This is a genomic window from Paraburkholderia sp. BGA-UO-ETr-F21, assembly GCF_059567925.1.
The window spans coordinates 57,006-114,676 of sequence record NZ_JCAQOY010000003.1; the positions used below are offsets into that span (position 1 = coordinate 57,006).

General features: G+C 63.9%; 48 protein-coding genes (2 of these 48 cut by a window edge). 25 read left to right on the plus strand and 23 right to left on the minus strand.

The genetic code is table 11. The features are described from left to right. Positions 1–332, minus strand: the beginning of a protein-coding gene (locus AC57B1_RS00895) for a vWA domain-containing protein (protein ID WP_091796130.1). Its footprint begins 844 nt before the window's first position; the window shows 332 of its 1,176 coding nt (coding positions 1–332); its start codon is at positions 330–332; its stop codon lies beyond the left edge, outside the window. Between the two features lie 112 nt (positions 333–444). After that, positions 445–1,287 (minus strand): AAA family ATPase, encoded by an 843-nt coding sequence (locus tag AC57B1_RS00900; RefSeq protein ID WP_408183344.1) that lies wholly within the window; start codon positions 1,285–1,287, stop codon positions 445–447. A gap of 460 nt (positions 1,288–1,747) precedes the next feature. On the opposite strand from AC57B1_RS00900, the gene AC57B1_RS00905 reads away from it, so the two are divergent. Together AC57B1_RS00905 and AC57B1_RS00910 are read left to right on the plus strand one after the other, a co-directional pair. Continuing rightward, positions 1,748–2,116, plus strand: coding sequence for a c-type cytochrome (locus AC57B1_RS00905; protein ID WP_007175710.1), 369 nt, complete (start codon positions 1,748–1,750; stop codon positions 2,114–2,116). 58 nt (positions 2,117–2,174) lie between these two features. Beyond that, positions 2,175–2,558 (plus strand): c-type cytochrome, encoded by a 384-nt coding sequence (locus AC57B1_RS00910; RefSeq protein ID WP_095420040.1) that lies wholly within the window; start codon positions 2,175–2,177, stop codon positions 2,556–2,558. 129 nt (positions 2,559–2,687) lie between these two features. Here the strand turns inward: AC57B1_RS00910 and AC57B1_RS00915 are convergent, their stop codons facing one another. The 3 genes from AC57B1_RS00915 to rsxB form a co-directional block, all read right to left on the minus strand. Continuing rightward, on the minus strand, positions 2,688–3,122 hold the full coding sequence (locus AC57B1_RS00915) for a DUF1841 family protein (protein ID WP_035551992.1): 435 nt from the start codon (positions 3,120–3,122) through the stop codon (positions 2,688–2,690). A gap of 153 nt (positions 3,123–3,275) precedes the next feature. After that, complete coding sequence (gene nth, locus AC57B1_RS00920) at positions 3,276–3,920, minus strand: endonuclease III (protein WP_091796126.1); 645 nt, start codon at positions 3,918–3,920, stop codon at positions 3,276–3,278. A 19-nt stretch (positions 3,921–3,939) separates the two neighbouring features. Next, positions 3,940–4,779 (minus strand): electron transport complex subunit RsxB, encoded by an 840-nt coding sequence (gene rsxB, locus AC57B1_RS00925; RefSeq protein ID WP_496416303.1) that lies wholly within the window; start codon positions 4,777–4,779, stop codon positions 3,940–3,942. A gap of 224 nt (positions 4,780–5,003) precedes the next feature. Here rsxB and AC57B1_RS00930 point away from each other — a divergent pair, with 224 nt between their 5' ends. Then, positions 5,004–5,636 (plus strand): TetR/AcrR family transcriptional regulator, encoded by a 633-nt coding sequence (locus AC57B1_RS00930; protein WP_012432273.1) that lies wholly within the window; start codon positions 5,004–5,006, stop codon positions 5,634–5,636. Between the two features lie 115 nt (positions 5,637–5,751). On the opposite strand, the gene AC57B1_RS00935 is transcribed toward AC57B1_RS00930, so the two are convergent. Together AC57B1_RS00935 and AC57B1_RS00940 are read right to left on the minus strand one after the other, a co-directional pair. Beyond that, positions 5,752–7,029, minus strand: a complete 1,278-nt coding sequence (locus AC57B1_RS00935) for a polyhydroxyalkanoate depolymerase (RefSeq protein ID WP_091796124.1) — start codon at positions 7,027–7,029, stop codon at positions 5,752–5,754. A 180-nt stretch (positions 7,030–7,209) separates the two neighbouring features. Next, a complete protein-coding gene (locus AC57B1_RS00940; RefSeq protein ID WP_496416304.1) occupies positions 7,210–9,090 on the minus strand; it encodes a glycoside hydrolase family 15 protein in 1,881 nt (626 codons plus the stop codon). Between the two features lie 228 nt (positions 9,091–9,318). Between AC57B1_RS00940 and AC57B1_RS00945 the strand changes: the two genes are divergently transcribed. Next, positions 9,319–9,564 carry a hypothetical protein gene (locus AC57B1_RS00945; protein WP_408297502.1) on the plus strand — a complete coding sequence of 82 codons (246 nt, stop codon included), beginning with the start codon at positions 9,319–9,321 and terminating at the stop codon, positions 9,562–9,564. A 230-nt stretch (positions 9,565–9,794) separates the two neighbouring features. Here the strand turns inward: AC57B1_RS00945 and AC57B1_RS00950 are convergent, their stop codons facing one another. Continuing rightward, positions 9,795–9,947 carry a DUF3096 domain-containing protein gene (locus AC57B1_RS00950; protein WP_007175701.1) on the minus strand — a complete coding sequence of 51 codons (153 nt, stop codon included), beginning with the start codon at positions 9,945–9,947 and terminating at the stop codon, positions 9,795–9,797. A 231-nt stretch (positions 9,948–10,178) separates the two neighbouring features. Between AC57B1_RS00950 and AC57B1_RS00955 the strand changes: the two genes are divergently transcribed. Beyond that, positions 10,179–11,471, plus strand: coding sequence for a lactonase family protein (locus tag AC57B1_RS00955; RefSeq protein ID WP_408345132.1), 1,293 nt, complete (start codon positions 10,179–10,181; stop codon positions 11,469–11,471). A gap of 119 nt (positions 11,472–11,590) precedes the next feature. Here AC57B1_RS00955 and AC57B1_RS00960 read toward each other — a convergent pair whose 3' ends face one another. Both AC57B1_RS00960 and AC57B1_RS00965 read right to left on the minus strand, forming a co-directional pair. Next, positions 11,591–16,003: a DNA translocase FtsK gene (locus tag AC57B1_RS00960; RefSeq protein WP_496416305.1), complete on the minus strand. Its 4,413-nt coding sequence runs from the start codon at positions 16,001–16,003 to the stop codon at positions 11,591–11,593. Between the two features lie 260 nt (positions 16,004–16,263). Beyond that, a complete protein-coding gene (locus tag AC57B1_RS00965) occupies positions 16,264–16,815 on the minus strand; it encodes an META domain-containing protein (RefSeq protein WP_408345135.1) in 552 nt (183 codons plus the stop codon). Positions 16,816–17,078: 263 nt separating this feature from the next. Between AC57B1_RS00965 and purT the strand changes: the two genes are divergently transcribed. From purT to AC57B1_RS00995, 6 genes are all read left to right on the plus strand, one after another. After that, a complete protein-coding gene (purT, locus tag AC57B1_RS00970) occupies positions 17,079–18,293 on the plus strand; it encodes a formate-dependent phosphoribosylglycinamide formyltransferase (protein ID WP_408183356.1) in 1,215 nt (404 codons plus the stop codon). A 129-nt stretch (positions 18,294–18,422) separates the two neighbouring features. Continuing rightward, a complete protein-coding gene (locus AC57B1_RS00975; protein WP_408183556.1) occupies positions 18,423–18,635 on the plus strand; it encodes a DUF6726 family protein in 213 nt (70 codons plus the stop codon). A 104-nt stretch (positions 18,636–18,739) separates the two neighbouring features. Beyond that, on the plus strand, positions 18,740–19,108 hold the full coding sequence (locus AC57B1_RS00980) for an MliC family protein (protein ID WP_408345141.1): 369 nt from the start codon (positions 18,740–18,742) through the stop codon (positions 19,106–19,108). Positions 19,109–19,364: 256 nt separating this feature from the next. Beyond that, positions 19,365–21,017, plus strand: a complete 1,653-nt coding sequence (locus AC57B1_RS00985; protein ID WP_091796098.1) for an acetolactate synthase large subunit — start codon at positions 19,365–19,367, stop codon at positions 21,015–21,017. A 180-nt stretch (positions 21,018–21,197) separates the two neighbouring features. Continuing rightward, complete coding sequence (locus AC57B1_RS00990) at positions 21,198–22,634, plus strand: aldehyde dehydrogenase family protein (protein ID WP_408345144.1); 1,437 nt, start codon at positions 21,198–21,200, stop codon at positions 22,632–22,634. Between the two features lie 324 nt (positions 22,635–22,958). Continuing rightward, on the plus strand, positions 22,959–24,449 hold the full coding sequence (locus AC57B1_RS00995) for a DEAD/DEAH box helicase (protein WP_408345147.1): 1,491 nt from the start codon (positions 22,959–22,961) through the stop codon (positions 24,447–24,449). Positions 24,450–24,467: 18 nt separating this feature from the next. Here the strand turns inward: AC57B1_RS00995 and gluQRS are convergent, their stop codons facing one another. Both gluQRS and AC57B1_RS01005 read right to left on the minus strand, forming a co-directional pair. Beyond that, on the minus strand, positions 24,468–25,361 hold the full coding sequence (gene gluQRS, locus AC57B1_RS01000; protein WP_496416349.1) for a tRNA glutamyl-Q(34) synthetase GluQRS: 894 nt from the start codon (positions 25,359–25,361) through the stop codon (positions 24,468–24,470). 62 nt (positions 25,362–25,423) lie between these two features. Continuing rightward, positions 25,424–26,287, minus strand: a complete 864-nt coding sequence (locus tag AC57B1_RS01005) for a sulfurtransferase (RefSeq protein WP_408345150.1) — start codon at positions 26,285–26,287, stop codon at positions 25,424–25,426. 330 nt (positions 26,288–26,617) lie between these two features. Here AC57B1_RS01005 and dnaE point away from each other — a divergent pair, with 330 nt between their 5' ends. Next, on the plus strand, positions 26,618–30,199 hold the full coding sequence (gene dnaE, locus AC57B1_RS01010) for a DNA polymerase III subunit alpha (RefSeq protein ID WP_408183368.1): 3,582 nt from the start codon (positions 26,618–26,620) through the stop codon (positions 30,197–30,199). Between the two features lie 198 nt (positions 30,200–30,397). On the opposite strand, the gene AC57B1_RS01015 is transcribed toward dnaE, so the two are convergent. Next, positions 30,398–31,159, minus strand: coding sequence for a glycosyltransferase family 2 protein (locus AC57B1_RS01015; protein ID WP_496416306.1), 762 nt, complete (start codon positions 31,157–31,159; stop codon positions 30,398–30,400). Between the two features lie 265 nt (positions 31,160–31,424). On the opposite strand from AC57B1_RS01015, the gene msbA reads away from it, so the two are divergent. The 5 genes from msbA to AC57B1_RS01040 all read left to right on the plus strand — a co-directional run bounded on the left by msbA (position 31,425) and on the right by AC57B1_RS01040 (position 38,486). Then, a complete protein-coding gene (gene msbA / locus AC57B1_RS01020; protein WP_408345159.1) occupies positions 31,425–33,218 on the plus strand; it encodes a lipid A export permease/ATP-binding protein MsbA in 1,794 nt (597 codons plus the stop codon). Positions 33,219–33,334: 116 nt separating this feature from the next. Beyond that, positions 33,335–34,411, plus strand: a complete 1,077-nt coding sequence (locus AC57B1_RS01025) for a glycosyltransferase family 4 protein (RefSeq protein ID WP_496416307.1) — start codon at positions 33,335–33,337, stop codon at positions 34,409–34,411. A gap of 345 nt (positions 34,412–34,756) precedes the next feature. After that, positions 34,757–35,884 (plus strand): glycosyltransferase family 9 protein, encoded by a 1,128-nt coding sequence (locus AC57B1_RS01030; RefSeq protein WP_408345165.1) that lies wholly within the window; start codon positions 34,757–34,759, stop codon positions 35,882–35,884. Next, on the plus strand, positions 35,884–37,230 hold the full coding sequence (locus AC57B1_RS01035; protein ID WP_408345168.1) for an O-antigen ligase family protein: 1,347 nt from the start codon (positions 35,884–35,886) through the stop codon (positions 37,228–37,230). The genes AC57B1_RS01030 and AC57B1_RS01035 overlap by 1 nt, the downstream gene beginning before the upstream one ends. Continuing rightward, positions 37,227–38,486, plus strand: a complete 1,260-nt coding sequence (locus AC57B1_RS01040; protein ID WP_408345367.1) for a glycosyltransferase — start codon at positions 37,227–37,229, stop codon at positions 38,484–38,486. Before AC57B1_RS01035 ends, AC57B1_RS01040 begins: the two co-directional genes overlap by 4 nt. Before the next feature lie 92 nt (positions 38,487–38,578). Here the strand turns inward: AC57B1_RS01040 and AC57B1_RS01045 are convergent, their stop codons facing one another. Together AC57B1_RS01045 and AC57B1_RS01050 are read right to left on the minus strand one after the other, a co-directional pair. Continuing rightward, positions 38,579–38,899 (minus strand): hypothetical protein, encoded by a 321-nt coding sequence (locus AC57B1_RS01045; RefSeq protein ID WP_408297125.1) that lies wholly within the window; start codon positions 38,897–38,899, stop codon positions 38,579–38,581. An 87-nt stretch (positions 38,900–38,986) separates the two neighbouring features. Then, positions 38,987–39,535 (minus strand): ester cyclase, encoded by a 549-nt coding sequence (locus tag AC57B1_RS01050; RefSeq protein ID WP_496416308.1) that lies wholly within the window; start codon positions 39,533–39,535, stop codon positions 38,987–38,989. A 215-nt stretch (positions 39,536–39,750) separates the two neighbouring features. Between AC57B1_RS01050 and AC57B1_RS01055 the strand changes: the two genes are divergently transcribed. The 5 genes from AC57B1_RS01055 to AC57B1_RS01075 all read left to right on the plus strand — a co-directional run bounded on the left by AC57B1_RS01055 (position 39,751) and on the right by AC57B1_RS01075 (position 44,897). After that, the gene (locus tag AC57B1_RS01055; RefSeq protein ID WP_408345174.1) at positions 39,751–40,683 is read left to right on the plus strand and encodes a recombination-associated protein RdgC; all 933 of its coding nucleotides are present in this window, start codon (positions 39,751–39,753) and stop codon (positions 40,681–40,683) included. A gap of 152 nt (positions 40,684–40,835) precedes the next feature. Further along, entirely contained in the window at positions 40,836–42,263 is a 1,428-nt protein-coding gene (locus tag AC57B1_RS01060; protein WP_408345177.1) for an HdeD family acid-resistance protein, read from the plus strand. A gap of 383 nt (positions 42,264–42,646) precedes the next feature. Then, a complete protein-coding gene (locus tag AC57B1_RS01065; RefSeq protein WP_496416309.1) occupies positions 42,647–43,555 on the plus strand; it encodes a transglutaminase family protein in 909 nt (302 codons plus the stop codon). Positions 43,556–43,657: 102 nt separating this feature from the next. After that, positions 43,658–44,461 (plus strand): transglutaminase-like domain-containing protein, encoded by an 804-nt coding sequence (locus AC57B1_RS01070; RefSeq protein ID WP_408345183.1) that lies wholly within the window; start codon positions 43,658–43,660, stop codon positions 44,459–44,461. Positions 44,462–44,543: 82 nt separating this feature from the next. After that, positions 44,544–44,897 (plus strand): hypothetical protein, encoded by a 354-nt coding sequence (locus AC57B1_RS01075; RefSeq protein ID WP_496416310.1) that lies wholly within the window; start codon positions 44,544–44,546, stop codon positions 44,895–44,897. A gap of 31 nt (positions 44,898–44,928) precedes the next feature. Here AC57B1_RS01075 and AC57B1_RS01080 read toward each other — a convergent pair whose 3' ends face one another. The 8 genes from AC57B1_RS01080 to AC57B1_RS01115 all read right to left on the minus strand — a co-directional run bounded on the left by AC57B1_RS01080 (position 44,929) and on the right by AC57B1_RS01115 (position 54,472). Next, positions 44,929–45,885, minus strand: a complete 957-nt coding sequence (locus AC57B1_RS01080) for a Csu type fimbrial protein (RefSeq protein WP_496416311.1) — start codon at positions 45,883–45,885, stop codon at positions 44,929–44,931. Continuing rightward, entirely contained in the window at positions 45,882–48,260 is a 2,379-nt protein-coding gene (locus AC57B1_RS01085; protein ID WP_496416350.1) for a fimbria/pilus outer membrane usher protein, read from the minus strand. Before AC57B1_RS01085 ends, AC57B1_RS01080 begins: the two co-directional genes overlap by 4 nt. Before the next feature lie 256 nt (positions 48,261–48,516). Next, the gene (locus AC57B1_RS01090) at positions 48,517–49,248 is read right to left on the minus strand and encodes a fimbrial biogenesis chaperone (RefSeq protein ID WP_408345192.1); all 732 of its coding nucleotides are present in this window, start codon (positions 49,246–49,248) and stop codon (positions 48,517–48,519) included. Between the two features lie 17 nt (positions 49,249–49,265). After that, entirely contained in the window at positions 49,266–49,748 is a 483-nt protein-coding gene (locus tag AC57B1_RS01095; RefSeq protein WP_408345372.1) for a Csu type fimbrial protein, read from the minus strand. A gap of 520 nt (positions 49,749–50,268) precedes the next feature. Beyond that, complete coding sequence (locus AC57B1_RS01100) at positions 50,269–51,477, minus strand: MFS transporter (RefSeq protein WP_496416312.1); 1,209 nt, start codon at positions 51,475–51,477, stop codon at positions 50,269–50,271. 195 nt (positions 51,478–51,672) lie between these two features. Continuing rightward, entirely contained in the window at positions 51,673–52,143 is a 471-nt protein-coding gene (locus AC57B1_RS01105) for a VOC family protein (RefSeq protein ID WP_408183388.1), read from the minus strand. A gap of 36 nt (positions 52,144–52,179) precedes the next feature. After that, positions 52,180–52,644, minus strand: coding sequence for a VOC family protein (locus AC57B1_RS01110; protein ID WP_091796041.1), 465 nt, complete (start codon positions 52,642–52,644; stop codon positions 52,180–52,182). Positions 52,645–52,798: 154 nt separating this feature from the next. Further along, positions 52,799–54,472, minus strand: a complete 1,674-nt coding sequence (locus tag AC57B1_RS01115; RefSeq protein WP_496416313.1) for an SH3 domain-containing protein — start codon at positions 54,470–54,472, stop codon at positions 52,799–52,801. Positions 54,473–54,732: 260 nt separating this feature from the next. Between AC57B1_RS01115 and AC57B1_RS01120 the strand changes: the two genes are divergently transcribed. From AC57B1_RS01120 to AC57B1_RS01130, 3 genes are all read left to right on the plus strand, one after another. Continuing rightward, entirely contained in the window at positions 54,733–55,155 is a 423-nt protein-coding gene (locus AC57B1_RS01120) for a TOBE domain-containing protein (protein ID WP_408483392.1), read from the plus strand. Positions 55,156–55,331: 176 nt separating this feature from the next. Further along, positions 55,332–55,841: a GAF domain-containing protein gene (locus AC57B1_RS01125; RefSeq protein ID WP_408345206.1), complete on the plus strand. Its 510-nt coding sequence runs from the start codon at positions 55,332–55,334 to the stop codon at positions 55,839–55,841. A gap of 534 nt (positions 55,842–56,375) precedes the next feature. Beyond that, positions 56,376–57,671 carry the 5' portion of a putative bifunctional diguanylate cyclase/phosphodiesterase gene (locus AC57B1_RS01130; protein ID WP_408183400.1) on the plus strand. Its footprint extends 414 nt past the window's final position, so only the first 1,296 of its 1,710 coding nucleotides appear in the window; its start codon is at positions 56,376–56,378; the stop codon falls past the right edge of the window.

The following is a 57,671-nucleotide window of genomic DNA, read 5'->3' on the forward strand; positions in this document are numbered from 1 at the left end:
TCCATGAGCTTGTCGAGGCCGCCCATGGCTTCGATCTGCGCTTTCTCTTCCGGCGACAGATCGCGTTGCAGCTTCTTCTTCAGCCAGTCGAGCGGCACGTCGAAAGCGAGCTCCGAGGCCTGTGCGACGCCGTTGAAATACGCGCCGAACGCCTGGTCGAACTTGTCGAAATATTGCTCGTCCTTAACCAGCGTCATGCGCGCGAGGTAGTAGAACTCGTCGAGCGACGGGGCAATCACGTTGGCTTTGAGCGCCTCGAGCAGCGTCAGGTATTCCTTCACCGACACCGGCAGCTTGGCGGCGCGCAGCGAGTAGAAAAAATCGATCAGCATGCTGGGTCCTCTGCGGGCGCGGGTGGTCGGGGCGGCGGTCGTTTCAATGGCGGCCTCGCGGCGACTGCCCGGCGCTCGATCAATGATCAACCGACGCTCAGTCGACGATCTTTCAACGGTTATTTCGGTTCATGAAGATCAGCCGCTCGAACAGGCTCACGTCCTGCTCGTTCTTCAGGAGCGCGCCGTGCAGCGGCGGAATGATCTGCTTCTGGTCGGACGAGCGCAGCGCTTCGGGCGGAATGTCTTCGGCGAGCAGCAGCTTGAGCCAGTCGAGCAGTTCCGACGTGGACGGCTTCTTCTTCAATCCGGCGACGTTGCGCAACTCGAAAAAGCTCTGCATGGCGGCCGCGAGCAGTTCCTTCTTGATGCCGGGATAGTGGACCTCGACGATCTGCTGCATGGTGACCGGGTCGGGGAACTTGATGTAGTGGAAGAAGCAGCGGCGCAAGAACGCGTCGGGCAATTCCTTCTCGTTGTTCGAGGTGATGATCACGAGCGGGCGCTGTTTCGCGCGGATCAGCTCGTGCGTCTCGTACACATAGAACTCCATGCGATCGAGTTCACGCAGCAGGTCGTTCGGGAATTCGATGTCGGCCTTGTCGATCTCGTCGATCAGCAGCACCGTTTGCGCCTCCGATTCGAACGACTGCCACAGCACGCCCTTGACGATGTAGTTGCGAATGTCCTTGACGCGTTCGTCGCCGAGCTGCGAATCGCGCAGGCGCGAGACCGCGTCGTACTCGTACAGACCCTGCTGTGCCTTGGTGGTGGACTTGATGTGCCACTGTAGCAGCGGCATGCCGAGCGCCGCGGCGACCTCTTCGGCGAGCATGGTTTTGCCCGTGCCGGGTTCGCCTTTGATCAGCAACGGGCGCTTGAGCGTCATCGCGGCGTTGACCGCGAGCTTGAGGTCGTCGGTGGCGACGTACTGCGATGAGCCTTCGAAACGCATGGCGAGATGCTCTTTTTCGGGGAAAAAGCCCAGTATAAGTCAGAAGACCTGTTGGCTTGAAACCGGCTCGCGTAAGGTGTCACCCGCGGTGTCGCAGCGTGAAGCAAGGGTGCGCGCGGCGCGTGCGAGCGCCCCGGATGCTCGCCCGGCGGGCCCGGTGGGCGGGCGCGCCGGGCGGATCGGGTGGGTGCGGCGGCGAATGCCGTGTCGAATTGGTGCGCCGGTTCGGCATGCGAAGGCGGCCGCCACGCGGCGCCGATCAGGCGCGGCGGAGCAAAGCGGCGCTAGGCGTGGTTTTGCGCCTGCCGGATGGGCCGCCGGCCCCGCGCGGTGGACGTTTGGCGCGGCGTCGCGGTACAATTAGCCCGATTTTTTTGGCCTGCGTGGCTACCCTATAAGAATAACGGCGCGGGCCGTTGCCTTTTGGTCGCCCGTTTCCCCTCAAGCCAGGTTACATGCTATGAATAAATTCGTTGGCAAACACGTCGTGATCGCAGCGCTGTCGGTGCTCGCGGGCTATGCGGCCAGTGCGCAGGCAGCGGATGTCGTCGGCAACGCTAAGGCGGGCCAAGGCAAGGTCGCGATGTGTATCGGCTGCCACGGCATCCCTGAATACCGCACGGCGTACCCTGAGGTCTACCGCGTGCCGATGCTCGGCGGCCAGAATCAGGCGTACCTCGAAAACGCCCTGCATGGCTACAAGAAGGGCGACCGCCATTTCGAAACGATGCGCGCCATTACCGCGTCGCTGTCGGACCAGGACATCGCCGACATCGCTGCTTACTACGCAGCGCAAAATTCCTCTTCGAAAAGCAATCCCGACAAGTGATCGGCTGCGGTCATCCATCCAGTCACTCAGCTATTAAATTCGCGGGATAGGAGAATTCATGAATAAGCCCCAACAGGCACTCCACACGGTGTTCAAGGCTGCATGCGCGTCGGCGGCAGTGATCGGTCTGGTTGCAGCGAACCTCGCGCACGCCGCGGACGCCGGCAACGGCAAGGTGCTGGCGGACAGCCACAACTGCGCGGCTTGCCACGGCGTGAACCTGAACAAGCCGGTGAGCCCGGAATATCCGAAGCTCGCCGGTCAACATTCCGATTACGTGTACTGGTCGTTGCGCCAATACCAGATGGGCAACGGCAACCCGCACTTCGGTCGCAACAACGCGATCATGCAGGCGCAGGTGCAAAGCCTGTCGCAAAGCGACATGAAAGACATCGCAGCCTATGTCGAATCGCTGAACGGCGATCTGGTGCAGAAGAAGTAAGCGAGTCGCGTGGTTTGCGCGCGGCTTTTAGATTGAACAACACCCCGCCTCGGCGGGGTGTTGTGCTTTTGGAGGGGGGATTCGTGTGCGCGGTGTTGCGCGTCCGGTATTGCGCGTTCGGCGCCGGTCTCAGTCGCGCGTGGCGCGCCGCTCGATGCGTTGAAGATACGCGTCCGTGTCCGGCGGCGTGCCGGTGCGCTGCGCTTCCCAGATGGTTTCGCCGAGGCAGTCCATGATGGCGTGCTGTGCCTCGTGGGTCGAGCCGAGGCGCGCGGCGAGCCGCTCGTGCGCTGCGCGAATGCCGGGCGGCTGATCGATCGACAACTGTTCGGTGATGGCCAGATGCATCGACAGATGCAGGAACGGGTTGGTCTGGCCGCGTTCGGGCGAGTAGTCCTGCGCCTGGGCGGCGTCGCCGTCGGTCAGGTCGGCGTGATATTCGGGATGCTCGACGATCCAGTCGGCGGCGATTGCCTCCAGCGGCGTGAGAATTTCGCCTTGACGCTGCTTGCGCCAGGTGTCGGTGAAGAAGAGACGGACTTCGTCGCGGCTAGGATTGAACATCGTGGGACCGGTGCGTGGAGTTGGGGCGTGTAGCGTAAGTCGTTGAAGCGTCAGCCTATGAAGCCAACGAGGCAGGCCGTCATTTTACGCCGCGGCGCCGCGGGCTGCTGGGGCGCCCCGTGCCGCCGTGCCGCCATACCGGGAGGGCGACGCTCACAGGTCCGGCGCCGGTGTTTTCGGACGGAACTCGCACAGCGGTTCGATCACGCAATGCCAGCATTCCGGCCGGCGCGCCTTGCAGACATAACGGCCGTGCAGGATCAGCCAGTGGTGCGCATCCTGCCTGAATTCGGCGGGGGTGAATTTCTCCAATGCCGCCTCGACTGCGCGAACGTCTTTGCCCGGTGCAAGACCGGTTCGATTCGCAACCCGAAAGATGTGCGTGTCGACGGCTATGGTCGGATGACCGAACGCCGTGTTCAGAATCACATTGGCCGTTTTCCGGCCTACGCCCGGCAGACTTTCGAGCGCTTCGCGATCCTCGGGCACTTCGCCGCCATACTGGTCGAGCAGAATACGGCAGGTGGCAATGACGTTCTTCGCCTTGGTGCGATAGAGGCCAATGGTCTTGATGTAGCCGGCCACGCCTTCTTCGCCGAGATCGAAAACCTGCTGCGGCGTGTTCGCGACCGGAAACATCTTGCGCATGGCTTTGTTGACCGACACGTCGGTGGCCTGCGCGGACAGCAGCACGGCAATCAGCAGTTCGAACGGAGTGGTGTACTCGAGTTCGGTTGTGGGATGCGGATTGAGACTCTGAAGCGTCTCGTAGATGGCGCGGCGTTTGTTCGCGTTCATGCTCGGCGTGAAGGTGCGGTTAGCGCTTGTCGGGCGGTGTGCCAGTGTCGTCGCCGGCGAGTCCGAGACGGCGGCGGCGTGCTTCGGCGGCGTCGATCTGGGCCTGAACGTCGGCGCTCACCTGTTCGGTGTTCAGCGGACCCTGGCCCTTGGCTGCCAATTCTTCCTTTTTCTTGCGGGCACGTTCGAGCGCGGCCTGGATGATCGCGCGTTTCTTTGCATCGGCATCTTCCGCCGCAGGCGCGGAGGATGTCACCGCAGCGCCGGCTTGCGTTGCTTCGCTAACCTGAGGAGCGGCGCTGCTGCCTGTGCGCCGCGCTGCAGCACGTGCCTCGGCCGCCTCGCGTTCGCGGGTGAGACGCGCTTCACGCCGGTCATGGCGTTCGCGCGCGGCGTCGGCCTGGGCCTGGCTCCACGCGTCCCAACCGGTTGCGTTGCCGGTCACGGGCGGCAGCGCGATACAGTCGACCGGGCAGGGCGGCACGCACAGATCACAGCCGGTGCAAAGCTCTGCGATGACCGTATGCATCTGTTTCGGTGCGCCAACTATTGCATCGACTGGACACGCCTGCATGCACAACGTGCAGCCGATGCAAACTTGTTCGTCGATAACCGCCAACGGACGCGGCCGTTCGACGCCATTGGCGGAATTGAGCGGAATCACCGGTTTGCCGAGCAACGCGGCGAGCCGGGCGATGCCTTCGGCGCCACCCGGCGGACACTGGTTGTAATTGGCCTCGCCGCTCGCCACGGCTTCGGCATAGGGGCGGCATGCGGGGTAACCGCACTTGGTGCATTGCGTCTGGGGGAGCAGATCTTCAATGCGATCTGCGAGTGTTTTGATTTCTGTCACGGTCACGACGTGGGGCTTTGGCTTGCGGCCGCACAGCTTGAACTAAATAGCACATTATCGCCGATTTCCCCAATTGCCATCCGCAATCCATGTGCCATAATCGAAGCGCTTTTTCGAAAGACCGCAGAAGGGTGTTCCCCCAACCAGCCCGTTCAGTGCTGTCGGTGCAAGGCCCGAGGAGAGGCCGGCGGCGCGATCCGGATAACGCGGCTCACGAAGACGATGCCACCATGAATCAGCCGAAAATCAAAAGAGATCCTGAAGGCACACGGCGCCGCATTCTGCTCGCGGCGGCCGAAGAGTTTGCAAATGGTGGGCTATTCGGCGCGCGCGTCGATCAGATCGCCCGCCGCGCGGAAACGAATGAACGCATGCTCTATTACTACTTCGGTAGCAAGGAGCAGCTTTTCACTGCCGTACTCGAGCACGCGTTCAGCGCGCTCAATGAAGCGGAGCGCACGCTCGAACTCAACGGCATCGCGCCGGTGGAGGCCATTACGCGTCTTGCGCATTTTGTTTGGGATTACTACCGCGATCATCCCGAGTTACTGCGTCTCATCAACAACGAGAATCTGCACGAAGCACGCTACATGCAGAAGTCCACGCGCATCCGCGAAATGATCTCGCCGATCGTCGCCACGCTTGGCGGCATTCTCGAGCGTGGCCAACGCGCGGGGCTGTTTCGGACCAATGTCGACCCGCTGCGTTTCTATGTCACGCTGTCCGGGATGGGCTACTACATCGTGTCGAATCGCTTCACGCTCGAAGCCACGCTCGGCCGCGATTTCAGCAGCGCAAGCGAGCGCAGTGAAGTGATTCAGATGAACACCGAGTTGCTGCTCGCGTATCTGTTGCGCAAGTAGGCTGCAGCCCCAATCGCTGGTGGAGGCTTCGGGATCCTCATAAACGACAACGGCCTCCGAAGAGGCCGTTGTTGCCGACTGACTGTGCGTGATGCGCGTGCTGTGCGTGCGCCGCTCAGGCTTCGACTCTTTCCTTCGCGACCTTCGTCACCTTGTTGTGCTCGAGGATGAAGTCGCGCAACTGCGGATAAATGATGGTGCGCCAGCGGCGTCCCGAGAAAATGCCGTAGTGGCCGCACTTTTCCGCGGTGAAGTGACGCTTGTTTGCTTCCGGAATGCCCGTACACAGTTCGTGCGCGGCATAGGTCTGGCCGTCGCCGGAAATATCGTCGAGCTCGCCTTCAATCGTGAAGAGCGCGGTCTTCGTGATGTCCTGCGGTTTCACCCGTTCGCCGGAGACGTCCCACGTGCCCTCGGCGAGGCTGAACTCCTGGAACACCACGCGTATCGTGTCGAGATAGTAGTCCGCGTCCATGTCGAGCACCGCGTTGTACTCGTCGTAGAAGCGGCGGTGTGCTTCCGCGTCGTCTTCGTCGCCGCGCAGCAGGCTTTGATAGAAGTCCCAGTGCGACGCCGCGTGACGTTCCGGATTCATTGCCACAAAACCGGTGTGCTGCAGAAAGCCCGGGTAAACCTTGCGGCCCACGCCCGGATAATTCGGCGGGACCGTGAAGATCACGTTGTTCTCGAACCATTCATACGAATGCTGCGTGGCAAGCGAGTTGACCGACGTCGGGCTCTTGCGCGCGTCGATCGGGCCACCCATCATGGTCATGGTGCGCGGCGTATCCTCGCCGCGGCTCGCCAGCAGCGAAATGGCGGCGAGCACGGGTACGGTCGGCTGACACACCGAGATCACATGCAGATTCTTCGCGCCGATGTGGCGGATGAATTCCTGAATGTAGGCGACGTAATCGTCCAGATGAAACTCGCCGGCCTCGAGCGGCACCATGCGCGCGTCGATCCAGTCGGTCAGGTAAACCTTGTGGTCTTGCAGCAACGTGCGCACGGTGTCGCGCAGCAGCGTGGCGTGGTGCCCTGACAACGGTGCGCATACCAGCACGACCGGCTCATCTTTCAATTGGATAACAGCGTCGCTGTCATCCGCGAAACGCTTGAAGCGCATCAGGCGGCAAAACGGCTTCTCGATGATCGTCTGCTCGATGATCGGGATGTTGTGACCATCTTTCACAATCTGATGAAGATTGAACTCGGGTTTTTCGTAATCTTTACCCAGCCGGTAGAGTAATTCATACCCGGCGGAGAGGCGCGTGGCGCCCGGCACATAGGCCAAGGGGCTGGCGGGATTCGCGAAGGATTTGGACGCGGCCTGAGCCCAGGCGGTGAGGGGGCTCAACATAGCCCGCTGGAATTCGTGCAATTGGTAGAGCATGGGTGCTCCGTTTTAAGCGGTTCGCATGGGGCTTCGCAAACACGCGCATGGCGTTGCGGCAGGCCAATTTGTTTGTGGGCACATTGTTTTTCGGCCGACAGTCTGATCGATCATATCGAACTAAGCGCAATTGTGCAATGCAGCAATTCGCGTGCGGCTGCCACGCAAACTGTCATTAAATCATGCTACTGGCGATGTTGCCGTGCCGCTATCGGGGCTTGCCGCAACATCAAGTTCTGTCTCTCCTGTGCCGTTATGGGGAGGTTGCCCTGTCGCCTGCGCCATCGCCTGTTCGTGCTTCATCAGGTTCAGGCCGGTATGCACGAGGGCCACATGCGAAAACGCCTGCGGAAAGTTGCCCACCAGGCGCTGCGCACCCGGATCGTACTCTTCCGCGAGCAAACCCACATCGTTGCAGAGCGCGAGCAGCCGTTCGTACATGGCGATCGCTTCGTCGAGGCGGCCTTGCAGCGCGAGGTTGTCCACCATCCAGAACGAACACGCGAGAAACGTGCCTTCTCCCGGCGGCAGGCCGTCGTCGTATTCGGTGGTGCGATAGCGCATCACGAAACCGTCATGCATCAAGTCCTTCTCGATGGCCGCCACGGTGCCTTTGACGCGCGGATCTTGCGGCCGCAGAAAGCCCACCAGCGGCATCAACAGCACGCTCGCATCGAGCTGGTCGGTGCCGTAGGACTGCGAAAACGCGTTAAGCGCGGGATTCCATGCCTTTTCGCAGACTTCCGCATGGATTTGCTCGCGGGTGGCGCGCCATTCGTCGAGCGGGCCGTCGAGCTTGAACATTTCCGCCGAGCGGATGGCACGGTCGTAGGCGACCCATGCCATCACCTTCGAGAAGGTGAAATGCTGGCGGCCGCCGCGCGTTTCCCAGATGCCTTCGTCGGGTTCCCGCCAGATCGTGTCTAGGTGGGAGAGCAGCGCGCGCTGCACGTTCCACGCCGTGTCGTCCGCCTGCAGGCCGCCGACCCGCGCGAGATGCAGCGCGTTCATCACTTCGCCATAGACGTCGAGCTGGCGTTGGCCGACCGCGTTATTGCCGACCCGCACCGGCTTCGCGTCCTGATAGCCCGGCAGCCAGTCGAGTTCGAACTCGGGCAAACGCCGCTCGCCCGCGATGCCATACATGATCTGCAACTGATCCGGCGCCCCGGCCATGACGCGGCCAAGCCAGGAGCGCCACGCGCGGGCTTCGTCGAAGTAGCCGCCGCGCATCATGGCGAGCAGCGTGATCGTGGCGTCGCGTAGCCAGCAATAGCGGTAGTCCCAGTTGCGGGTGCCGCCGAGCTGCTCCGGCAGCGAAGTCGTGGGCGCGGCGACGATACCGCCGGTCGGCTCGTAGGCGAGCGCCTTGAGCGTGATCAGCGAGCGGCGGATCGGCTCGGCCCAGCGTCCTTCGACCGTGCTGCGCGCCGACCATTCGAGCCAGTGGTTCTCGGTGCGCGCAAGCGACGTATGCGGGTCGCGCGCCGGCGGAATGCGTAGATGCGAGGGCGAATAAGCCAGTGAGAACGGCACCCGCTCGCCTTCGCTGACGGTGAATTCGGCGACCGTCTTCATGTCTTCGCCGCGCAACGCGACCGGTGTGCGCAACACGGCGGTATCGGGCCCGACGATCGCCTTGATGCCGCTGTCGTGCTTGAGGCGGTCGACCCACGGAATCGAGAAACCATAATCGAAGCGCAGCACGAGTTCCATCTTCATGCGCACCGTGCCGCGTTGGCCGACGACGATCCGCACCAGTTCCGACCAGCCATTGCCCGGCGGCATGAAATCGACCAGCGTGACGGCGCCCTCGGGCGTCTCGAAATGGGTTTCGAGAATCAGTGTTTCGCCGCGATAGCGGCGGGTGACGGTGGGCGGCGTGTCCGAGACCGGCGAGATCAGCCAGCGTCCGTTGGCAGGCGTGCCGAGCAGGGCGGCGAAGCAGGCGCCGGAATCGAAGCGCGGCCAGCAGAGCCAGTCGACGGAACCTTCGCGGGAGATGAGCGCGGCCGTGTGGCCGTCGCCGACGAGCGCATAGTCTTCGATGTGTGCGGGCATGAGGAGCGGAGTCAGTATGGCGCGCGGCAAGGAGCGCCGCGCGTGTCGTTGTTGTTACCCGACTCGCGCGATGCGCTTTGGTTCACCGCACATTGCCGCGAAACGCGAGTTGGTAATCTGTCAAACGAATGCCTACAATCAGATTTCATGCCGACGCCCGGAGCATTCCGGATGATGGACCGGCCCCGCCCATGGCGCATACAGACGCCGTTTCCGAGGACCAAAGCTATGCCGAACCCGTCGAAATCCGATTGCATTACGATTCTCTCGGCCGCCAGCGAGCTTGCCGACGATTCGTTGTTGCCGCTCGATCACGGCCGGCTGGGCCTGAGCCGCAACGGCATGCTGGCCGCCGCCGCCTTTCTGGTCGAACGGGCCTGCTTCCGGCGTTATCAGGAAGGCGATGGCAATTATGCCGTGGGCGCTCTTTCGTTGCAGGGACGTCTGCGCCTCGACCAGCTTTCGAACGGCTGACCGCAGGCCTTCTTGGTCGGCGCGCCGCAGTAACCGCAATCTGATCGCGCTTGCGGCGAGGGTACACCGCTTCGCCGCGCCGCCGCGTTTTATCGCTTCCCTCGTTTTCACGTCCCCCGCGTACGTGGCGTTGCGTCACGCCTTGTGTGCGCACGCGAAGCGGAACGGCACCGGGCCGTGACTGCGCCCGGTCGTGCGTCTCATGCATGCGCAGCGGGTGCCGCCCGGCCTCAGAAGTGCGAAGACCCCACGCCGAAGATCCCAATGATGCCGATGATGATCAGATAGAGCGCGACGATGTAGTTCAACAGGCGCGGCATGACGAGAATCAGAATACCGGCGATCAACGAAACCAGCGGGCCCAAACTGAGTGTGACGTTCATGAAGACTCCGTAGAGTGAGACGCGATTGAAAAAATGCCCCGTCAGGCGGGACAATGGTTACCCATGCTGCGGCTCTCGGTTCCACTGGATACCGCCAGCCGCATTAACAGCATGATCCGACACAACGCTTTTATACTTCTTTCGATAAGAACAACGCTCGACCGATGGCGCGGCAGACCAGAGACACTCTTACAACCGGTTCAACCCAATAACGAATGAACAGGAGGTCATATGCTTCGTCGTCACCGGGCCGCGACGCGTGCCGTTGCAGGTTCTCACCTGCCTGCTGTTGATGGCATTTCACAACGCGCGGGGCAAGCTGCTCCGTCGCGCTCCGCCCGCTCGATAATAAAAGGTTTCGCGCTCATGGTCTCGATTGTTGCTTCGCACGCGTTTGCGCAAGATTCCGGCCCGGTTCCCGCCGACGGTGTCTACGACATGCTGGTCGGCACGTACACCGGCGCCAGGAGTGAAGGCTTGTACGTCTATCGCTTCGACACGAAGACGGGCGAAGCGACGCGCGTCTCGGTCGCGCCGACGGTCAATCCGTCGTATCTCGTGGTGAGCCGCGACCGCCGTTTCGTCTACGCGGTCAACGAACTGCCCGGTGACAATGGCCCGGCCTCCCAGCGCGGCGGCATCAGCGCGTTTCGATTCGACGCCGCGAGCGGCCAGCTGACGTTCCTCAACAAGGTGTCGGCGGACGGCAATGATCCGTGCTATCTGAGCCTCTCGCCGGACGGCAAATATCTGCTGACCGCGAACTACTCAGTGGCAGCCGATCCGGGCGGCAGTTTCGCCGTGTTTCCGTTGCAGGCCGACGGCCAGGTCGGCGCGTCTGTGCTCACGGTGCATCACGAAGGCGGTGGTCCGGTGAAGGGCCGCCAGGACAATTCGCACGTTCACTCCACCGTGTTCTCGCCGGACGGCCACTATCTGTTCGCGCAGGATCTCGGCGCGGACAAGCTGTACTCGTACCGCTACACACCTGATGGCAGCCGCGGCCTGTTCGGCCCGACCGACTGGCGCTACACCCAGGAGAAAGCGGGTACGGGGCCGCGCCATCTGGTGTTCGGCGCGGACGGCAAGCACGCGTATCTGACCAGCGAACTGGCCGCCACGGTCAGCACGTTCAATTACGACGGCGGCAAACTCACGCAGGTGCAGACCGTGCCGCTGACCGAGCCGGGCTTCAAGGGCGCGGTAGGCGCGGCGGCGATTCATCTGTCGCCGGACGGGCGCTTTCTGTACGCCACCAATCGCGGCGACGCGAACGAGATCGTGATCTTTTCGGTGGACCCGACCAACGGGCATCTCAAGAAGATCGGGCATCAATCGAGCCTCGGCAAATCGCCGCGCGAATTCGCGATCGATCCGACCGGCAACTGGCTGATCGTCGGCAATCAGAATAGCGATACCGTGTATGTGTTCAAACGCGATCAACAGAGCGGTTTGCTCGAAGCGAATCCGAAGCACTTCGAGCTTGGATCGCCGGTGGATTTCAAACTGGTCTCGCCGTCGTAAGCGATGACGAAGCGTGTGATTTGACTATGCGCGCTGAATGAAAAATGCGGCCGCTTGAACAACAAGCGGCCGCATTTTTTGCGGTTGGCTTTGTGCGAGTGATGCCCCGCGATAGTGGCTCACTCCGCCGGCCCAGGCGCCAGCACTTCACGGCTACCGTTGATGCCCATGGCGGACACGAGGCCCGCCGTTTCCATCTGTTCGACGAGACGCGCCGCGCGGTTATAACCGATGCGCAACTGGCGCTGCACCGAGGAGATCGACGCGCGCCGCGTGCGCACCACGAAGGCGACCGCCTCGTCGTAGAGGGGATCGGCCTCCGCGTCCGGCGATTCGCCGAACAGGTCTTGCGCTGCGCCGCCCTCGGTGGCCGGGCCGTCGAGAATGCCTTCTTCGTACTGCGGTTCGCCGAACTGCTTCAGATACTCGACGATCCGATGCACTTCCTCGTCGGCGACGAACGCGCCGTGTACCCGTTGCGGGTAGCCCGTGCCGGGCGGCAGAAACAGCATGTCGCCCTGGCCCAGCAGCGACTCGGCACCCATCTGATCGAGAATCGTGCGCGAGTCGATCTTCGACGATACCTGGAACGCCACGCGCGTCGGAATGTTCGCCTTGATGAGGCCGGTGATCACGTCGACCGAAGGACGCTGCGTCGCCAGGATCAGGTGGATGCCGGCGGCGCGCGCCTTCTGCGCGAGCCGCGCGATCAGCTCTTCAATCTTCTTGCCGGCCACCATCATCAGGTCGGCCAGCTCGTCGATCACGACCACGATCAGCGGCAGCGGCGCGAGCGGTTCGGGCGCTTCCGGTGTCAGCGAGAACGGGTTGCCGAGCTTCTTGCCCTTGGCTTCGGTGTCGCGGATTTTCTGGTTGAAACCGGCCAGATTGCGCACGCCGACCGCGGACATCAGGCGGTAGCGCTTTTCCATTTCGCCGACGCACCAGTTCAGCGCGTTGGCGGCCAGCTTCATGTCGGTGACGACCGGCGCGAGCAGATGCGGAATGCCTTCGTAGACCGATAGCTCCAGCATCTTCGGATCGATCATGATGAGGCGTACTTCCTCGGGCGTCGCCTTGAAGAGCAACGAGCAGATCATCGCGTTGATCGCCACCGACTTGCCCGAACCGGTCGTGCCCGCGACCAGCATGTGCGGCGCCTTCGCCAGATCGGCGACCACCGGATGGCCGGTGATGTCCTTGCCCATGGCGAGCGTCAACTGCGAATGCGAGTTCTGATAGACGCTGGCTTCGAGAATTTCGGACAGGCGGATGGTCTGGCGCTTGGCGTTCGGCAATTCCAGACCCATGCAGGTCTTGCCGGGAATCGTCTCGACCACGCGGATGGATGTGAGGCCGAGGCCACGTGACAGATCCTTCATCAAGCCGACGATCTGACTGCCGCGCACGCCAAGCGCCGGTTCCACTTCGAAGCGCGTGATGACCGGCCCGGCCGACGCGCCGACAACGGTCACCGGCACCTTGAATTCCTGCAGACGCTGTTCGATCAGCAGGCCGGTTTCGATGAGCTTTTCTTCGGAGACCGGTTCGACGTCGATGTCCGCGGGCGCGAGCAGGTCGAGCGTGGGCAGTTCGACCTTCGATGCCGCGGGTGCGCGGAACTCGAAGCCGTTGGTGGGGCTGTGGCCGCGCAGCGGCGGGCGTTGGACGGCGGGTTCGGCGGCCCCGGTGGATGGGGGCGCGGTTGTGGTCGGTGCAGCGGGGGTTGTTGCGTCGAGTGGGATTACGTCGAGCGGTGCTGCCGCGAGCGGTGCGGATGCTGCCGGCGCCAAGGTGGCCTCGTTGACGCGGTCTTCCACGGCGACCGGTTCGTCGGCAACGACATCGGATGCCACAGGCGCGGCGTGAACCGCGAAGCCCGGAAAGCGAACCACGTTCGATGCCTGAGCCACGATGGTGGGTGGCGGCTCTGCGGCTACTGTGTTGTCGGCGTATGCGGTGGCCGGCGATTCCGACGCGTGCGGCACGATGCTTTGCGGTGGCACTGCGGCCGAAGCGTTTGCAACGTGCTCGGTGGTTGGCGAGTTCGACGCATGCGGCACGATGCTTTGCGGCAGCCTTGCGGCCGATGCGTTTGCAACGTGTTCGATGGTCGGCGATTCCGACGCATGCGACGCTACGTTGAGTGGCGGCATTGCTGCGGTTATGTTTGCAGCGTGCGTGCTGGTTGACGCGTCCGATGCCTGGGTCGCGTCCGGCAGAGCAGGGGAGTCCACTGCCTCCATTTGGACCGGCGCGGCGGATTCGTCAAGGCGCGCTCCGCTCAGCGACGGCACGACGTCATGCGTCGCCACGGCTTCACTCGACGCGGCAACGCTAGCGACTGCCGGCCCGCTCGACGACGAAGCCGCGTGTTGCGCCAGGACGGCATCGAGTTCGGCTTCCCAAGGCGCGAGGGTTTTATCGAACACGACGGAAGCGACCGGGGCATACGCCGGCACAGCGGATGGCGGCTCGATGGCCGGTGCGGCTGCTTTAACGTGTTCGGTGGCCGCGGATGTAGTCGGCTGCCCGGCAACCTCAGATGCGATGACTTCTGAACGATCCGCCGGCTGGCTAGGCGTTTGCGCGACTTCAGCTGTCGGGCTCGCGTGGCTGTCGGCGTGAGGTGCCAGATGCGCTGAATCGTCTTCGAGCGGCGGTTCGTCCGCGTGAGCGTCGCTGGCTTGCAACTGCGCCGCGAAGATCTGAAACGGCGTAGGTGTAGCAACCGACGGCACATACTGCGACGCAGGCGCAGGCGCAGGCGCAGGCGCAAACACAGGCTCGACTACGGGCGCCGCCGTCAACGGCGGTTGAATGATCGGTGGCTCGATCGGCCATTGCACGACGGGCTCGTGGCTGACCTCCAGCGGCATTTCGTTCGCGGTTTCCGTGCGCGTCGTTTCGATCGGCGCTTTTACCGAGTCGTCAGCCGATGCACTTTCCACAACGTCGAACGAAGGCACAGCCTCGTCCGGCGTCAAAGGCGCCTCGAGTACCTCCGTTCGCGCCACATCCCCGCCCGATGGCCGAACCTCGAACGACTCCAACGCGTCCGGCGCGCTCATGACTTTCGGGGAGTCCGCGCTGCTGCTGCGCGCGAGGCTCACCCCGGCAAGATCGGTCCAGCGGGCGGCGTTTTCAGCGATGCTGCGAAGCGTCTCCTGCACACTCGGGGGTGGCGTGACTTTCTGCGTCGTGGGCATAGGCCGCGTGAAGCTGGGCGGCGCCCGGCGCGTCGCCGACGCCGGCATGTCGTCGCCCGAACGCGGGGCGGCCGGGAAAGCCTGCCGGGGCGCCGCGGCGCGATTGACCGAAGCCGCCGGGGCAGACGTGCCTTGGGCCGCCACCGACGGACGACCCGCGCCAGTGGTTGCGTTGCCCACGGACCCCGCAGTCGAGTGCGAGGCCGCGCCGGGGACGCCGCGCGCCGTTGCCGTCGCGTGCGTCGCTGTCTGAGCCACTCTGGTTGGCACAGCCGCGCGGCCCGCGGCACCTGCCGCGCCCGCCGCAGCTGCACCACCCACAGTACGTGCCGCACTCGCAGTGCCTGTCGCGGCTGCCGAAGTTGCACCCACTGTACCCACTGCACCGGCCGCAGCCGCACCTGCCGCGAGGCCGGCACCGAACCCTGACGATCCGACGGCCCGCTGCTCGCCAGCCGATCGACGTCCAACCTGCGATGCGCCGTCGCGAGCCGCGGCACCGGATGCACCCGATCCTGCGACCGAATCCGCCGCCGGCGCAGCCATGCGTGATCCGGAGTCGCGCAACCAACCGGTCGGTGCGACCGGCTCGGCCGGCATCCACGCGGCTTTGTCCGGGTTGAGTGATTGCGTTTGCATCGGTACATGGCGCGGCGGTGTCGTCGCTGCGCCCGTGCGCAGCACCGGCTCGGACTGCGCCTGACCGCGCGGCGCCGCCGCCCCGCTGCGCCAGCTCGCGCCGGCGCCACGCGCCGACGCATCCTTGCCCGCGGCAGCCGCAGCGGCGCCCGCGGCCGCGTCGCGCCCGCGCGCCGGCGGCCGCCACACCGTCGGACGCGCGTAACGTCCATTGGTTTTCGGCGCCATCGTATTGGTGGCCGGCGAAACGTGCGACGGCAAGCCGTCGTCGATACTGCGATGACGACGTGCTTCCTCGTCGCGTTTGGCGAGGCCGCGCGACAGGCCGAGGCCGAACGCGCCGTCGGCCCATGCGGCGAAGTCGCGCCAGCGGAAGTCGATTAGCCAGGGCAGGCTGATCAGCAGCAGCGCGAGCGCCGCCAAGGGCGTGCCGATATGCCCGAGCAGATGACCGAAGCGCGCGGCCAGCGCATGGCCGAAGCCATTCACACCGGCCATGCCGATCAGCGACGCCTCGAGTGTGCAGCTCGCCACCAGCACGCAGACGAAGCCGAGCCAAAGCCGGATCGTGCCGGGGCCGCGCAAGCCTGCGCCGCCCGGCAGCGCGGACTTCACGAGACGCCACACAAGAGGAATGAACCAGACGGCTGACCCGCCGAACCAGCCGAAAACTACCGTTTGCATACTAGACATCAACGAATGACGGACGCGCGCAAACGCAATCCGTCGAGTTTAAACCGGCGAAGCCCGACGCTTCGAAGGCAGACGCAAGTATGCTTGCGTCCCATTGGAAAGCAGACCGGCGCGCGGCCTGCCGTCGGTGAAAAACAACGGCTGTCGGGACAGCCTTCACCCTTCATGCGGACCGTTCCGACCGTGGCGCGCGCCGCAGGCCGGTTGGCCAGTCAGCGTGCCTTGCTCTCGTCCGGTGATCCGCGCCCCGCTCATTTCGTGCTGCTGTCGAAGGTCAGCGTGTCGCCGTTGTCGAGCACCAGTTGCATCTGCTGCGGCGCGCGCATCTGCACGCCGGTGCGATCGATATGCGTCAGCGCATTGAGATACGCGCCCTCGATCTGTCCGCCCGGCGTCATGCACGCCATGCGCGTGCCGCCCAGCGTGCCGAAGCTCAGCTTGCCGTCTTTCAGCGCATACGAGCCCATATAGCGGTTGCAACCGGAAAAGCCGCTGGCGTGCCGTTGACCGGTCGAGGTGGACAACGTGAGCGTAATCGGCGCGCCCTGGTTCGCGGACGGAATCGCGCGTGCGGTGCCGTCAGCCTGTTTCCAGGCGCTCAGCACCCAGCTGGTGTCGTCGAGCAATTGCGCGGCGGCGGGGTTGAAGGGGTCGGGCGCGGCTGCCTCCGAGTCGGGATGTTTCGGGATCGCGCAGGCGCTCAACAGCGCGGCGACGCTCAACGCGGCGATGGCGGTGCGCAGATACGGGTTGAAATACGGGGTAAAGCGCGCAACACGTCGCGCGGAGGAGCTTTGGAGCATTGCGTCGTTCCTCTTCAAACTGGCGAAGGCGTAAGGGTAACGCACTAAGCTCGCCGCACGCGAGAGCATTGGCGTGCCACGAGCTTATTCAGCGCGTCGTGGCGGCCTTGTACGCCGCCGTTGTGCGCAAGTCGTGCGCAGTCGTTGCCCGTCACGCGCGGATCAGGATGTGGCCGCCGCGAGCAAGGTGCGGCGAGGGGCCCGCATGTTAACATCGTGCTCTACCCAATCCCACCCTCATCCGACTTTTATCTGGAGACCTCATGCAGATCGGCCAACGGATCGGCACGCCTCTTTCTGAATCCGCCACGCGTGTCATGCTGCTCGGCGCCGGCGAGCTCGGCAAGGAAGTGATCATCGCGTTGCAACGGCTGGGCGTCGAAGTGATCGCCGTCGACCGTTACCCGAACGCGCCGGGGCACCAGGTCGCGCACCGCGCGCACGTGATCGACATGACGGATCGCGCCGCGTTGCGCGCGCTGGTCGAACAGGAGCGCCCGCATCTGATCGTCCCCGAGATCGAGGCGATCGCGACCGACGAACTCGCCGCTATCGAGGCCGACGCGCTCGCCGAAGTGATCCCAACGGCGCGCGCCACGCAGCTCACCATGAACCGCGAAGGCATCCGCCGTCTGGCCGCCGAGGAACTCGGCCTGCCGACCTCGCCGTACGCCTTCGCCGACTCGCTCGACGAATTGCGCGCGGGCATCGCCAAGGTCGGCTATCCGTGCGTGGTGAAGCCGGTCATGTCGTCGTCGGGCAAGGGGCAGTCGGTGCTGCGCAGCGACGCCGACGTCGAACCCGCATGGCAATACGCCATGGCCGGCGGCCGGGTGAACCACGGCCGCGTGATCGTTGAAGGCTTTATCGACTTCGAATACGAAATCACGCAGTTGACTGTGCGCGCCATCGACCCGGCGAGCGGTGAAGTCAGCACGTATTTCTGCGACCCGATCGGCCACGTGCAGGTGGCGGGCGATTACGTCGAATCGTGGCAGCCGCAGCCCATGAGCCCGCTCGCGCTCGAACGTTCGCGTGAAGTGGCGCACAAGGTCACGGCCGCGCTCGGCGGGCGAGGTCTGTTCGGCGTGGAACTTTTCGTGCGCGGCGATGACGTATGGTTTTCGGAAGTGAGTCCGCGTCCGCACGATACCGGTCTCGTCACGCTGTGCTCGCAGCGCTTTTCGGAATTCGAATTGCACGCGCGCGCGATCCTCGGTTTGCCGGTGGATACGTCGCTGCGGGCGCCGGGTGCGTCGGCGGTGATTTACGGCGGCCTCGACGAGACCGGGATTGCCTTCGAAGGTGTCGCCGCGGCGTTGGCGGTGCCGAATTCGGATCTGCGCCTGTTCGGCAAGCCGGAGAGTTTCGTCAAGCGCCGCATGGGCGTGGCGCTCGCCACGGGCGACACGACCGACGAAGCACGCTCGCGTGCGAAGCAGGCTGCGGCGGCGGTGCGGCCGGTGTCGGCAAAGTAAGTGCCGGCGGGCGCACTGGGCATGGTTGTGACGAACCCCCACGCGCCGCTGGTTTCGCGCGGCCGGCATAATCGCTGCGCACAATCTGAAATGATTGGGCTCGTCGAGCTCATCGACGTTGAGGTACGTATGGCGCTGGAAATCGGCAACAACACGCGGCGCGGGGTGGCCGGCCGTCTCGGCGCACTCGGCGTGCTGTTTGCGCTATGTGCCGGATTGACGGGGTGCGGTCTCGCGGCCGCGCCGTGCCGGATCGCTTCGGCCGGCTTGAAGATCGTGCCGGTCGTCGGGCACGTGGCCGCCGCGCCGACCGATGCGTGCGCCGACGTGATCGATCCATGATCGATTCGCGTCGACTGTCCTGAGCCGCAGCCACGAGGCGCGGCATACCTGGGGCTTGCCTGGCATCGCCCGTGTTTGACTGGCAGCAACGATCGAGGCTTCCCATGAAGAGATGGCTGGTTGCGTTAACCACGGCAGCGGGACTCGCGGCGTCATATGGCATTGCATGTGCCGCGCCGTTGCAGTTTTCGGAGATTCAGGCGAAAAACCGTCAGACCCACAAATACACCTGTGCGACCGGCAAGATCCTGCAGGTCACCTACTGGAACACGGCGAACGGCCAGAGCTTCGCGCTCGTGCCGGTGAAGGGCAAAGCGCTGCTGTTCGTCAACACCATGTCGGCCTCCGGCGCGAAATATCAGGCCGGCAGCTATACATGGTGGACCAAGGGCCCGCGCGCCGACCTGTACGACGCCATGGACGGCGAAAACGCGCCACCCATGCTGTCGGACTGCGTCACCATCAATCGCTAGGCATGCGGCGGCGGGTTATCCCAACTGCGCCGCTGATGGCCTCATCATGCTCCTGCCGCGCGGCATTGGCCGCCGGCCGCACATCATTCCCGTTCGAGTAGTAAGCTGTCTGGCGTGGCATCTGCAGCGCGCTCACGTTATGCCATCAAGCCATGCCGGGCGGTGTCCGCATGGCCGTCGTCGTCTTTCGATCGTCCGTTTCCGGACCCCGGCAAGGGGTCGCGGCCCGCGTCCGTATCATCAAGCGAGACCCTCAATGAAAGCATCGGACCTGTTCGTCAAATCGCTGGAAGCCGAAGGTGTCGAGTATGTGTTCGGTATTCCCGGTGAAGAAAACCTCGATCTGCTCGAATCGCTGCGCCGCTCGAAAATCCGTCTGATCCTCACGCGTCATGAACAGGCGGCCGGTTTTATGGCCGCCACTTACGGGCGTCTCACGGGGCGCATCGGCGTGTGCCTGGCGACCCTCGGCCCGGGCGCGACCAACCTCGTGACTGCCGCCGCGTACGCGCAACTGGGCGGCATGCCGATGCTGATGGTCACCGGGCAAAAACCGATCAAGGCGAGCAAGCAAGGGCATTTTCAGATCGTCGACGTAGTGCGCATGATGGAACCGCTGACCAAATACACGCGGCAGATCGTGTCGGTGAGCAATATCCCGGCGGCGGTGCGCGAGGCGGTGCGTCAGGCGGAAGAAGAGCGGCCCGGCGCCACTCACCTCGAATTGCCGGAAGACGTCGCGCATGAAGAAGGCGACGGCAAGCCGATTCCGAAGAGCTACAGCCGCCGTCCCATCGCCGAGGAAAAAGCCGTGGCGCACGCGGTCGAGGCGATCACCCGCGCGAAGCATCCGTTATTGATGATCGGCGCGGGCGGCAATCGCAAGACGACCACCAAGATGCTGCGCGAGTTCGTCGACCAGATCGGCATTCCGTTCTTCACCACGCAGATGGGCAAGGGCGTGATCGACGAATCGCATCCCATGTGGCTCGGCAACGCGACACTCTCCGACGGCGACTTCGTGCACCGCGCGATCGACCACGCGGACTGCATCATCAATGTCGGTCACGACGTGATCGAAAAGCCGCCGTTTTTCATGCGCAGCGGCGAGGCCGGCGAGAAGACAGTGATTCACGTCAACTTCCTCGGCGCCGAGGTCGACACGGTGTACTTCCCGCAGATCGAAGTGGTCGGCGATATCGCCAACGCCGTGTGGCAACTCAAGGAAAGTCTCAAGGAGCGCCAGGAGCACTGGGACTTCACGCGCTTCAAGGAAATCAAGGAGCACTTCGAGGCGCATCTGATCAAAGGCCAGCACGACGATCGTTTTCCCATGTATCCGGTGCGGATCGTCAACGACGTGTACGAGACCACGCCGGTGGACGGCATCGTGTGTCTGGACAACGGCATGTACAAGATCTGGTTCGCCCGCTACTACCGCGCGCACGAACCGAATTCACTGCTGCTCGACAACGCGTTGGCTTCGATGGGCGCGGGGCTGCCGTCCGCGATCGCCACCAAGATCGTGCATCCGGACCGCAAGGTCATGGCCGTGTGCGGCGACGGCGGTTTCATGATGAATTCGCAGGAACTGGAAACGGCGGTGCGTCTGAGGCTGGATCTGGTGATTCTGATCTTGCGCGACGACGCGTTCGGCATGATCCGCTGGAAGCAGGAAAACATGAACTTCCCCGATTACGGCATGACGCTGAGCAACCCGGATTTCGTCGCGTATGCGCAGAGCTATGGGGCAAAGGGTCACCGTATCGAATCGGCGGCGGAGTTCGCGCCGCTGCTGCGCGAATGTTTCGTGACGCCGGGCGTACATGTGATCGATCTGCCGATCGACTATTCCGACAACGAGCGCGTGCTGAATCGCGAGATCAAGCGGCTGTCGGCGCAACTATGAACGGCGGGTGGCTTCACCGGCGACTGACAGGCGAGCGGAAAATGGGCGCGGCTAGTGCGCGGCACGCGAACGGCACACAAGTGGCAAGTGAGCAGCCAATGAGCAGCCAATGAGCAGCCAAGGGGCATGCCCCTTGCTGGCAGTCTTGCTTCTACAGGTATCGGATCAAGGAGACGCGTCATGTTGAACAAGACCTACCCTTACTATCTCGCCAACGTTGCGGTGGCCGCCAACACCGATCTCGAAGTCACCGATAAATTCAGCGGCGAAGTCGCCACCCGCGTGGCGATGGCCGACGCCGCCGCGATCGACAAAGCGATCGGCCACGCCGTCGAGGCCATGCCCGCGCTGCGCGCTTTTCCGCCGTTCAAACGCCAGGCGGTGCTCGAACATTGCGTGAAGCGCTTTCGCGAGCGCTACGACGAACTGGCGCTCGCGCTGTGCATCGAGGCCGGCAAGCCGATCAACGACTCGAAAGGCGAGGTCACGCGCCTGATCGATACGTTCAAGGTGGCCGCGGAGGAGTCGGTGCGCATCGACGGCGAGATCGTCAATCTGCAGATTTCGCCGCGCGCCAAGGGCTACCACGGCTATGTGAAGCGGGTGCCGATCGGCCCTTGCTCGTTTATTTCGCCGTTCAACTTTCCGCTGAACCTGACCGCGCACAAGGTCGCGCCGGCTATCGCGGCAGGTGTGCCGTTCGTGTTGAAGCCGGCGAGCCGCACGCCGGTCGGCGCGCTCATCATGGGCGAGATTCTGGCGGAAACCGATCTGCCCAAAGGCGCATTCTCGATTCTGCCCGCGCATCGCGACGGCGCCGATCTCTTCACCACCGACGAGCGCTTCAAATTGCTGTCCTTCACCGGCTCGCCCGCGGTGGGCTGGGATTTGAAGAAGAAGGCGGGCAAGAAAAAGGTGATTCTGGAATTGGGCGGCAACGCGGCTGCGATCGTCGACGGCGATCAGGGCGGAAAGCTCGACTATGTGGTCGACCGGCTCGCATTCGGCGCGTTCTATCAGTCGGGGCAGAGCTGCATCGGCGTGCAGCGGATTCTCGTCCACGCCAGTTTGTATGACGCCTTGCGCGAGAAGCTCATTGCCAAGACCAAATCGCTCGTGATGGGCGATCCGAAAGACGAAAAGACCTTCGTCGGGCCGATGATCTCCGAATCGGAATCCAAACGCCTCGCCGGCTGGATGGAAAGCGCGGTGCAGGCAGGCGCGAAAATCATTGCCGGCGGCAAGGTCGAGGGTGCGATGTTCGAGGCCACGCTGCTCGAAGGCGTGAAACGCGACACCGATCTGTATCGCAAGGAAGCGTTCGGGCCGGTGGCGATTCTGGAGCGCTTCGACGATTTCGACGCCGCGCTCGCGACCGTCAACGACAGCGACTTCGGCCTGCAGGCGGGCGTGTTCACGGATTCGCTCGCGCATGCGCATCGCGCGTGGGACGAACTCGACGTGGGCGGCGTGGTGATCAACGACGTGCCGTCGTTCCGGGTCGACAACATGCCGTACGGCGGCGTGAAGGATTCCGGGTTGGGGCGTGAAGGCGTGCGCTACGCGATCGAGGACATGACCGAGCTGCGCCTGATGGTGATGCGCGAGACGTGGTAGGACTGCTGTCACGCAACTGTCGTCTGAGCCCACTACGCTGCGAGCGAAGCGCGACGGCGCATGGGGGTGCCCCGAGCGCCGGCGCCCCGGCTTTCGCCGGCGTAAGCAGAAAGCCGGCACATGCGCCATGAGTGTTTTTGCTGAAGTGCTACAATACCGGCCTTTCCGGCGGGTGTTTCCGCCGGCCGGAGCCGGCCGCATTTTTTCCCGCAATACTATCGGGTCCCGTGCGGAACGCCGTGGCTCCGCCTTCATCACAATGCCCTCTGCGGTTCCGACCGCTGCCGCGCGCACGCGCAAAGCGCATTTTTAGCGAAAGCCACCATGTCCGACACAGCCGTCACGCCCAGCACTGCGACTTTTGATCAATTCGGTCTCGCGCCCGACATCCTGAAAGCCGTCAAAGAATCGGGCTACACCATCCCTACGCCGATCCAGGCGCAGGCGATTCCCGTCGTGCTGGCCGGCCGCGACGTCATGGGCGCCGCGCAAACCGGCACCGGCAAGACCGCGAGTTTCTCGCTGCCGATCATCCAGCGCCTCTTGCCGCAGGCGAGCACGAGCGCATCGCCCGCCCGGCATCCGGTGCGCGCGCTGATCCTCACGCCGACCCGCGAACTTGCCGACCAGGTCGCCGCGAACGTGCAGTCGTATGCGAAGCACACGGCGCTGCGCAGCGCCGTGGTGTTCGGCGGCGTGGATATGAATCCGCAATCGGAGCAACTGCGCCGCGGCGTCGAGATTCTGATCGCCACGCCAGGCCGCCTGCTCGATCACGTGCAACAGAAGACCGCCAACCTCGGCCAGGTGCAGATTCTCGTGCTCGACGAAGCCGACCGCATGCTCGACATGGGCTTCCTGCCGGACCTGCAGCGCATTCTGAACCTGCTGCCGAAAGAGCGTCAGACGCTGCTGTTTTCGGCCACGTTCTCGGGCGAAATCAAGAAGCTCGCCGCGACCTATCTGCGCAACCCGCAAACTATTGAAGTCGCGCGCAGCAACTCGACTGCGACCAACGTAACGCAGATCGTCTTTGAAGTCGCCGAAGGCGACAAGACCGGCGCGGTCGTGCAACTGATTCGCGAGCGCAGCCTCAAGCAGGTAATCGTGTTCTGCAATAGCAAGATCGGCGCGAGCCGTCTCGCGCGCAGCCTCGAGCGCGACGGCGTGGTGGCGACAGCGATTCACGGCGATCGCTCGCAGAATGAACGGATGCAGGCGCTCGACGCGTTCAAGCGCGGCGAGATCGAAGCGCTGGTGGCGACAGACGTCGCCGCACGCGGCCTCGATATCGCCGAACTGCCGGCGGTGATCAACTTCGATCTGCCGTTCAATGCGGAAGACTACGTGCACCGGATCGGCCGTACCGGCCGCGCGGGTGCTTCAGGCGACGCCTTGTCGCTGTGCAGCCCGAACGAGCGCAAGCAGCTTGCCGATATCGAGAAGTTGATCAAACGTCCGTTGGACGTGCAGCGCCTGACGGTGGAAGCGCCGGTGCGCCACCACCATGAAGAGCGGGCGCCGCGTCGCGAGCGTAGCAGTGAGGGGCGGGAAGGGCGCGAAGGGCGTGAAGATCGCGGCAGCCGTCGGCGCACGGGTGCGTCGTCGGGTTCGTTCGACCGGCCGCATCATCATCGCGCGCAACCGGTGGATGATTTCTTCCTGAAGCCGTATGAGCCGTCGCCTGCTTCGGTTCGCAAGGTCGAGGAGGCCGACGCTGCTTCGGCCGCGCCGCAGAAGTCCGCTTCCAAGCAGCCGTTGGCGGCGCTGTTGGGCGGGTTCGGAATGCCGAGAAAGTCGCCGTCGTCTTCCTGATCCAGGCGCGAATCGCGGTTATCCTGCTGTGGGTAATCCCATTCGTTTTGCCCATGCCACCGTGGCGGCGGCATAAAAGCCGTCTAGCGTTGTATGGTCCGCAGCGCTTTCCAGCTTGAGCCCCAGATGCCGCGCCGCTGCGCTCAGCGCTTCGAGTGGCTGATCGCTGTCCAGCGCCGTGGCGCCGTTCTGCTTGCTGAGTTTTTCGCCCTGCTCGTTCATGACGACGGGCACATGCAAATACTCGGGCGTCGGCACGCCCAGGCAGCGCTGCAAATAGATCTGCCGTGCCGTTGAATCCATCAAATCCGCGCCGCGCACAATGTGCGTGATGCCCGCATCCGCGTCGTCGACGACCACCGCCAGCTGATACGCCCATTGGTCGTCCGCGCGCTTCAGCACGAAATCGCCGACCTCGGTGGCCAGATTCTGTGTCTGCGTGCCTTGCCAGCGGTCCTCGAACGTGATGATCGCGGCGTCGCCATCGGGCACGCGCAGTCGCCATGCGCGCGCCGGTTTGCCATGCAGGCCTTCGCGGCAGGTGCCGGGATAGGCGAGGGTGGTGTTGCGCGCATGCGCGTGCAGCAGCGAGTCGGCGATTTCCTTGCGCGTGCAGCCACACGGATAGATCATGCCGCCGGCCTTCAATTGCTCCAGTGCCTGCTGGTAGCGCGCGAGGCGGGTGCTTTGCCAGACAGGCGGTTCGTCCGCCTGCATGCCGAAGCGTTCGAGGGTGGCGAGAATATCTTCGGCGGCGCCCGGCACGGTGCGCGGGCCGTCGATGTCTTCAATGCGTACGAGCCACGCTCCCCGATGCGCACGCGCGTCCAGCCAGCTTGCAAGCGCGCTGACCAGCGAGCCGAAATGCAGCGGGCCGGTGGGCGATGGCGCGAAACGACCGCGGTAGGGCATGCCGGCCTGGGCCCCGGCCCGCAAAGCCCGGCCCGATTGTTGCGCCGGCTGCGCGGCCACCATCACGCGGCGCGTGCCGCCTTGCTGTCCGGATGGCATTCCGGACACGTCTTGCCCGCCACGTACATGGGCGATTCTTGCGCTTCCGGCGGAACTACGGCGCGGCAGCCGAAGCATTGCGTCGTCTTGCTGGGCTCAAGTTGCGGATTGAGCGCGGTGCGGTAGTCGAACACGAAGCAGTCGCCGTGATAGTGGGCTCCGCCCACTTCCTCGAAGTACTTCAGAATGCCGCCCTCGAGTTGGTACACGTTCTCGATGCCCACGTCCTTCATGTGGATCGCCGCTTTCTCGCAGCGAATCCCGCCCGTGCAGAACGACACGACCGTCTTGCCTTCCAGATCGGCGCGATTCTGCTCGATCACTTCCGGAAACTCGCTGAATTTCGTAATGCGGTAGTCGAGCGCGTTGTCGAACGTACCGACGTCGACTTCGAATGCGTTGCGCGTGTCGAGCATCACGACTGGGCGGCCTTGATCGTCGTGACCGCGGTCCAGCCAGTTTTTCAGCGTGGGCGCGTCGACGAACGGCGCACGGCCCAGCTCCGGCCGGATGGCCGGTTTTTTCATCGTGATGATCTCGCGCTTGAGCTTGACCAGCATGCGGGTGAACGGCTGCTTGTCCGACAGGCTTTCCTTGAACTGCAAATTCGCGAACTTGCCTTCGAACAGCGCGTCGCGACGGATGTAGTCGATGAACGCGTCCGTAGCCTCACGCGTGCCGGCGACGAACAGGTTGATGCCTTCCGGCGCCAGCAGAACAGTGCCCTTCAGGCCGAGCGCATTGCAGCGCTCCGTGACGAACGGGCGCCATGCGGCGGTGTCTTCGATAGTCGCAAATTGATACGAAGAGAGGTTGACGATACTCATAAGTGTCCAGCGGTAAGAGGTGACCGGCGTTGCGGAAAACGGGGCGCATTGGGCTCCCGCTTTCAGGCGCCACGCGGCACGGCCACGTCGAATGGGGCGAAACCCCTATTATCTCTCAACCCGGCGCGTTCCCCGACTCGGCCGAATGGCCAGCGGGTTGCGGTAGCGCAAATCGTTCTCGAACTTGCTGTCGATTTGCCGCGCTCAGGCGGACGTCCGCATGCTCCGCCACCTCAGAAACGCCTGTGCACGCGGCTCGCGCGTTTGCGCCCTAAGCCGGACGGCCAACGCGCGGTTTTGGCCTGAAAACTCCGGAACGGTGGAGTTACAATGTCGCCCATGTCAGATCCCCGCTTCGTTCATCTCCGCGTTCACTCCGAATTCTCGATTGCCGATGGCATCGTGCGCCTCGACGACGTCGTCAAGGCCGCCGCCAAAGACGGCCAGGGCGCGCTCGCCCTCACCGATCTCGGCAACGCATTCGGCCTCGTCCGTTTCTACAAGGAAGCCCGTGGCAAAGGGGTCAAACCCATTGCCGGCTGCGACGTCTGGATCACCAATCCGGACGACCGCGACAAGCCTTCCCGTTTGCTGCTGCTGGTCAAGGACCGGCGCGGCTACCTGAACCTGTGCGAACTGCTCAGCAAGGCGTCGCTCACGAACCAGTATCGCGGTCGCGCGGAAGTCGAGGCCGGCTGGCTCGAAACGGGTCTCGGCGAAGGGCTGCTCGCGTTGTCGGGCGCGCAGCAGGGCGACATCGGCCTCGCGCTCGCGGCGGGTAACGAAGAAGCGGCAAAGCGCAACGCGCTGCATTGGGCGAAGGTATTCCCGGGCGGCTTTTATATCGAGTTGCAGCGCTGCGGTCAGCCCGGCGGCGAGCACTACGTGCAGCAGGCGGTCGCACTCGCGGCGTCGCTGAAACTGCCGGTGGTCGCCACGCATCCCATGCAGTTCATGACGCCGGACGACTTCACCGCGCACGAAGCGCGCGTGTGTATTTCCGAAGGCGACATTCTGGCCAATCCGCGCCGCCCGAAGCGCTTCACGTCCGAGCAGTATTTCCGCACACAGGAAGAGATGGCCGCGCTGTTCGCGGACATTCCGTCGGCGCTCGCCAACTCGGTGGAAATCGCCAAGCGTTGCAACCTCACGCTCGAACTCGGCAAGCCCAAGCTGCCGCTGTTCCCTACGCCCGACGGCATGTCGCTCGACGACTACCTCGTGCATCTGTCGAAAGAGGGCCTCGAAAAGCGTCTCGAGCAGCTTTATCCGGACGAAGCCGAACGCGCGGCGCAACGTGCCACGTACTACGAGCGCCTCGAATTCGAGTGCGGCACGATCATCAAGATGGGCTTTCCCGGCTACTTCCTGATCGTGGCGGACTTCATCAACTGGGCGAAGAACAACGGCGTGCCGGTCGGTCCGGGCCGGGGCTCGGGCGCTGGGTCGCTGGTCGCGTACGCGCTCGGCGTGACCGACCTCGATCCGCTGCGCTACAACCTGCTGTTCGAACGTTTCCTGAATCCGGAGCGGGTGTCCATGCCCGACTTCGACATCGACTTCTGCCAGCACGGCCGCGATCGCGTGATCCAGTACGTGAAGGAAAAGTACGGTGCGGACGCCGTGTCGCAGATCGCCACGTTCGGCACGATGGCGGCGAAGGCGGCGGTGCGCGACATCGGCCGCGTGCTCGATCTCGGCTATATGTTCACGGACGGCATCGCCAAGCTGATTCCGTTCAAGCCGGGCAAGCACGTCACGATTGCGGACGCGATGAAGGAAGAGCCGCTGCTGCAGGAGCGCTTCGACAACGAAGACGAAGTGCATCAGCTGCTCGAACTCGCACAGCGCGTGGAAGGCCTGACGCGTAACGTCGGCATGCACGCGGGCGGTGTGCTGATCGCGCCGGGCAAGCTGACCGATTTCTGTCCGCTGTACACGCAGGGCGACGAAAGCGGCGTGGTGAGCCAGTACGACAAGGATGACGTCGAAGCCGTCGGCCTCGTGAAGTTCGACTTTTTGGGTCTGACCACGCTCACGATTCTCGACTGGGCCGAGCGCTATATCCGGCGTCTCGATCCGTCCAAGCAGGACTGGTCGCTCGGGCAAGTGCCGCTCGACGACCCGGCGTCGTTCTCGATCCTGAAGAAAGCGAATACGGTCGCCGTGTTCCAGCTGGAAAGCCGCGGCATGCAGGGCATGCTGAAAGACGCGCAGCCTGACCGCTTCGAGGACATCATCGCGCTGGTCGCGTTGTACCGTCCGGGCCCAATGGACCTGATTCCGAGCTTCTGCGCGCGTAAGCACGGCCGCGAAGTGGTGGAATATCCGGATCCGCGTGTCGAATCTGTTCTGAAAGAGACCTACGGCATCATGGTCTACCAGGAGCAGGTCATGCAGATGGCGCAGATCATCGGCGGCTACTCGCTGGGCGGCGCCGACTTGCTGCGTCGCGCGATGGGTAAGAAGAAGGCCGAGGAAATGGCCGAACATCGCGAGTTGTTCCGCCAGGGCGCCGCGAAGAACGGTCTGACCGCTGAGAAGGCCGACGAAATCTTCGACTTGATGGAGAAGTTCGCGGGCTACGGCTTCAACAAGTCGCACGCGGCCGCGTATGCGCTGCTGGCGTATTACACCGCATGGCTGAAGGCGCACCATCCGGCGGAATTCATGGCGGCGAATATGTCGCTCGCCATGGACGACACGGACAAGGTCAAGATCCTGTTCGAAGACTGTCTCACGAACAAGATGGCGGTGCTGCCGCCGGATGTGAATCTGTCCGCGTACCGCTTCGAGCCGGTCGCCGAGCCTGACGGCAAGCGCTCGAAAACGATCCGCTACGGCCTCGGCGCAATCAAGGGCAGCGGCCAGAACGCGATCGAAGAAATTCTGCGCGCGCGCGAAGACGGTCCGTTCATCGATATTTTCGATTTCTGCAACCGGGTCGACCGCCGCATCGTCAATCGCCGCACGGTTGAAGCGTTGATCCGCGCCGGCGCGTTCGACACCTTGCATGCGAACCGCGCGCAACTGATCGCGTCCGTTTCGCTCGCCATGGAAGCCGCCGAGCAGGCGAGCGCCAACGCGCTGCAAGCGGGCCTGTTCGACATGGGCGACGCGCCGTCGCAAGGTCACGAACTGGTCGACGAGCCGGAATGGCCGGAAAAGAAAAAGCTGCAGGAAGAGAAGGCCGCGCTCGGCTTCTATCTGTCGGGCCATCTGTTCGATGCCTACAAGAACGAAGTGCGCCGCTTTGTGCGCCAGAAAATCGGCGAGTTGAAGGAAGGCCGCGACAAGCTGGTCGCGGGTGTCATCGCGTCGCTGCGCACGCAGATGACCCAGCGCGGCAAGATGCTGATCGCGCTGCTCGACGACGGCACCGGTCAATGCGAAGTCACGGTTTTCAACGAAACGTTCGAAGCGCACAAGCAACTGTTCAAGGAAGACGAACTGCTGGTCGTGCAGGGCCAGGCGCGTAACGACGCGTTTACCGGCGGGATTCGCTTCACTGTCGACACGGTCATGGACCTCGGCCGCGCACGCTGCCGTTACGCTGAGGCCGTGAAGGTGCAGATGAACGGCAACGCAGACGCGCTGGCATTGCGTCGTGTGCTTGAAGCGCATAGCGCAGGCAAGGACGAACCGCCGGCGGCAGCGGCACCGGCGGCTTCATCGCGAGGCGGAAACGGCGGTGGCAACGGTGGTGGCCGCAATGGTGGCGGCTACGGCGGTGGCGGGCAGCGTCAGGCGGTACAGATTCCAAACGGGCTCGCCGTGCAGGTGGTGTATCGCAGCCAGAACGCGGAAGGTGAAATGCGTCTGGGCGACGCGTGGCGCGTGAAGCCGACCGACGAACTGCTCGCGGCGTTGCGCGGCGAGTTTGCCGGAAGCTCAATCGAGATCGTGTATTGATGGTGGGTTGATGCTGGCTTTGCCGCGCCAATGGCGCGGCAAAAGCGGACTATGACTCGCATCGGCGAATCCCTGCGACGCGGGCATGAGCGAGTGCCGCTAAGCACGCCGCGTTATCAGGCGAGTGATCTTTCATGGGCGCGAGGCAATCAGCCGGCTAGACCAACCGACGGTGATTGGCGACCCATGCCCCGAAAGCTAGCGCCGCGCCTTCTCCCTCAAGCGCGCCAGCTTCAAAAAGCGGTAATACACCGTCTCCGCATTGAACACCGCGATCATGAAACCGGCGCGGCCGTCCAGAAAACCGCGACGCAGCAAATAAGTCCGCACGAACGCCCACGCGCCGCGCCCGAGCGCCTTGCCGAAGCTGCCTCGCTGGCCCGCCACGTGACGTTGCTGGGCGCCCGCTGTCGAATACGCGTCGAGCTTGCGCAACACACCTTCAAAGTCCTCGTACGAGTGATGCATCAGCTTGCCGGTGAGACGCTGCGCCGGCGTGTCGAACACCAGCCGCTCGTGTACCAGGTCGTCGGAGAAGCGCGCGGCGCCGCGTTTGAACAAACGCGGAATCCAGTCCGGATACCAGCCGCTGTGATGAATCCAGTGCCCGCAAAAACTCGACAGCCGGTCTACCGCATAAACGTCGGCGGTGGGGGCGGCCAGCGCCGCGCGGATCGCTGAGGCCAGCTCCGGTGAGACGATTTCGTCGGCGTCGATCGAAAGAATCCAACCGGTGCCGAGCGCGTCGACCGCGCGATTCTTTTGCGGGCCGAAGCCCGGCCAGTCGGTCTGTTCGATCACGCGAGCGCCGTGCGAACGAGCGATGTCGGCGGTGCCGTCCGTGCTGCCGCCGTCGATCACGACGATCTGATCGGCGAACGCCACGGCTTGCAGGCATTCAGCCAGCCGCGCCGCCGCGTTTTTGGTGATGATGGCGACGCCGAGGGTGGTTTCTTGCATACCTGAGTAGCGTGAAGGTCAAAATGACGGAACGCTTCGCGCCAGCCGGCGTCCCCCAGCCATGTTGCGCGAAGCAGCGGGCACAAGCGGGCCGCGGAAGCGAGTTGCCGAAGCAAGCGGCCGAAGCGAGTTGCCGAAGTATACACAGCCGATCCCCAACCGCCGACGCCCATCCCCAACCGTTTACAATGCTCTTTTTTGATATTCCGCCCGGCCGGCATTCCGTCTGCCGCGCGGTTGCCGTCCCGCATTCTCAGAGGATTCCTTGAGCGCGAAGCCAACGTTAAGCAAACCCATCGGTACAGGTGAGGCGTCGTCGCCCGCCGTCGTCTTCAAACGGCTGTGGCCGTATATCAAGCCGCTGATCTGGGTTCTCCTCGGCGCAATCGTTGCAATGGCCGTCAGCGCCGCGACCGACGCGGCGATCCCTGCGTTGCTCAAGCCTTTGCTGGACAAGGGCTTCGGCGCGCATGCCAACGACAAAACCAAGTGGTTCGTGCCGGCCGCGGTGATCGGCCTCGCGCTGGTGCGCAGCTTGTCGCAATATGCATCCGGGTATCTGCTTGCCTACGTGACGAACAAGATCCTGCTCGATCTGCGTCTGAAGATGTTCAGCCGCATGATTCATACGAGCGTGGCGTTCTTCCAGCGCGAAACCGCGAGCACGGTGATCAACGCGATCGTCTTCGAGGTGAACCAGATTCTCAACGTGCTGCTGAGTGTGCTGGTCACGCTGGTGCGCGATTCGCTCACCGTGGTCTTCCTGCTCGGCTATCTGTTCTATCTGAACTGGCGTCTGACGCTGATCGTCGCGGTGCTGCTGCCGGCGATCGGCTGGCTGGTCGGCAAGATCAACCGCCGCCTGCGCCGTCTGAACCGCGAGCATCAGTTGCTGACCAATGAGCTGTCGTACATCGTCGAAGAGTCGGTGGGCGGCTACAAGGTCGTCAAGGTGCACAACGGCGAGCAGTACGAGATGGATCGCTTCGAGTCGATGAGCAAGCGTCTGCGCGGCTATGCCATGCGCATGACCGTGTCCGGTGGACTCGCGCAACCGTTGACGCAGTTCCTCGCGTCGATCGCGCTCGCCGTGGTGATTACGATCGCGGTGGTGCAGTCGTCGTCGGATCAGACCACGGTGGGCGGCTTCGTCGCCTTCGTCACGTCGATGCTGCTGATCATCTCGCCGCTCAAGCACCTGATGGACGTGAACCAGCCGCTGCAGCGCGGCATGACGGCGTGCGAGCTGATTTTCGGCCTGATCGACGAGCCGTCCGAACCGGAAGGCGGCGGCAAGCCGCTTGAACGCGCGCGCGGCGAAGTGGAGTTCCGCGACGTCTCGTTCAACTACAGCGCGAACGCCACGCACAACCGCCACACGCTCGACCAGGTGTCGTTCAGGGTGGCGCCGGGTGAAATGGTCGCGCTCGCGGGCCCGTCGGGCAGCGGCAAGACCACGCTGGTGAATCTGCTGCCGCGCTTTTTCGATCCGAGCGGCGGTCAGATTCTGGTCGATGGCGTCGCGATCCCCGAATACGATCTGCACGCGCTGCGCAGCCAGATCGCGATGGTGAGTCAGGACGTGGTGCTGTTCAACGACACGGTCGCCAATAACGTCGCGTACGGACAGGTCGCCGATCCCGACAAGGTCAAGGCGGCGCTGCGCGCGGCCAACCTGTGGGACACCGTCGAGGCCATGCCGAAAGGCATCGAAACGCTGGTCGGCGACAACGGCATGATGCTCTCGGGCGGCCAGCGGCAGCGTCTGGCGATTGCGCGGGCGATCTACAAGGACGCGCCCATCCTGATCCTCGACGAAGCAACGTCGGCACTGGACTCCGAATCCGAGCGCCACGTCCAGGCCGCGCTGGAAACGCTGATGAAGGGCCGCACGACGCTCGTCATCGCGCACCGCCTGTCGACCATCGAGCGTGCCAACCGGATTCTGGTGATGGAAGCGGGGCGGATCGTCGAGAGCGGCAGTCATCGTGAACTGCTGGCGAAAGACGGGCTGTACGCGCATCTGCACCGCATCCAGTTCCAGCAGAGCGCGGCGTAACGCGCGCGACACGTCGATCGGCCACTCGGGTCTCCATTCGCGCGGTTCGCCAGCGCGGACCGCGCATGACTTGCCCCTTAACATTTGACGAGGCGCTGGCTCGCGCTGTCTGCTGAATGAAGAAACTTGGACTTTCCAGTAACGCGCTGCAGCACAGCGGCGGCCTAGAGCGCTACGCCATGGATCTCGTGCGCGGCCTCGCCGCGCGCGGCGTCGAGCCGGCTTTCTTTGCGCGTCGCTTCGATGCGTCGCTGGCGGAATACGCGATGGTCGAGCCACACCGCATCAACGTGTCGTTTCTGCCGGGCAAGTTGCGCGACCGCTGGTTTTCATGGCGGCTGCGCGGCGCACGTCGCGCGGCGCAAGTCGATGTGCTGATCGGCTGCAACCGCGTCGACTCGTCCGATATGGCGATCTGCGGCGGCACGCATCTCGGTTTTTTACTGGCGACGGGGCGAGCGCAGAAGCGTTCGGACCGCTGGCAGATTGCGCTCGAGCGCCGTCAGTACGAGCGCTCGAAGGTCGTGGTCGCGCATTCGCAACTGATGCACGATGAACTGCGCGAACTGTACGGCGTGGACGAGGCGAAAATCCGCGTGCTTTACCCCCCCGTGGACGGCACGCGTTTCGCACCGACCGATGCCGCGACGCGTGCCACCCTGCGTCGCAAATATGGTTTTGCCGACGACGAGATCGTCCTGCTGTTTCCGTCGAGCAGCCATGAGCGCAAGGGTTTGCCGCTTATCGAAGCCGCGCTGCGCGACATGGCGCTGCCCGTGGTGGTGGCCGTGGCCGGACGGCCGCCCGCGCGTACGTCCGGGCGGCTGCGCTATATCGGCTATGTGAGGGAGCTCGCCGAGTGTTATCAGGCCGCGGATTTCACGATCCTCGCATCCACGTATGAGCCGTTCGGGCTGGTCGGTATCGAATCGGTGATGTGCGGGACACCGGTCATTTTCCCGTCGACCATTGGCTGTTGCGATGCGATTGCCCCTCACGCGAAATTCATTTTCGCACCGGACAACGTGGCGGATCTGCGTGCCACGCTCGAGCGGGCGGTGGCGGCGCATCGCGACGGCATGCGTCGCGCGCCGTCGGAACGGGCCCGCGACGCAGTGCTTTACGACCCAGGCGTAGCCGCTCATGTGGACGCGCTGCTGAGGTTGGCCGAGCAACTCGACGCGCCGCGTTAGGGGCCGCCGGACCCTTGTCGCACAAGGAGCGGGCGGCCTTGCTGGCGCGGTTTCGCGCCGTTCCGCGGCAGGGTCACATGTTATAATTTTTCACTCTCAACGCTCGAACTCAATTCGGGCCGAACACCCACTTATTTCATCGAGCTTTCCATGCCGGCCGGGACAGGCGGCGGGCGAGAGGCGCTGCATCCCGAGCCGCGCCGGCCCGTCGTGACGGGGCCGTAGCCGCTGCACTGGAGGCCTTCGGGAAGAATACCGCTGGAGATTGTGCATGGCGAACGCGACCTCGCGCCGGGTATCGGCGCACAGCAAGATCGCGGCGGGAACCAACGCGCCGACGAGCCTATGAGTCGGCTTGCCGGGCGTCTTCGTATTTTTGCGCGGGCTATCCCGCGACTGTTGATCAAGCCACTGCGCCGCGAGCCACGGCAACCGCGCCGCATTCTGATTGCACACCATTTGTTGCTTGGCGATACGCTGCTGCTCACGCCGCTGCTCGCCAAATTGCGCGCGCAATATCCGCAAGCGCAGATCGTACTGACCTGTCCGAAGGCGATCGTGCCGCTGTATGCCGCTCGGCCTTTCGACGTCACGGTCTTGCCGTTCGATCCGCGTGATGCGAAGTCGGTGCGGGACGTTTTGCTTTCCGGACCTTACGACCTCGGCATGGTGCTCGGCGACAATCGTCACAGCTGGCTCGCGTTGGGCGCGGGCTGCCGCTGGATCGTCGGACACGCGGGCGATGAGCCGGCCTGGAAGAACTGGCCGCTCAACCGGAGCGCGCCGTATCCCGCGGCGCCGGCCGCGTGGGCCGACCTCGCCGCGGAACTGGTCGACGGACCGCCGCCGCGCGCTTACGCGCCCGCCGACTGGCCCGCGCCGCAGCATGCGGCGTTACCCGAGCCGTCGCTACTGGCGAAACCTTACGTCGTGCTTCATCCGGGGGCGAGCACCAGCGTCAAACGCTGGCCCGATGCGCGCTGGCGCGAGCTTGCGCAACGCGTGGAAGCGCTTGGCTACCTGCCGGTCTGGACCGGCGGCCCCGGCGAAGCCGAGCTGATTCGCGCGATCGACCCGGACCCTCATCATCCCAACCTGGCGGCGCGGCTTGGCCTCGGCGAGTTATGGCATCTGTTTGCCGGCGCACAAGCCGTGGTTTGTCCCGATACCGGGGTCGCGCATCTGGGGCGTCTGATTGGGGTGCCCACGCTTGCGCTGTTCGGCCCGGGCAACGCTTCGATTCATGGCGCGGGGCGCTACTGGCGCGAAGTGCCGTTCGTGCCCATTACGATCGCGGAGATGCCCTGCCGCGATCAGCCTTTTATATTCCGCCGCAAGGTAGCATGGGTGCGGCGCTGTGATCGCAACGAGACGACCTGTGTGGCCTGGCGCGGCGACCATGCCGAGTGTATGGGCCGGCTGTCGGTCGAATCGGTGTACAACGCATTGCAAAATGTTCTGGTGAAAGTCTAATGACTCACACGGCTGCGCGAGTGGAGCGCGTGTTATGGGTTGCCTGTCCCGTGATTCTGTTCGTGGTGATGTTCGGCCACATGACGGCGCTCGTCTTCAATGCCCTCGCACTGATGGCGCTCGGCGTGGTGGCGGCCGCCTGTTCGGCGAACCGGCCATCGCTATTGAAGTGGCCGCTGGTGCTGCCCATCGTGGGTTGGGCGGGCTGGAGCCTCGCTTCGGTCGCGTGGTCCATGTATCCGATGATCAGCCTGCACGCGTGGTGCGACGAGGTGCTTTATCCGCTGGTGTCGTTCTGGGGCTTCTGGCTGTTCGGCACCGAACTGCGGCGGCCGGCCCCCGTGGTGCTCGTCAACTGGGTCGCCTGCGTGGTGCTCGCCGTGATCAGTGCGCTCTACTGGGGGCATCTGCAGCCGCCCACCGCCAATACTTTTCCGCTGCATTTCTATAATCGCGTCGGCCATACCAGCACGCTCGCGGTGTTTGCCATGCCGCTCTTCGCCGGCTTCCTGCTGAAGCCGCGTTGGCGCGTGATCGGCGCGAGCGGCATCGTGCTGTGCCTGTTCATCGGACTGGCGACCCTCAATCGATTCTTCTGGCCGGCGGCCGCCGTGACGCTTCTGGTCGCGTTGTTTCCGCTCTACCGGCGCCGCCTGTTGCTGGCGGTGCTGGTCGTCGCCGTAGTCGGCGCAGCCGGCGTCGGCACGCTCGAGTTCAGCTCCCGTCTGCGCACGGCCGGCACCGCGCCCGCCGCCAGCCAGCCGCGCGACGTCGCGATCGACGGTCATCAGGTCTACGTGCCCGGCTCGCTGTCCGCGATCGGCGACACGGTATCGGCTGACACGCGTCCGAAGCTGTGGGCGTTTTATGTCAGCGAAGCCGAACGCCATGCGTGGGTCGGCGTGGGCTTCGGCAAGCCGTTGCCGGGGATCGTCTATCGTGGCGAAATGCCCGCCAGTTTGCTGGCGGTCGAACCGCAGGCGCTGACTCACGCGCACAACCTGTTCATCAACACGTGGTTGCAGACGGGCTTCATCGGCGTCGCGCTGCAGACTGCGTTATTGCTGTGTCTCGTCGCGCGCTTCTGGCGGCTTCGGCGGGTCGAGCCCTGGTTGTGCGCAGCGGGCGTGGCGCTGGTGGCCGGCATGATCGCGAAAAATACCACCGACGATTTCATGTGGCAGACCACCATGCTCGCGTTCTGGGCGTTTGCTGGCCTGCTGCTGGGTTGCGCGGAGCAAGTCGGCGCTTCCGGCGAAGCGTCGCTCGACGCTGTACGCGGCAAGGTCACGGCAGTACGCAGTGAACAGCGGCGTGAAGCGCCAACAGCCAAGTTGGGCGAATAACCAAGGTGACCAACGCAAACCCGCACGCTCCTGAAGCTGACCGCACGCCGCTGCGTATCCTGTTTCATATCAACGATTTCGGTAAAGGCGGCACCGAGACCGCGCTTCTGTCGTGGCTCAAGACGCTCGACCGGCGGCTGTTCGCGCCGAGCCTCTCGGTGGCGTATCCGACCGACGACCTGTTGTTCTGGCGCGCGCAGTCGATTCCCGACGACGTGCCAGTGCATGTGCTCGCCTCATCGAAGTGGATGTACGCGCTTCATCAGGAGGCCCGAAAGCGCAAGCTGGGCAAGGGCGAGAAGTTATTGCACAAGCTGCTGACCTATGGCGCGATCAGGCCGCTGGCAGCGCTGCGCATGCGGCGTCTCGCCAGGCAGCACGATCTGATCTGCGATTTCGATTTCTCGCTGCGTCACGTGGCGGGAAGCGGCCATGTGCCCTGGTTCGGGGTGAGCCATTTCAGCCTGGCGGCGCGGCTCGGCAGCAAGAGCGCGCGCTACATCGCCCGGCGGGTCAAGCATTACTCACGTTACTCGGCGATCGCCGTGCTGACGCCCGCCATGCTGCGCGAGGCGCAGGAACTCTTCTCGGCAACCGCGCTGGATATCGTCGAATTGCCGAACGTGATCGACGTCGATGCGCTGCGGCGCGCGGCACGTGCGCCGATCGAACGGCCGGCCGACTCGTTCATCGTTTCGGTGGCGCGTCTGGACGAAGGGCAGAAGGATCACAAGACGCTGCTCAGAGCCTACGCTCAGGTGCGCGAGCGTGGCCGTTGCAAGGCGGCGCTCGTCCTGATCGGCGAGGGGCGCGACCGGCGCGAACTGGAGCAACTCGCCGACGAACTCGGGATCGGCGCAGCGGTGCATTTTCTGGGTTTCTGCGCGAATCCAGCGCCTTATATCCGGCAGGCGGAACTGCTGGTGTTGAGCAGTCGTTACGAGGGTTTCGGCATGGTGCTCGGCGAGGCCATGGCGCTCGGCACGCCGGTGCTGTCGGCGGATTGTCCGACCGGGCCAAGGGATTTGCTGGAAGGCGGCAAGGCCGGCCTGCTGGTGCCGGTCGGCGACGTGGATGCGATGGCGCGCGCAATCGAACGTCTGCTGACCGACACGGAACTGCGCCGCACGCTCGTGCAAGCAGCGCAGCAAAAGGTCGAAACGTTCACGCCGGCCAGCGCCAACCAGCGCATGCTGGAACTGGCGTTGCGCCTTTCGGCGCAACAGGATTCACAGGCCGTGCAGGCGTTGCGCTGAAGTGCGCGCCAGGCTCACGCGCACTGGCGCTGTGCCGTTGCACGATGCAGGATTCGCCGGGCGCACCAACGTCACGCTGAACCGCGCCAGATTCACACGCCGCCAGTCACCAGTGGCAACACAGTCAGATCTGGATGCGTGCCTTCCACAATGCTGCGTCCCACATGTACACCTTCGTACAACGCCTCGTCCTCGCCCGCGAAGCTCTCTTCGCCGTCGGCGTGAAACGGCACCGCATGCCCTGGGATGGTCGGGTCCGCGCCAGGATGGCAAACATAGCCGACGTACGTATAGCGGTTATCCGCTGCGCCAGGCGCGTGCCCCTCGCTGGGCGGGTTTTTCGGACGAGGTGCCACGTGAATCTCGAAACCCTCGTATTCCACCATTTGCCAGGGTGCGGTTTCATCGGCCATGGCCGCCTCCGTCTAGGTCGCGCGCTTCTCAAAAAGTCTAGGTGATTTGAAGCTGAAGCGCGCTCCCAAACGGATACGGCAAAACCACTACGGCTTGATGGCGCCGAGTTGCTTGAGCAGCGTCAGATTGTCTTCAAGGTGCCAGTTCTCGACGATGCGGCCGTCCTTCACGCGATACAGATCGAAGGCCTGGAAGTCGATGGTCTGGCCGTTGCCTTTGAGATTCTGGAACTGCCCGGTGAAGTGTCCGTAGAAATGCAGATGAACCGAGGCCCGGTCGTCCGCCACGACGAGATCGTCGATCTCCGCGTGGAGATCGGGCACCGCCGCACGAAAACCCTTCGATGCCTGCAGCGGACCATCAGGACCTTGCGGGCGGCCGTCCGGCAAGGTGCGGTCCACGAAGGCCGGCGACAGCGCGAGTTTCGCGTAGGTCTCGTCTCCGGTGTTCCAGAAAGCGGCGTAGCGGCGTGCGCTTTGCACGATCGCGGCGGATTGCGCCGAGTTCGATGCGACAGTGAGGTGGTGCGGCGCGGGCAGGTCGGCGTCGCTCGCGGCATGGGCGCTCAGCGCGCCCGCGAGGCTCGCGACAACCAACACGTGACGGGCGATTCGGGACATCGGCGAGGCGGACATGGTGCGCTCCAGAGAGAGTTGAAGTGGATGAAGGGCATTCTCTGGCCAATGGTCGTGTTTGATAATTGGTCTGTCGCTTAAAGGATTGTCTATCCATTTTTGAAAATGACCGCCGTTGTATGAGCGTTTGGCTGACGCAGCGAGTCAGTTCGGCCGGCCGCGCGATGTCTATCGTCAGATAGAATGGTGCGCTTTGCCCGTACACGACTCTGCCCATGTGGTTCAAAAACCTTCAGCTTCACCGTCTTCCCGCTCCGTGGTCCGTCACCCCAGAACAGATGCAGAAGTGGCTCGCGCCGCACGCGTTCGCGCCCGGCAACAGCGTCGAGATGCAAAGCCACGGCTGGGCACCGCCGCGCGAGAACGACGCTAACGACTCGCTGGTGTACGCGCTCAATGGCCAGATGCTGCTGGTGTTTCGCGCCGAGAAGAAACTGCTGCCGGCTTCGGTCGTCACGCAAGTGACCAAGGCCCGCGCGCTCGAACTCGAGGAACAGCAAGGCTTCAAACCGGGCCGCAAACAGATGCGCGAACTCAAGGAGCAGGTCACCGACGAACTGCTGCCGCGCGCCTTCAGCATTCGTCGCGACACGCGCGTGTGGATCGATTGCAAGAACGGTTGGCTCGTGATCGACGCGGCCTCGCAAGCGGTTGCCGATGAAGTGCGCGGCCTGCTGGTGAAGTCGATCGATCAATTGCCGCTCGGCACGGTGCGCGTCACGCATTCGCCGGTCGCGGCCATGACCGAATGGCTGCTTTCAGGCGAAGGTCCCGCCGGCTTCACGCTCGACCAGGACACCGAGCTGCGTTCGCCCGCGGAAGGCAATGCGACCGTACGCTACGTGGGACATACTTTGGATGCCGAAGATATGCGCCGTCATATCGAAGCCGGCAAGCAATGCATGCGGCTTGCCATGACGTGGAACGATCGTGTGTCGTTCGTGTTGACGCCGTCGCTCACGATCAAGCGCATTGCGCCGCTCGACGTGCTGAAAGAAGCCAGCGATCCTACCGCGCAAAACGACGACGAACGGTTCGACTCCGATCTCACGCTGATGACCGCCGAACTCGACCGCATGCTGTGCGATCTGCTCGACGCGTTGGGCGGCGAGCAGGGCGAAGCGGTTCCGCAAGCCGCAGCGGCATAACAGACTTCAGTTGCCGGCACGCCGGCGCGACTGAATAGGGCGCGCCGCGTGCGTGTGGCAGCCTCGTCGTGGCGAAGCATTGTGCGCCCGATCCGTGAACGTGTATAAGATGGCGATCGGCAGCAGCGCGCGTCAGTCACGGAGGGCTTGCGATGGTTCGTCTCGTCATGATTCTGCTGGGAGTCGATTACCTGCGCACACGCTGGCGGTCGCTGCGGCTCATCGGCTGCATCAGTGCGCTGCTCGGCGTCTTCGTTTTCATCGACGCGCTCGATAGCGCGCTTTACTTTCCGATCACACCGTTCGCGTTACTCCTGTTGCTGGAAGGTCTCGCCACGCTGGCCGTCGCCTGGACCGGCATGGGCGGGCAGCGCACGCTGCGCTATGTGAAAGGCATTGCATTCGCTACTGCGGCGGCGTTGATTCTGGTCGGCCACGAGCACGGCAACTTCATTCTGTCGATGATCTTCGGCACGCTCTTTTTCGCCGATGGACTGCTGCAGATCGTCTCGGCCAACGTGGTCCGATATCGCACGTGGCGGCTCGCGATGATCGGCGGCGGCGTCGAAATCGCGCTGGCGATTTTCTTCTATCAACCTTATCCGACTCACTACGTCGGCACGGTGCCTTACTGTCTCGGGCTCGGTCTGATCTTTGGCGGCTGGAACATGCTCCTGTTGAGCACGCGAGTGCGGCGGCTCGCTTCGAATCCTGCTGCCGCCGCGAGCCCCGGGCTTGCCGCGAAAGATTCCGCGACGGATGCCGGCATCGCTGCCGCGAGCGAACTCGCTGCCAGCCGTGTGATCGCCCACGAATGGGACGGCCCGCCCGCCGCCGACGAAGCCGCATTGACCGTGCATGTGTGGACGCCGGTCGGGTCGGCCAAAGGCGAGGCGCGGCGGCAGCCGATCGTCGACCGTTATATCGCGGCGGTGGATCGCAATGGCGTGATATCGACCGGTCATGCCGCGCTCGAATCGCCCGAGGGCATCTACATCAGCCTTTATCCGGGTGTCGAGATCGATCGCTCGCCCGACGACTTCGCGCGGCTTTTACGCGCCACGCGCGAGAACGACGTGCCGGGGCTATTCCAGCCCGATTACGCGACCGAGTCGAAAGCGTGGTGTGCTTCGACGGTGCAGGTGCGAATCCGCAACTACGATCCGGTCCGGCTGCGCCGCTTCTGGGACACGTATCGACAGGACACCACATACAACCTCACGCACCGCAACTGTTCGAGCACGGTCTCGCGCGCACTGGAGGCCGCGATCGAAGGGGCATCGGCGCGCGTGTGGGGCGGTCTCGGCGGATGGCGGCCGTTTCTGCGCGTGATCGCGACACCCGAGTTGTGGGTCGCGGCGCAAGTGCGCAAGCGAGCCGCAACGATGGCATGGACGCCAGGCCTCACGCTCGACTATGCGCGCGCCCTCAGCATGCTGGCCGATCCGCGGCCCTCGGGCTGGGTCAAGATGGCGCGCCTTGCGCTGCGCAGAATGGTTCGCTCGCGCCAGCAATGGCGTGAGGAAGCACGACATGCGCGCGGCGATGAGGATGCGGCGCGTGGCACGGTGCGTGAATGAGGCGCGAATGAGGCGTGCATGAAGCGAGGGTGAGCGTGCTCGCGGGGCAGCGTTGCCCAACTTCGACGTCGCGGTAAAAATGGCAGTCACATCAATAGCTTGCAGTTTTTGCCGGTTAGTTATGCACAGATTTGCGAACAGATTCTGTTGATAACTCCGAGCGCGCGACGTACAGCCCAAATGAGTGTTTTCAACCAATATGGCGGGTGTATGCTCAACCCGTCAGTTTGTCGTTGACACCGCTCGACCACACCGGAATCCGGCCGTCGCTCATTGAGGAACAAAACCGCGCGGCGCGTTCTTCGCCCGCTGCGGCTGTGGCTTTTTTATAAGCGTGAACGCGATGGACAGGACGAACCCAGCGGCATCCATCGGGTGGTCAGATGAATGAGCCGCAGCGATTCACGGTGCGCCACGTCAGCATCTACCGTTACTCCGAACCCGTGCGTTTCGGCGAGCATCGCATGATGTTCCGTCCGCGCGCGAGCCACGATTTGCGCCTCGTGACCAACCAGTTGGTAATCACGCCCACGCCGTCGCGGCTGCATTGGCTGCACGACGTATTCGATAACTCGGTGGCGGTCGCGAGTTTCGCGGACAAGGCGCGCGAATTGCGCTTTGACAGCGAAGTGACGCTCGAGCACTTCGAAGCGCCAATGCCCGATTACGCACTCGAACCCTACGCGGTGAACTGGCCGTTCGCGTACACCAATGAGGAAGCGTCCGATCTCGTGAACGCGCGCAGCCGCCCGCATCCGGATAGCGACGTCGACGAATGGGCGCGCCGTTTCGTGCCCACGGCGGGTGGCTCGGCAAAGAGCGGCAAAGGCGGCGCCGGCGGCACGATGGCGCTGCTACGCGCCATGACGCTCGAAATCAAGAGTTCGTTTTTCTATGTGCGCCGCACGGAGAAAGGCGTGAATCGCCCAGGCGACACCTTGCGCAGCCGCAGTGGTAGTTGCCGCGATTTCGCCGTGCTGATGATGGACGCGGTGCGCTCGCTCGGTCTCGCGGCGCGCTTCGTGAGCGGCTATCTGTTCGTGCCCGACGTGCCCGAGCACGACGCCACCCAAGGCGGCGGCGCGACGCACGCGTGGTTGCAAATCTATCTGCCGGGTGCCGGCTGGGTCGATTTCGATCCGACCAACAGCATTGTCGGCAACCGCCATCTGATTCGCGTGGCGGTGGCGTGGAACGCCTACCAGGCGTTGCCGTTGTGGGGCACATGGCATGGGGCGCCGCATTCGTTTCAGGGTTTGCAGGTGGATGTGAGCGTGACCGAAGGCGCGTGAGGGTGAAGCAAGGGCGAATAAGGACGCGACGATGTCCCGGATGCTCGAATCGAAACGTGTTCGCACGTCAATTGAACGTTTCAACTGGAAAAGGGCGCCGCGATGAAATTGCGCGTTGGGTACGAGCTGGTCTATGAATGTGTGCAACCGACGCCGATGCTGCTGATGTTGAACACCCACTATTCGCATGCGAAAGAGGTGCTGGATCCCGATCTGCTAGTGGTCGATCCGGCGGTGCCAATCCGCCAGTATCGCGACAGCTTCGGCAACCTGTGCAGCCGGATCGTGGCGCCGCCGGGAAAAATTTCCTTTTCGACGCGCGCGGTGCTGGAAGTGTCGTCGGAGCCGGAGACGCGGCCGCCATACACCGAACAGCATCCGGTGGAAATGCTGCCTGACGATACGATGGTGTTTTTGCTGGGCAGCCGCTATTGCGAAACCGATCTGCTCTCCGAATTCGCGTGGCAGACCTTCGGCACACTGCCGCTTGGCCGCGTGCGCGTTGATGCGATTTGCAATTACGTGCACAACCACATTGTGTTCGGCTACGACTTTGCGCGGCCGACCAAGACCGCATGGCAAGCCTGGCAGGAACGCAAAGGCGTATGCCGGGATTTCGCGCATCTGGCCGTGGCGCTATGCCGAGCGATGAATATTCCGGCGCGCTATTGCACGGGCTATATCAGCGACGTCGGCCTGCCGCCGCCCTACGCGCAGATGGACTTTGCCGCGTGGTTCGAAGCGTATATCGGCGGCTGCTGGCAGACGTTCGACCCACGCAATAACGCGCCGCGTACGGGGCGTGTTCTGATGGCTCGCGGGCGCGACGCGGCCGATGTCGCGATCAGCAATGCCTTCGGGCCAACGCAACTGCTGAAGTTCGAGGTGGTGTGCGAGCCGGTCTAGGGACTTGGCCGTTCAAGGCCTAAAGTTTTATACGTGAAATGCCGACATGTTCTGCATCCACACCCGTTTTGCGAATCGAATCGTGAGCACCATGATGTTCCGCGCTTGCCTGCGCGCCCGCTTCTTAGCCGCCACGTCGGTGGCCATTATTCTGGCCATGCCGTCGGTGCATGCATTGCAGGCCGCACCGACGGAACTCGCTTCGATTCCGGTAAGTTTGACCGTGCAGGAATCCTGTCTTGTCCAGTCCGCCGACGCGGTGATCAGTACGGCGAACCAGCCGGTGGTGTCCTGCATCCACGGCGCGCCGTTTCAGATCACGCAGGCCGGGTTCGATCCAGGCACATTCGTCGATACGGCCCGCAACGCCGTGCAGCCGGTGGATTTCGTCGCGGCCCGCGACGCGCAGCAAACTGTCTGGACCGTCAACTTCTAGCCCTTGACTCGCGCGCTAGCGTTTCGTTTGCTCAGAAAGTGATCGTCGCGGTGATCGTGTCGCTGTAGCTGCCAGGCATCGGCGTGCTCTGCGCCGGCACGCGGCCGTAGACGTTGATCGACACCGCATTGCCGCTACCGGTGCCGGTGGCCATCGTCGTGCCGGCAGTGCCGTCTCCCCAGGCGCTCGTATGGGTCGAATCCGTGTAAAGCTGGTAATTCACCGTACCGCCGCCGCCCGAGCGCTGCATCTGGCGCGCCGCGACATTGCCGCTCGAGCCGCTGCTGAGCGCAATGCGGTAGGCGTCGCCATTGGTGCAGCGCGCCGTGATCGCGCCGCTCGCGTTCAGCGCCGAACTTAGCACGCCCGTCGACGTGAACGCGATGTTCGTCGCGCTGATCAGACAGTTGTTGACGACCGTCGCGTTGACCGTGAAACCAAAGCTGCCGGCGCTCGTCGTCAACGCGGCGCAGCCCGGCTCGAGCAGCAGATAAAAACCATACGACAGCGACGTCTGGCTCAAGGTCTGCGAATAGGTGGTGCTGGCGTTGCCGGTGGTCGGCACGGTCGGCTGATTGGCGGCGATCTGTCCGTAGAAATTCACCGTCGCGGACGCGGTGTTGCCGCTCACCGGCTTGGCGAGCGTGACGGATATCGGCGTCGTGCCGAGCGCGGTCGAACCCCACGCGAGCGAATGCGCCGCGTCCTGATACAAGTCGTATCGCAACTGGTTACCGGCGATGCTCAGATAACGCGGCGTCGTGCCGCCCATATTCAGGCACACCTGCACGTTCGGCGTCAGTGTGAGCGCTGGCCACGTGCATTGAACCGTGACGCTGCCGGTTGCAGCCACGGCGCTCAAGTTGATCGGGCTGACGCTGCCGAAACTCAGCGCCGACGGACTCGCCGTACAGGTTTGCGCGCTCGCGTGCCGTGGCACGCTGCCGAGCAGCGTGCATAGTATGAGGAGGAAAACGAGCCGTTTCATTGCGCTGCTCTCGCGTCGGCCGCCGGATTGGCTGCGGGGTCCGGCGCTGCACTGGCGGCCGTATTTGACGTGCGTGCGCCGCAGGTCAGCGGTCTGATGGTAGGCAGCGCGCCGTTGGCGGGGCGCTCGTAGGTGAATTCGACGCTGCAGTTCGCGGCGCCGTTCTCGACTTGCAGATGATTGTCACGCTGCAGACTGTCGATGAAAGCCAGACCGTCGTAGCCGACGATCGTTTCCTCGCCGCTCTCCACGTGATGCACGCGCGTGCCGGGCGGCATCAGCTTGCCGTTGGCGCTTTGCAGGATCACCGAGGCGGCGGCGTAGCGCGATACGCGAAAGCTCGCCAGCACGCCTGCGTGCGACTTCGGCACGAGATCCATCGCGGTCGTGGCGATGCGCGCATCGGCCGGCAGATTCATGCTGTCGATCGCGACCTGGTTGTGCTGGTAGGCGTTCAGATCGGGGATCAGCAAATGGCCGCCGCGGTCGGTCGAGCCGATCACCCGGTTCTCGTGCAACACGGGGACGCCGGCTACGCCATCGGTGGACACGAGCGCGAAACCGTCGTCGATCCGGCGCGCCGGCTGCACAGTGCGATCCATCAGCACGATCGCGCCGGTGACGTCGAGCGAGGCGCCCGCATGCCGGTCGATGTCCTGCGCGAGCGCCGTCACCTCGCCGTATCTGCCGAGATATTGCGCCTGCGCCTGACGGTACGGCACCGCCCCCGAGCCGCCCGCCTGCACGCCCCAGCCCCAGCCGCCGGCGTAGTCGGGCGGCCGCTGCGCGTTGACGTTGTAGGTGGACTGGCCATTCTGACGGCCCACGCTCGCATTGATCGCGGCGTTGTTGCCGAGCCCGAAGCTCGCGGTCAGAAACACGCCTTGCGCGTCGTGCTGCAAAAAGTCCTTGTAGGTGCTGAGCGTGAGCGAGGCGAGGTTGCCGAAGTTGAGCGTGTAGGAGAGCGAGCCGATGCGCGACGCGGGCACGCCCGGATAGCGATAGCCGATGTAGCTGAGCGACAGGGTCTGGCGGCTGAAGAAGGGCAGCGCCAGCGTGACGCGGTCGGTGGCGGTGGGTACGGGCGTGCCGTCGCGAGCGGCGAGGTCGCCGTAGTTGCCGTACGCGCGCAAGGTCTGCGCATCGATCGAAAAGTGCGGCTCGATCAACTGGTAGCCGAGACCGAGTTGGGTGCCGGTCAACTTGCCCGCACTCGCCGACAATGAGCCGTTGATCACCCCTGCCATGCCCATGCGCACGAGTGCGCCGGCGCCCGCGTTGACGAGTCCGCCGGTCGCTTCCGCGTGGCCTTCCAGCGTCAACGCATCGCTCATGCCGCGTCGCGCGGTGGCGCTGACGGCCGGGCGCGGATCGTAGGAAAACGAGTCGATGCCGTAGGCGCGGCGCAGGAAGCCGGCTTCGAACGAATAGCTCGACAGGCCCGCTGCCAGCATGCGCGTATCGACGTAGAGCGGCAGCGAAGTCGAAATGGTGCGGCCGAGTGCGTCGTGCGTGATCACGGTCGCTTGACCCGCGCCGGTGATGCCCGGCACGTTATTGACGATGAACGGTCCGCTCGGCACGTTGCCGCTGAACTGGCGCACATTGTTGATATACAGGTCCACCGCCGAAGGCACCACGGCAGTGCCGGAGAGCGCCTGCACCGGAAAAGTCACGAGGTCGGGACGCAGCGCGAAATTGCTGCGCCACTGAAAGCCCGCGATGCGAATCGAACGGCTCCAGTCGAGCGACGACGAAATGGTGTCGCCGAACTGCGTGGTGCTCAACGTGGCGGGGTTTGACATGCTCCACGAGGTGTCGTAACGCACGTAACGATGCAGATCGCGGTACAGGTACGCGATGCCGGTGTTGCTCAGCACGCCCGCCGGATCGAAGTAGCGCTCCTCGCTCCACAGCGCGAGTTGTGCGTTAGTGTCGGTTTGCGCGAACGCGTCGTAGTTGAGCAGAAAGCCGCGCGACGCCGTGGCGTTCGGCGTTTGCGTCAGTTCGCGCGTGTCGAATGTGTAGGGCTTGCGGATCGCATCCGGTACCTGCAGGTCGATGCTCTGACGCCCGGCGTCGTAGTGATAGCGCAGACCCGGAATCTGGTCGAGTTCGAGCGTGGCGGTGTTGGCCGCGCCGAGCTTGTCGGTGGCGACGCCGATGTCGTTCAGGTCCTGGGCCGTCGCGCTGAGCCGGCCATCCGTTTCGCGAAAGTGCGCGATCAAAGCAGTGCGTTGGCCGTTCAGCATGACTTCCAGATACAGATCACGGCTCGCGGCGGCGCCCGGTGCAGGCTTCGAAGCGGCGGGTGTGCCGCTGTTCACGTTGGCGGCCGGCGTGCTCGCGAGGTCGCTGTTCGCGCGAGCACCCATCTCGACACCGGAGCCGATGCGGGCATCGGCGCCCGTATCCGCAAACCGCAGCGGCGGCTGCGCATCCGCCCGATTCATGCCCAGCGTGTACAGCATGGCCGCGAGCGCGATGGCGTGCCGCTTCCATCCATGACGAGTTCGCCGTCGTGTCATTCTCATCAATAGTTTGGCGGTCCATCGTGTCCGTTTCCTTTGGCCGGGGCACGCTCATGACCGGCTGCATCTGCTCACCGCTCACACCTGTGCCCTCGCATGCTTACTCGACACTCACGGCCGCCTCGGCCGGCAATGAGTTGATCGAGGCGCGCACCTTCAGCGGACCGTTTTGCGCGACGTTGTCCGGCAACGTGACCGGCCAATGCCGTTGACGCCCGGCGAGCGCGTAGCCGAGCAATCCCTTGTTGATCGGGTAGGCGTTGCCGGCGTTGTCGACCAATTGCACTGCGGCGATCTGCGCGCGCTTGCGGCCCGTGTTGTCCACGCGCAGCATCCAGCTCTGCGCGCCGGCGCCGCGCGCCAGATGCCACGACAGCCGCGGCTGGCCGACGTCGACGGCCGGTTCGACGAACACCGGCACCGAGTAGCGCAGCCGGATCGTCACCCCGCTGGTGGGCGCGGCGTCCGCTTCCGGCAACTCGTCGATCAACACGCGATAACCCTGCTCGGATGCGGTGGGCGCCGGGGTGGTCCGCACCAGCCGTACCAACTGGTCGGCATGGCCGGCGATCTGGATCAGCGGCGGGCTGGCGACCAGGTCCTGGGTGGGCGTGAGCGTGTCGTCGCCGTCAGCCTGATCCCAGCGGAACACCCGCACCTGACCGAACAGGGGCTTCTCGCCGGGGTTCTTGAGCGTGATACCGGTCGCGTTGGCTTGCGCCGCCATGTCGACCATGACCGGCGAAATCTGCAGCGTGGCCGCGTGCGCCAACGGTGCGCTCAGACACCATGCGCAGGCGGTGGCTGCGAGTTGCCGGCGAAGCGCGCCCATGGCGCTCGCACGGCCCGTCAAAAGTAGACCGTGGCGGTGATGGTGGTCTGGTAAGTGTCAGGTTTCGGGGTGGCTTGCGCGGGTACCTGACCGTACACCACGATCGATTGCGCCGACCCGCTGCCGGTGCCGCTCACCGTATTGGTGCCTTGCGTATTGCCCCACAGCGTGGTGTGGCCGGCGTCCTGATACAACTGGAAGCCGACGGTGGTGGCCGTGTTGCCGGTCGCGGTGCCGGCCATCAGACGGCTGGCCACGCTGGAGCCGGTGACGTTGCCGGCGTCGAGTCCGACGTTGTACGGGGTGGTGTTGGTGCAGGTGACGGCGACCGTGGTCTGCTGGTTGATGGCGGTGGCGAGCACGCCGTTACTGCCGAAGTTCAACGGATTGGCGCTGATCGAGCAGTTGGCGTTGAGCGTAAGCGTGACGGTGAAGGTGGTGACCGCCGTGCCGTTGGAATAGGTGGCGGCGCGCGCGAGCTGCAGAGGCAAGCCGAACATCAGGACGACGATCAGGCTGGACGACAGCAGTTTCTGTTTCATCATGACACCTCTCAGGCCGACGGGACACCAGTTTTCATTGCGCGGTGATTGGAATTGGAGCCGTTCGATAACGGGATCAATTGCCTGAAAATTCCGTGCTGGATAATGGTGTGATGCAAGTAATCAATGCGATTGGTGAAAATCAGTCTACACAGACTTTCTTCGTCATACAAATTATTGCGTGATGTATTGCTTTCGATTGTTGCCTCACAGCCTTATCTGGATTGGCGTGCGAAGAATGGGTGAGAAATTGTTTCTGAATGGTCGATAGCGAAAATGCATAAATTCAGTATTTTTTTCTAATGCGAGTTTGCATTTTGGCCGGTGGGGTAAATTGCGATTACATGATTATGCTAATCGAATGATTTCGGAATTTTTTGAGCGGTCAATTTGAAGTGTGCATATAAACGCATGTCGCGATGCAATAGCGCAGTCGGAAATCGATATGAATAACGGTATCCGGTTAAACCGGCGCCGGTCATTCCCCGAGCGCGAGCCCGCGTCTCCTGCGCGCCAGCGCCGCGCCGATCGACACCGCCGCGCCGATACCACCCATTGTCAGCGACAGGATCACGATCAGCGGGCCGGCTTGCGTGCGTGCGGAGAACACGCTGACCAGGAGCCCGGCAAGCGGCTGTGTCATGTTGTTCAGCAGGATCACCACGCCGGTCGTCTTGCCGTAATCCTGTGGCGGAATGATTTGCTGCCGCGCGCTGCGAATGTACACATTGAACATCTTGTCGAAGCCGACGATCAGCAGGAAGCCGAGCGCATAACCCCACGGCGCCGCGCTCGCGCCGGCAATCACGCCGCCTGCGCAGATCGAAACGAAGGCGACGAGACCCAGGCGACGGGCCGGCCATGCGGCGCGGGCGATCGTCAACAGAATCAGCACCGTTGCCACGGCGCCGGCCGTCTGCAAGCCGGCGTAGTAGTGATTCGTTTGCCCATGAACGCCGGTCACCATTGCAGCGGATGTGGCGAGCGTCACGCCGATCACCAGATTTTCGGCGGCGGCGAGCAGTACGACTTTCTTCAGGCCGGGCAGCATGAGCACGTGACGCAGCGCGATGCGCACGGGCAGCGTCCAGTGGCCCGCATCGGCGGGCGGCGGATCCGTGGCGCGAAAACCGCTCGTACGTTGCCATAGCAGCAGCGCGCCGTCGGCGAGCAGAAACAGCACACCGGTTGCGCCGACCACCCATTCCCAGCGCCACAGACCGAGCAACAGCGCGGCGAGCATCGGACCAAGCACGAAACCCAACTGGTCGGCCAATTGCGAATAGGCGAGCACGCGCTGAAACCGCTGCGTGCTGAAGATCTGCGGCAGCATGACTTCACGCGCGACGAGCCCCTGGCTCGTCAATACGCCGCAAACCGCCGAAAGTGCGATCAGCCAGCCGATGCCTCCAAACATGGCATACGCGGCCATGCCGCCGAAACACGTCAGCGCGCGCACGGTCTGGCTGACGCGCATCAGTCTGAGCGGCGAGACGCGGTCGCACAAGGCGCCGAAGAAGGGAAACACCAGGTAGCGGGGCAGCGTTTCGATAAAGAACGCCAGCCCCGACCACGAAACCTGGTGTGTCGTCTGGAAGACGACGAGCGGCACGAGAAACAGCAGGACCTGATCGGCAAGACGCGCGACAAACAGCGAGCAGAAAAAAGCCTGATGGTTGACGCGCACCGTTGATGTCCCGCCGTTTATGGGTCGAGACCGATCCTATCAAACATGGCGGTCGCGCGCCGCAGCGCACCGTGGTGCGCCGGGGAGTCAAGGCAAGCTCACGAGCAGTGCGGGCAGAGCGCCGAGCTTGAGCGGAACTGTGCTCCTACCGCACGGCGAGTACGCTCCGACCGCACGGCTTATCGCAACCTGCTGCTAGCCGCGATAAGCCGCTTCAAGCGGCGCGATATCCAGCTTGACCATATGCATCATGGTGGACATCACACGGCTCGCCCTGGCGGTGTCCGGGTCACGCAGCATTTCGCCGAGCACGTCCGGCACGATCTGCCAAGAGACGCCGAACCTGTCCTGCAGCCAGCCGCATTGCCATGGCTTGCCGCCGTCGGTGAGTCGGGTCCAGTAGCGGTCGATTTCCTCTTGCGAACGGCAGTGCACGAACAGCGAAATCGCCGGTGTGAAGGTGAACTGAGGGCCGCCGTTCAGCGCCATGAACTCCTGGCCTTCAATCTCGAACGTGACAGCCAGAACGTCACCCTTCGGCCCGGGGCCGGCGTCGGTGTAGTGCATCGTCGTGGCGATGCGGGAATCGGAAAACACGGACGTGTAGAAGCGGGCCGCTTCTTCCGCTTTGCCGTCGAACCACAGACACGGTGCAATCTTTTGCATGACGTAGCTCCTCCTTCTCACCGGACGAACCGCCCATTACTTCATGGCGGCCATGGCTTGCTGGATTTCTTCCACGCTCAGGTCGCGCTTGTGCGTGGCCAGCGACCAGCTATGGCCGAACGGGTCTTTCAGCTGGCCGTAGCGGTCGCCCCAGAACATGTCGGTGACGGGCAACACGACGGTCGCGCCGGCCTCGACGGCCTGCTTGAAGCTGGCGTCGACATCTTCCACATAGTGGTGAATCGTGACCGGCGTGCCTTTCAGCGAGTTCGGGCCGAACGAGTGGTGCTCGGGCCATTCGTCGGTCAGCATCAGCATGGAATCGCCGATCTTCAGCGTGGCGTGCATGACCTTGCCGCCCGGGCCGGGCAGGCGGATCTGTTCGACGGCGTTGAAGGCCTTGGTATAGAACGCGATGGCGTCCGCGGCGTTGGCGCAGATCAGGTACGGGGTGAGCGCATGCATCCCGTCGGGGATCGGTTTGACAGCGTTGCTGGACATGACGGCGACTCCTTGAAGTAACAGGTTCGTGAGTTGAAAGACCGACTGTGCGAGTCAGGCCTTCAACGTTACGACGAGTGCATCACCGTTGAATCGACACTCCGGAAAAAATATTTTTTGCGCCGGGCGCACTGTGAGCGCCCGGTCGGGCGTTTCAACCGGCGGAGTTGTCCTCCTCCGGCGGCGCGGTGGACGGCGCCGGAACGCCGCCATTCGGCGCGCCGAGGATGCTGATCTGGAAGGTCGGCGTCGCGGCCAGCGATTGCAGCGTGGCGTCTTCGGGGATGTGTTCGAAGAGCGGCAAGATCACCGAGCCGCCGATCACCGCGCGCCGGCTATTGTCGGCGGGCCGCAAGCCCCACACGTCCTGATAGACGACCGGCACCGCGCTGCCGTTGCGCGTGGTGTTGCCGATATACAGCATCACATGGCCGCCGATGTAGATCAGCGTGCGCAACGGCTCGCCGTGCTGCGCCAGATAGTCGAGCCGCTGGGCGGGCGTGGACGACGACAGGTCGATCAGGCGCCCGGCGCTCATCTGAGTGGACGAATGGCGCGGCAGCCAGACGCCGAACGCCGCGAAGATGCTTTGCAGTTCCGACGAGCAGTCATTGTAGAGGCCGCTATTGCCCCAGCCGTAAGGCCGCCCGATCAGCGTTTTCATCAGCGTCGCCAGATGGCGCGGCGTGGCGGCGAGCGGTGTCGGCGCGATTTGCGCGTCGCTCAGGGTGGCGGTGCGGATCAGCGCCTCGCCGTCCGCGTTGCGGGCCGGGACGAGCACCCGGCGCGTCACCGGGGTTTTGCTCGTGCCGGTCTTATCGCTTGCTTCGCCCGTGTTGCCCGGGTCGCTAGGGTCGCTTTTCCGGCTCGCGTTGTCCGTGCCGCTGGCGACGCGTTTGCCCGACGCCGACCGTGCCGCATCGGCTGGCACGAGGGGCAGCAGCGTGCCGGCCGGCGCGTCGAAGCGGAACACGCCGCGGCTGTCGCGTACAGGCGCCGACGCGACGATCACCGCCCCGAGCGATTTGCCGGTCGCGGCGCGCCATGTGTCGACGAAGCGGTCGTCGGTCATGCCGACGCCGTCGCTGCGCACCCAGCCCTGCACGTCGGGCGTCTGCACATAGAGCCACGCACCGTCGACGCTGCCCCCGAGCACGTACAGCGGCGTGCCCGGCCGTGCGGCGGAAATCTGCAGGTTGTCGAACGGATAGCCTTCGCCGGCCAGACGGTGGTCGTAGAACGACGGGTCGGTGGTCGGCAGTTCGCGCACCATCAGGTTGCCGGTGGCGATCGCGCGGCGCTCGGGCCGGTAGACGGGCGTCTGCGTGAACTGCCCGACGTTCATGTTTTGCGCGATTGCGTCGATCCACGCCTTGTCGTGCGGCCGGAAGTTTTCTCCGTAGCCGATGTTCCCGCCAGGCTTGCCGGTGTTGTCGAACTTGTCGATGCGCCGCTGCTGCAATGCGGCAATATCCGCACCTTGCTGGCGATAGACGCGCATCGTCACGAAGCTGGCATTCCACGGCGAGGACGCCGCGGTGCCGGTGCCGAAGTAGCGCGCGTAAAGCACCTGGAAATGGGCCTGCTGATCCGCGGGGCTCAGGAACGGCTGGTCGTAGCCTGGGCTGTCCGGTTCGAGCCAGTGATCGACGTTCTGGTCGTAGCCGGCGATCGGGAACAGCGAGACTGTGTCGACCGGCGCGTGCGCGTCGCGCGTGGGCGACGGGTTGCTGCAGGCGGTGACCGCCACGAGAGCCGCGCCCAGTGCGGCGGCGCGGCAGGCGTTCGGCCAGGCGGCGGCAAGACGGGATAGAACGGCAACGGGCATGAGATTTCGCGGAGTAGGTAGAGGGCACGATGATACGGTGTCGGCGCGTCGTGGCGCATGTCGTGCCCGCGCTGCATGATGGTGGCTCGTATGCAACGCGTACGTGCTTTCATTCGGATTCGTATCGTCAATAGCGGCTGCGCGATAGTGTGCTTTACGCGCGGGCTGCCGCAACCGGCGAGCGTTCCACTACACTCTCTGCCTAACCAAACGCATCGCCTCGAAACATGCTCGAGAGGCGGCATGACCAGGAGAACACCATGCAAACCAGCGCACGTAACCATTTCGCCGGCGAAGTCACCGGACTCACCCATGGCGCCGTGAACGACGAAGTCACGCTGCGCACTCAGGAGGGTCTCGAGATCGTCTCGATCATCACGCATGGCAGCGCGACCTCGCTCGGCCTCGCGGTCGGCAAGAAAGCGTTCGCGCTGGTCAAGGCTTCGTCGGTGATCGTGATGGTCGACGTGACGAAGAACCAGGTGTCGGCGCGCAACTGCATCGCCGGTACGGTGTCGGCGGTCACGAAGGGCGCGGTGAACTCGGAAGTGTCGATTAGCGCCGGCGGCGCGCAGATCGCCGCGATTATCACCAACGAGAGCGTCGATCGTCTCGGTCTCGCGAACGGCAAAGCGGCGACGGCGATTTTCAAGGCATCGAGCGTGATCATCGGCGTCGAGTAACGGTCGATCGCCACCGGATTCATTTTCGTCGGCTTGCGCGTTGAACGACAGCCGGCGGGCAGATGGAGCCGGAAGAGCGAGGCCGTGTGCCCAGCGCGCGTCGTGAAGGAAACGGCAGCTTGCTTTAAACTTCACGACTCGCTATTCCTCTTTCCGCTTTCATCACGGACGCCGTCATGTTCGAAGTCTCCTCCGCCTCGCATCTGCCCAAAGCCGCGCACTACGAAGAACTGGTCGGCCAGGCGCGCTCGCTGCTCGCCGGCGAAACCGACTGGATCGCCAACGCCGCGAATTTTTCCGCCTTCGTGTTTCATTCCCTCAGTGATCTGAACTGGGCCGGCTTCTACTTCCACGACGGTCACGAACTGGTCGTCGGGCCGTTTCAGGGCAAGCCCGCGTGCGTGCGCATCGCGCTCGGCAAAGGCGTATGCGGCACGGCGGCGCAAACCCGTCAGACGCAGGTCGTGCGCGACGTGCATGAGTTTCCCGGGCATATCGCGTGCGATTCGGCCTCGCAATCGGAAATCGTCGTGCCGCTCGTCGCGCCGGACGGCACGCTGATCGGCGTGTGGGATGTCGACAGCCCGATCGTCGCGCGCTTCGACGAAGAAGACGCGAAGGGCATGGAAGCGCTGTGCGCGGTGTTCATCGAGGCAGCGTTGCCGCGCGCCGCGTCGGCTTCCTGAGGATAAAGCGGCGGTGGTGCCGAAGCACCCCATCCTTTTTCATCCGTGGAGTAGCTTCAGCGTTCCCCGCATTACCCCGCAATTGCACTTTCGATAGCCGCGACTGCGACAGTCTCAGCCGCTATCGGCATCCGGTGGCGTTCGCCACCGAGATCGCCGACCAACCCATCAGCGTGATTCCGCTCGACGCACCGTCGTGGTGTTCCGCGTGAGCGGTTAACTGGCGCGCATGCGATAACTGCCTGTCACGATCAAAACGCCTGCCACTCCCTCCGTCGCCGTCATGCCCGAAAGCAAGGGGGCGCCATAGATAAAAATCGCCACCGATGCAGCAACGAATCGGGGATTACACCAAGGGAAACGATTGGCGTGACGAATGCGAAGCCTGCGAGGTCGGCGGGGGCGCGAAAGCCGTTATCATACGCACGGTCCTCCAGTACATCGGACCGTAGTTTCAAGGCCTTACAGTTTGCGCGCGCGTCAAGAACACGTTCGATCACATCCACTACTCAGGAATATCAAAAGGCTGGCGCGATGCACGACCACCTCTTCGCCGAATCGCGCACGCGCGACGCCGCGCTAGCCTCGGCGCCTTGCGGTATGTTCATCTGCGCCGCGGACGGCACGTTCGAGTCCGTCAATGCTGCTTTCGAAAAGCTAACGGGGTTTGCGGCAGAGCACCTGGTCGGCGTGCGTACCTTCGAGTCGTTGTTCGATCCGGCCGAATTCGCGAGGCGCCACACCGAACTGCCGCCGCTCGCCATGGTGACTTCGCGCTATGAAGGCGAATGGAGTTTCCTGCGCCGCAATGGCACGCCGATCCGCGTGGTGCTCGCGTTGGCGCCGCTCGTCCAGGGGTCGGCGCATGCTGGCGGAATTGCCGCGCGACCGGCGCGCTACGTGGGCATGGCCTTCGACATGACGCGTTACGCGCAGTCCGAAGCGCGCCTCTGGTACGTCGCACATCACGACGGCGTGACCCGCCTGCCGAATCAAACGCTGTTTACCGAACGGCTGGAATTGACGATCGCGCGTTGCCACCGTAACGGCAGCGGTTTTACCGTGCTGATCGCCGAGCTCGACCATCTGCGCAAACTGCGCGATGCGCTTGGTTTGCACGCGGCCGAACTCGTGCTGCAGATCGTCGGTGAACGGTTGCGTGGTCTCTTTCCTAACGACGGTACGATCGCCTCGATCGGCGGAACGCAGTTCGCGTTGCTGGTCAACGAAACCGGTGCGGCCGCCGATGCCTTCGCCGCTGAAGCCTTGGGCCGTATCGCCGAAGCGATCGATTACGCCGGCACGACGTTGAACATTACCGCGAGCATCGGCATCGTGGCTTATCCGGCCGACGGCGGCGATGCGCCTACGCTGATGCGTCGCGCGGGCGTGGCGTTGTCGGCGGCCTCGGCCGTGACCGGCAATGCGGTGCGGCGTTTTTCCACCGCATTGGAAGGCCAGGCCGCGCGCCGCTTCGAACTGGAGACCATGCTGCGAGAAGCGATCGAGCGGCAGCAGCTGCATCTGGTGTATCAACCCCAAGTGACGCTCGCCAACGGCCGCATCGCGCAAGTCGAAACCCTGCTGCGCTGGAACCATCCGCAGCGCGGCCTGATCAGCCCCGTCGAATTCGTGCCTGTCGCGGAGGAGGCGGGTTTGATCGAGCAGATCGGCGAATGGGTGATCCGGACCGCATGCCGCGACGCCGGCAAATTGCTCCGGCTGACCGGCACGTTGCCGCGCTTCGCGGTCAATGTGTCGCCGCAGCAGTTCCAGCGGCAAAACCTGTTCGAGACGATCCGCGAGGCGCTGGAAGAGGCCGCACTCGAT

Bases quoted from the DNA above. Each gene is read 5' to 3' on its own strand.
- AC57B1_RS01005 (WP_408345150.1), bottom strand. From the start codon at position 26,287: ATGAGTATCGTCAACCTCTCTTCGTATCAATTTGCGACTATCGAAGAC.
- AC57B1_RS01030 (WP_408345165.1), top strand. From the start codon at position 34,757: ATGAGTCGGCTTGCCGGGCGTCTTCGTATTTTTGCGCGGGCTATCCCG.
- AC57B1_RS01120 (WP_408483392.1), top strand. From the start codon at position 54,733: ATGCAAACCAGCGCACGTAACCATTTCGCCGGCGAAGTCACCGGACTC.
- AC57B1_RS01055 (WP_408345174.1), top strand. From the start codon at position 39,751: ATGTGGTTCAAAAACCTTCAGCTTCACCGTCTTCCCGCTCCGTGGTCC.
- AC57B1_RS00915 (WP_035551992.1), bottom strand. From the start codon at position 3,122: ATGTTCAATCCTAGCCGCGACGAAGTCCGTCTCTTCTTCACCGACACC.
- AC57B1_RS00995 (WP_408345147.1), top strand. From the start codon at position 22,959: ATGTCCGACACAGCCGTCACGCCCAGCACTGCGACTTTTGATCAATTC.
- AC57B1_RS01015 (WP_496416306.1), bottom strand. From the start codon at position 31,159: ATGCAAGAAACCACCCTCGGCGTCGCCATCATCACCAAAAACGCGGCG.
- AC57B1_RS00975 (WP_408183556.1), top strand. From the start codon at position 18,423: ATGGCGCTGGAAATCGGCAACAACACGCGGCGCGGGGTGGCCGGCCGT.
- AC57B1_RS00950 (WP_007175701.1), bottom strand. From the start codon at position 9,947: ATGAACGTCACACTCAGTTTGGGCCCGCTGGTTTCGTTGATCGCCGGT.
- AC57B1_RS00900 (WP_408183344.1), bottom strand. From the start codon at position 1,287: ATGCGTTTCGAAGGCTCATCGCAGTACGTCGCCACCGACGACCTCAAG.
- AC57B1_RS00960 (WP_496416305.1), bottom strand. From the start codon at position 16,003: ATGCAAACGGTAGTTTTCGGCTGGTTCGGCGGGTCAGCCGTCTGGTTC.
- AC57B1_RS01060 (WP_408345177.1), top strand. From the start codon at position 40,836: ATGGTTCGTCTCGTCATGATTCTGCTGGGAGTCGATTACCTGCGCACA.
- AC57B1_RS00985 (WP_091796098.1), top strand. From the start codon at position 19,365: ATGAAAGCATCGGACCTGTTCGTCAAATCGCTGGAAGCCGAAGGTGTC.
- AC57B1_RS00965 (WP_408345135.1), bottom strand. From the start codon at position 16,815: ATGCTCCAAAGCTCCTCCGCGCGACGTGTTGCGCGCTTTACCCCGTAT.
- AC57B1_RS01105 (WP_408183388.1), bottom strand. From the start codon at position 52,143: ATGCAAAAGATTGCACCGTGTCTGTGGTTCGACGGCAAAGCGGAAGAA.
- AC57B1_RS01080 (WP_496416311.1), bottom strand. From the start codon at position 45,885: ATGAAACGGCTCGTTTTCCTCCTCATACTATGCACGCTGCTCGGCAGC.
- AC57B1_RS00990 (WP_408345144.1), top strand. From the start codon at position 21,198: ATGTTGAACAAGACCTACCCTTACTATCTCGCCAACGTTGCGGTGGCC.
- purT (WP_408183356.1), top strand. From the start codon at position 17,079: ATGCAGATCGGCCAACGGATCGGCACGCCTCTTTCTGAATCCGCCACG.
- AC57B1_RS01110 (WP_091796041.1), bottom strand. From the start codon at position 52,644: ATGTCCAGCAACGCTGTCAAACCGATCCCCGACGGGATGCATGCGCTC.
- AC57B1_RS00945 (WP_408297502.1), top strand. From the start codon at position 9,319: ATGCCGAACCCGTCGAAATCCGATTGCATTACGATTCTCTCGGCCGCC.
- AC57B1_RS00940 (WP_496416304.1), bottom strand. From the start codon at position 9,090: ATGCCCGCACACATCGAAGACTATGCGCTCGTCGGCGACGGCCACACG.
- AC57B1_RS00905 (WP_007175710.1), top strand. From the start codon at position 1,748: ATGAATAAATTCGTTGGCAAACACGTCGTGATCGCAGCGCTGTCGGTG.
- AC57B1_RS01025 (WP_496416307.1), top strand. From the start codon at position 33,335: ATGAAGAAACTTGGACTTTCCAGTAACGCGCTGCAGCACAGCGGCGGC.
- AC57B1_RS01115 (WP_496416313.1), bottom strand. From the start codon at position 54,472: ATGCCCGTTGCCGTTCTATCCCGTCTTGCCGCCGCCTGGCCGAACGCC.
- AC57B1_RS01070 (WP_408345183.1), top strand. From the start codon at position 43,658: ATGAAATTGCGCGTTGGGTACGAGCTGGTCTATGAATGTGTGCAACCG.
- AC57B1_RS00980 (WP_408345141.1), top strand. From the start codon at position 18,740: ATGAAGAGATGGCTGGTTGCGTTAACCACGGCAGCGGGACTCGCGGCG.
- AC57B1_RS00935 (WP_091796124.1), bottom strand. From the start codon at position 7,029: ATGCTCTACCAATTGCACGAATTCCAGCGGGCTATGTTGAGCCCCCTC.
- AC57B1_RS00930 (WP_012432273.1), top strand. From the start codon at position 5,004: ATGAATCAGCCGAAAATCAAAAGAGATCCTGAAGGCACACGGCGCCGC.
- AC57B1_RS01095 (WP_408345372.1), bottom strand. From the start codon at position 49,748: ATGTTCGGCTTGCCTCTGCAGCTCGCGCGCGCCGCCACCTATTCCAAC.
- AC57B1_RS00910 (WP_095420040.1), top strand. From the start codon at position 2,175: ATGAATAAGCCCCAACAGGCACTCCACACGGTGTTCAAGGCTGCATGC.
- AC57B1_RS01065 (WP_496416309.1), top strand. From the start codon at position 42,647: ATGAATGAGCCGCAGCGATTCACGGTGCGCCACGTCAGCATCTACCGT.
- AC57B1_RS01050 (WP_496416308.1), bottom strand. From the start codon at position 39,535: ATGTCCGCCTCGCCGATGTCCCGAATCGCCCGTCACGTGTTGGTTGTC.
- AC57B1_RS01090 (WP_408345192.1), bottom strand. From the start codon at position 49,248: ATGGGCGCGCTTCGCCGGCAACTCGCAGCCACCGCCTGCGCATGGTGT.
- AC57B1_RS01085 (WP_496416350.1), bottom strand. From the start codon at position 48,260: ATGGGTGCTCGCGCGAACAGCGACCTCGCGAGCACGCCGGCCGCCAAC.
- AC57B1_RS01125 (WP_408345206.1), top strand. From the start codon at position 55,332: ATGTTCGAAGTCTCCTCCGCCTCGCATCTGCCCAAAGCCGCGCACTAC.
- AC57B1_RS01035 (WP_408345168.1), top strand. From the start codon at position 35,884: ATGACTCACACGGCTGCGCGAGTGGAGCGCGTGTTATGGGTTGCCTGT.
- AC57B1_RS00955 (WP_408345132.1), top strand. From the start codon at position 10,179: ATGCTTCGTCGTCACCGGGCCGCGACGCGTGCCGTTGCAGGTTCTCAC.
- gluQRS (WP_496416349.1), bottom strand. From the start codon at position 25,361: ATGCCCTACCGCGGTCGTTTCGCGCCATCGCCCACCGGCCCGCTGCAT.
- AC57B1_RS01045 (WP_408297125.1), bottom strand. From the start codon at position 38,899: ATGGCCGATGAAACCGCACCCTGGCAAATGGTGGAATACGAGGGTTTC.
- dnaE (WP_408183368.1), top strand. From the start codon at position 26,618: ATGTCGCCCATGTCAGATCCCCGCTTCGTTCATCTCCGCGTTCACTCC.
- nth (WP_091796126.1), bottom strand. From the start codon at position 3,920: ATGAACGCGAACAAACGCCGCGCCATCTACGAGACGCTTCAGAGTCTC.